This is a genomic window from Hymenobacter elongatus, from assembly GCF_004745955.1.
GTDB classification, from domain to species: Bacteria; Bacteroidota; Bacteroidia; order Cytophagales; family Hymenobacteraceae; genus Hymenobacter; species Hymenobacter elongatus.
This window is the reverse complement of the sequence record NZ_SRLD01000003.1, coordinates 57,672-115,342: the sequence shown is the minus strand read 5'-3', so window position 1 is coordinate 115,342 and position 57,671 is coordinate 57,672. Positions and strand designations below refer to the sequence as shown.

Genomic DNA, 57,671 nt, shown 5'->3' with positions numbered 1-57,671 from the left:
GCGCGGCAGGGCGTGCAGAACCCGAAAGTGTACGCCGATGCCTACGTGAGCCTGAACGGGCGCCTGGGCAAAAGCTTTATTGACCCCACCGTGGATTTGGCCCGCGTTTCCGACGACCTGCGCCCCAAGCCCTGGATTTTACCCTTCGACGATGAGATTTCCGGTTTATAGTGCCGTGCTGGCGGTTGGTATGCTCTCCGGCTTTACGGCCACCGCCCAGCAGGTGAGCCTGCAGGGCCGGGTGCGCGAAGCCGGCACCAACCGGCCCGTGGTGGGCTGCGAGGTGTACGTGCGCGGCTCCCGCCAGATTGCCCGCACCGACACGGCCGGCCTGTTTATGCTCCCCCGCCTGGCAACGGGCCGCCAGCAGCTGCAGCTCTCCTCCATTGGCCACGAGCCCTTCAAGACGCAGATAGAGGTCACGGCTGACGGTGGAGTGCGCGAGTTCACGCTGACCCGCCGGGAGCAGCAGCTCCGGGAAGTGGTGGTGGCAGCCCCGCAGGCCCGCTTTGGGCAGCAGCGCCTGCGCGAAGTGGAAGGCACGGCTATTTTCGCGGCCAAGAAGTCCGAGGTCATCGTGCCCGACAACCTGGTGGCCAACCTGGCCACCAACAACGCCCGCCAGGTGTACGCCCGCGTGGCCGGGCTCAACATCTGGGAAAGCGACCAGGGCGGCCTGCAGCTGAGCGTGGGCGGACGGGGCCTGGACCCCAACCGCACCAGCAACTTCAACGTGCGCCAGAACAACTACGACATCTCGGCCGACGCGCTGGGCTATCCCGAGAGCTACTACACGCCGCCCATCGAGGCCATCAAGCGCATCCAGCTCGTGCGCGGGGCCGCCTCGCTGCAGTACGGCACGCAGTTCGGCGGGCTGCTCAACTTTGAGCTGCGCACGCCCGAGCCCGACAAGACCGTGGCGGTGGTGTCGCGGCAGACGGCGGGCTCCTTTGGGTTTTTCAACTCCTTCAACAGCGTCAGCGGCACGGTCAGGAAGCTGAGCTACTACACGTTTGCGCAGTATAAGCGCGGCGACGGCTGGCGGCCCAACTCGAACTTTGAAAGCAAAACGGCCTATGCCGACCTGCGCTACCAGTTCACCGAGAACTTCCGGGTGGGCGCCCAGGTCACGCACATGGACTACCTGGCCCGGCAGCCGGGCGGGCTGAGCGACTATCAGTTTGCCCAAAACCCGCGGCAGAGCAACCGGCCGCGCAACTGGTTTGCCGTGGACTGGAACCTGTTCAACCTCTCGGCCGACTGGAAGCTCAACCCACGCTCCAACCTCAACCTGACCACCTTTGGGCTGCTGGCCTCGCGCGACGCCTTGGGAATCCGCACCAGCTTCGTCGAGCGGCCCGATGCCGATACGCAGCAGCGCGAGCTCATCACCGGCGACTTCCGCAACGTGGGCGCCGAAGCGCGCTACCTGACCCGTTACGGGCTGGGCGAAACCACCAGCGGCGTGCTGCTGGTGGGCACGCGCCTGTACCGGGGCTATAATCACAGCATTCAGGGGGCCGGACCGGCTGGCCGCGCCGCCGACTTTCGGTTTGAGGAGGCCGCCCCCGGCCTGAATGCCCCGGCTGCGTCGTCGGATTACCGCTTCCCTAACTACAACGCCGCAGTCTTCGCCGAGAACATCTTTTATTTCGGGGAATCCTTCTCCCTCACGCCGGGCGTGCGGGTGGAGTATATCCGGACCCAGGCCGATGGCGACTACCAAACCGTGTCGCGGGATTTGGCCGGCAACATCACGGGCATCGAAACCACCCACGAAGCGCGCACCAGTCCGCGCAGCTTCGTTATCGGCGGCCTCGGGGCCTCCTACAAGCCGGTGGAAACGCGGGAGCTGTACGCCAATGTGTCGCAGAACTACCGCTCCATCACCTTCACCGACATGCAGATTTTTAACAACTCGCTGATCATCAATGCGAATCTGCAGGATGAGCGCGGCTACTCCGCCGACCTGGGCCTGCGCGGCGAGCAGGGCCAGTGGCTGACCTACGACGTGAGCTTGTTTGCCCTGGCCTATAACAACCGCATCGGCGAGGTCGGTACCTACGACGCCGGCAACCGCCCGTTTCGCTACCGCGACAACATCGGCCGGGCCCTGATTCTGGGCCTCGAATCATACGCTGAACTCGATGTGCTGCGAGTACTGCGGCCCACCGTCGAGCCGGGCCGCTGGCGTTTCTCCGCCTTTGGCAATCTGTCCCTTATCCGCAGCCGCTACACGGCCAGCCCAAGCCCGGAAATCGTCGGGAATCAGGTCGAGTTTGTGCCGGCCGTCAACCTGAAAACGGGCGTGCAGGGCGGGTATGGTCCCTTCAAGGCCTCGGTGCAGTATACTTACCTCTCCGACCAGTTCTCGGAGGCTACCAACGCCTTTAATAGCCCTACCGACGCGGATCCGCGCCGCACCGATGCCGTGATCGGGCTGATTCCGGCCTACCAGGTGCTGGATGCATCGGTATCCTGGGAGCGGCGCTGGCTCAAGCTGGAGGGGAACATCAACAACCTGGGCAACGCTCTATATTTTACCCGCCGCGCCACCGGCTACCCCGGCCCCGGTATTTTGCCCTCCGACGGCCGCAGTTTCTACCTGACGGTGGCGGTCAAGTGGTAATGCTCATTTTATCCTCCTGCTTATGCCAGTGAAACAACCCCTGCTCCAGTACGACCAGGTGCTCCGGGCGTGGCCGCAGCTGCGGGGCCACTTCCGGGGCCGCACGCAGGTGGCGGAAGCGGAGCTGCAAGCCTTCTTCGACCACGCGCTGCCTGCCGTCACGGCCGCCGTGTGGCCCGCGGTTCGGCAAGGTCTGGTGCGCAGCCAGCTGCTGCATCAGGTGGCACCCGGTCTCGTAACGTTTAGTGGGACCCCGGCCCAGGCGATGTTCAAGCCGGAGCTAGCCTCGGCACACGTAGCCTTGTGGCAGCAGCTACAGGCCCAGCTGGCCTTGCCGCTGGGCAGCCTGTGGTCCACGCGCTGGCTGCGGCCCGTGCTGCCCGAGATTCCGGCGCGGCTGGTGGTAGAAGTCAACTGGGCCGAGCTGCAATGGGCCACGCGGCTTATTGGCTCCTCCGCGCAGTTCCGGTTGGCTGACAGCAGTAGCGTAGTAGATACCGATAGCCGGGAGGCCGTCCTGCTACGGCCCGTTCAGCGGGCATCGCCGGTGCGGCGGGTGCAGGGCGTGCCCACAGCCCGCCTGGAAAAGATGCTCGTAGATGCCGGCGAGCTGCCTGACCTAATCACCTCGGACGAGGCGCTGGCTGGAGCGGTGGCCACTCTGGCGACACGCTACCGCCTGCAGCCAGACCACCTGCTGCAGTACGCCGCCCGCCACAACGCCGGTGCCCGGTGGGAAGCCCTGCTGGGTTCTTTGGCGGCCTAAGTGGCTGTATATAGCTTATAGGAGGGTTGGCACACGCTCGAAATGCTCAACGAGTTCAAACCGCGTACCTATCGGCACCGCCGAGCAAGCTGCCGCGCTTCATGCATATCAGAGCCCCCAGAAAGCGCCCAGAAATAAGAAGCCAGCAAGAAAGGCGTTGTGCATAGAGCAAGGAGTAAGAAGCCCGACTACTAGGCAAGACACAAAAAAGGACCATGTATTGTGGTCCTTTTTTGTGTTCGATAAGAGCATTTGCTGCCTACACAGCTGGTAAAAGTACTTTTATAAGTTCTCAGCCTGCCGCACCATTCCAACTACGCCCAGCTGCTTAAGACGCTGCTGCACGGCTTCGGCCTCGGCTTTATCCGGAAACTGACCGATAATAACCCGCTTCAACGGCTTGCCATCCTGGCTGCTTTCGGCAATGGTCACATTCAGGCTCTTGTCCATCTCCTGAATCTTGGTTTGCAGGCTCTGCGCGTTGCGCGGGTCGCCGAAGGTACCAGCCTGCACTACGAAGCTCGGGGCCGGTGCGGGTACTACCACCACGTCGGCGGCTTCGGTGCTGCCGGCTGCCACGTCAGTCAGCGTGGTGATGGCCATAACGGTGGTAGCGGAGTCGCTGGCCAGAGCGGCCAGGTTTTGTGGGGCATTGGTTGGGCCCAGGGGAGTGGTGCTGGGCACTATTTCGGCCACTACCGAAACCGCGCCGCGCCGTACGATGTCCAGCGGGCGGGCCGCTACTTCCGACAAATCCAGAATCCGCTGGTGGCGGAAGGGGCCCCGGTCGCTGACGCGCACTACTACCGAGTGGCCATTCTGGGGGTTGGTAACGCGCAGCCGGGTGCCAAACGGCAGGGTTTTGTGGGCACACGTGTATTTGAAGCGGTCGAACCGTTCACCATTGCTGGTCCGGTGCCCTTGGTGTTCACGTCCGTACCAGGAAGCGCGGCCCCGTAGCACTACGGTGCGGGAAGCAGCGGTGCCAGCTGGTTTTTCGTCTTCGAAACGTGTAGCCTGAGCTACTTGAGGAAAGGCCGTGGACAATGCGAAAAGCAAAGCCATCATCAAGCCGGAGACATGCAGTCGTGTAAGTATCAACGTCATCTGTTCGCTGGGTTGGTGAGCAGGACAAATCTATACGGGCTTTCTTAACCAGTCCCCCGATTCCAATCATATTAGTAAGCTCTATAGGTGGTGAATTGATCTTTTCGAAGAAAACTTGCATTTAAGTAATTAAGCCTGAATGTGCCAAATAGTTGATTGTGTTTCGCTAAGCCACGTTTTGTATTATCTACAGACAGTATGCGAATGCCGTTAGAAATAAGACTATGCACCGGTAAGAAAATTTTGGCATTGGTCTGCCATCTATCGTCTGCACCAGGTTGCAAAAGTCCCGGTATTTTACTAAGACGCGCCCCGACCGGCTGACCGGTTTTCCCGTACTTTGCCCTATGGATTTTGGCCGCCTTTCTGACCTGCGCTACGTTGACTTTTGCCTGCCCGCCGACCACCCCGATACGGCAGCCGTGCTGCGCCGGGCGCAGGCCGCGCCGCCGGCCATGCCGGCCATCTATGTCGGCTGCCCCATCTGGACCAACAAGGCCTGGCTGGGCTCATACTTTCCGGCTGGTATTAAGGATGCCGACTACCTTCACCACTACGCTCGGCAGTTCAACAGCATCGAGCTGAATACGACCCATTACCGCATTCCGGATGCTCCCATGGTGCGCAAGTGGCGCGAGGCCGTCCCCGAAGAGTTCCGGTTTTGTCCCAAGCTGCCCCAGAGTATCAGTCATACCAAGGAGCTGTATAATGCCGACGAGCTAACCACGACCTTCTGCCGGGCAATCAGTGGGCTGGAGCAGCGGCTGGGCGTGGCTTTTCTGCAGCTGCCACCCACCTTCGGCCCCGAGCACCTGCCGCGCCTGGAGCGCTACCTGCTCGACTTCCCCGACTACGTGCCCCTGGCGGTAGAGCTGCGCCACCCGGCCTGGTTTGCCGATGCGGGCCTGCGCGACTCCGTATTTGCGATGCTCGAAGCCTTGGGCAAAACCCTGGTGCTAACCGACGTAGCCGGCCGCCGCGACGTGCTGCACCAGCGCCTGACCACGCCAGTAGCCTTTATCCGCTTCAATGGCCACGGCCTGAATAGCAGCGACTACACCCGCGCCACGGCCTGGGCCGAACGCCTGGCCGCGTGGCTCCAGGCCGGGTTGCACACGGTCTACTTCTTCGTTCACCAAAAAGATATCCTGCACTCCCCGCTCTGGGCGCGGTTTTTCCTGGAAAAACTCCAGGAGCTGACTGGACTGCCGGTAAGTTTGCCGCGTATTATTCCGCAGCCGGTACAGGGAAGCTTGTTTTAGCGGCGCTAAAGTTCGGCTGCAGCCGCCTAGGTGCTCCCGGGTGGCTTACCGGACTTCTCGAATTAACGTACCTTGGGCTACCGCCTGTTTTTACCGCCTTTTTGCTGCATTATGAAGTCTTTGCGTACTCTCAATCGGTTAGTAGCAGGTAGCGTTCTGCTGGCGGCTTTGTGTGCCACGCCCGGCGCAGCCCAGAATACAGAAGCTGATGGTCACTGCCTGTTAGTGCCTTTGTCGGCTGCCGAGCGGGCCAGCCGCTCGGGGCTGGTAGTGGAGGGTGAGGTGCTGGACGCCCGCAGTTTCTGGGACGCGGCCCACCGCCGGATCTATACCGCCCACCAGATTCGGGTGTATAGCGTGCTCAAAGGCCAGCTGCCGGGCCAGCTGCTCACGGTGCTCACGGAAGGGGGCCGGGTGGGCTTCGACGAGCATATCCTTACGAACACACTACGCCTGTACCCCGGCGAACAGGGCATATTATTCCTGAGTCCCGCCGCTTTTTCTGGGGCTACGGCTCCCCCAAGCTGGACGCCCTACGCCAGTGAGCAGGGCTTTATTCGCTACAACCTGACCGATGCCTCCGCCGCCGAGCCGTTCCGCGTGTATCCGCGCATTGGGCCGGATCTTTACGCTGAGCTGCAAGCCAGCCTGGGCCAGCCCCGCCGAATCGTGCAGCCCAACCCTACGCTGCGGCAGGCTCAGCTGCGCGTGGGTCAGCCGGTGGTAGCGGCCCGAGGCCAAGCCCCCGTTATTACTGACCTGAGCCCAACCGTGGTGCCGGCCGGAGTAGAAGAGATTCTCACCCTCAACGGCTCCGGCTTCGGCAACGATCGGGGCACGGGACGGGTGGAGTTTCGCAATGCCGATGATGGGGGCGCAACCTTTGTGCTGCCCCAGGTCGCAGACTACATAAGCTGGACGGATACCCAGATTCGGGTGCGGGTTCCTTCCTACAGCATTACGGGCAGTCCGGCCGGCACCGGCACGGTGCGCGTAACGACCACCGCTGGCCTGCAGGCCAACAGTGCCACGGTGCTGACTGTGCCGTACGCGGCCTCCAATGTGCAGGCCCAGGAACGCAAAACCGTTGTGCGGCCAAACCATATCAATCAGAATGGCGAAGGCGGCTACACGTTCCGCTTCGAGTCGGGCTTTGCCAGCAACGTGGCGGCGGTGCAGGCTTTCCAACGGGCTTTGTTTTCGGGGTGGCGCTGCCAGACGGGCGTCAACTGGACCATTGGCCCCGTGCGGACGGCAACGGGCATTGGGTCGGATGGTGAAAACTCGGTGGGCTTCGACAAAGGCGCGGAGCTGCCACAGAACGTGCTGGGCCGCACGACCAGCTACTACCTGGGCTGCACCAACACGGATGGCAGCATCGGATTTCACGTCAGTGAAATCGACATGCAGCTCGATGATGCCGTCAATTGGCAGTACGGACCGGGGTTGCCCAGTGCCGTGCAGTTCGATTTTGAGTCGGTGGTATTGCATGAGTTGGGGCACGCCCAGCAGCTAGGCCACGTGAATACCCTCACGGCCGTAATGTACTTTGGGGTAGGGCGGGGCCGCTCCAATCGGGCCCTGAGCGTGAACGACCGCACGGGTGGCCGCGCGGTGCTGCGTACGCGCAGTTTCGTGCCGGCCGGCTGTGGGCCCGCGCCCATGCTGCCCGCACCTCTCACCAGGGTAGCGGCCAGTTTCGTGAGTGGCACCGGCGTTGAAATCACCTGGGCTACGCGGGACGAATGCCTGCTGCGCGACTTTTTGGTGGAGCGGGCCGTCGATACGACCTCGTGGCAGACAGTGGCAACCGTAGCGGCCGGAGCCGCCGGCAGCACCTACCGGGTGGCCGATCCGCAGCCGCTGGCCGGCGTGAGCTACTACCGTTTGCGCCTGCGCCGCCCCGATGGAACGCTGGATAATACAGCGCCGCTGCTGGTGCAGGATGCCGCCGCCAGTGCCGATGTGCTGCAGGTCTACCCAAACCCCGTGCAAGACAGCCAGCTCCGCTTTCTGTATTCGGGCACCCTAGACGGCACGCTTTCGGTCTACCTGTACGATGCCGTTGGGCGGGCCTGTCAGGTGCAGGGCGTTGACACCCGAATCGGCCCTAACGTGCGTAGTGTGAACGTGAGTGCGCTGCGGCCCGGATGGTACGTACTCCGCTGGCGCGACCAGGCCGGCAGAACGGGGGCTACGCCATTCGTGAAAGTGAACTAACGCTACGGCCTAGCGCTCCAGCAGCATGGCTCCGTAGGAGTAGCCGCCGCCAAACACAGTGACTGCCACCCGTTCGCCCGGCTGAATCTGGTCGAGCTTCTCGGCTAAGGCAATAGCTGCCCCGGCGCAGCCGGTGTTGCCGAGCCGGTCGATGTTGGAAACGGCCCGCTCCTCGGGCAGCCCCAGGGCCTGCAGCACGTTGCGGGTGATGCGCAGGTTCGCTTGGTGCGGAATCAGCCAGTTCAGGTCCGCAACAGTCAGGTTGTTGCGCTCCAGAATCTGCTGGGTGACGCGCGCCATATACTGGCAGGCATGGATAAAGACATCTTTGCCGTGCGGCATCACAATGCCTTTGGCTACCGGCGTGAGCGTAACGGCCGTATCGGCCTTGCCAATGCCCCCGGCCCCGGCCGTAATCAAATCCAGTACGCGCAGGTCGGTAGGAGCCAGGCGCTCCTTGCTAAGTATCAGGCCCGCCGAGCCGTCGCCCCACAGGTGGCCGGCCACGGTGTCCTGCTCGTTGTTATAGGCCGTGTTGTGTTCCGATACGATGACCAACGCCCGGCTGGCTTTGCCCATAGCGAAGTAGCCTTCCACGATTTCAATAGCATTCAGCAGCGACGAGCAGGCCGAGGAAATGCTGACTACCGGAATGTCGGCTACGCCGATGGCGCGCTGCACGGCGTGGGCCAGGGTATAAATCGTGTCGTGAGGCGTGTAGGTGGCCCCCACGATCAGGTCGATGGTGTCGGTGGGGCAGAGCGGCGCGGCAGCCAGCACCCGCTGGGCCGCCTCAATGGCCATGGTATTGGTGTTCTCGCCAGTGGCCGCCTTGCGCCGTTCCCGGATACCAGTCCGCTCAATAATCCACTCGTGCGACAGACCATTCAGACGGGTGAAGTGCTCGTTGGTAATAACATGGGCGGGCAGGTAAGCCGCCACCTGATGAATATACACGGGTGGAACAGTAAGCGGGAGAGAACAGGTGAACAGGGTAGCAAGGTACGGCAACGTCGGGCAAAGATGGGCTATTCCCTCGGGCGGCCCGTACTTTGCGAGGCCTCTGCGCGTTCAAACGCTTCAGCCCCGGCTAAGTTTGTGGTACCTCTCATAAAGATTATGATTTTTTCAACTGCTTTTTCCCGTCTACTGTTTTTTACCGCGTTGCTGACCACCGCGTTGGCGCTGCTGGCCCCGGCGGCCCAGGCGCAGAAATACCGGACGGCCGCCGGCTTCCGCCTGGGTCAGGGCAATTACGGTCTCACGATTCAGCAGAAGATTCTGGATAAGGTAACGCTCGAAGGCATAGGGGTGGTGGGCACTCGGGAGGTGAGCGGCACCGTGCTGGCCGAGCGGCACTTCGGCATTCTGGGCCCCAGCCTGAACTACTACCTGGGGGCGGGCGGCCATGTCGGCAACCACAAAGACGACGGCGTGTTTGGCGGCTTCGACGGCATCGTGGGGGCCGAGTACAAAGTTGCCTTTTTTCCGCTCGTGCTGTCCGTCGATTTCAAGCCCAGCGTGGAGTTTAACTCCGCCGATTGGGCCCGGTTTCCGACGGCCTTTTCGGTGCGCTACGTGTTGGTGAAGGAGAAAAAAACCGGCCTGCTCGACGGCCTTTTTGGGGGCGGCAAAGACAAGGCCGACCGAAAAGACCGGCCGAAGAAAAAGGAGAAGCCCGCCGAGCGCCGCGGCCTCTTCGACTTCTAACGGCCCTACAGCGTCAGGACGCCGATGCGCAGCGGCAGTACAAAAAGACGAAGCTGGTAAGCACATATGGCCCGATGGGCGGCACATACAGCAGGCGGTGGCCCAGCCGTCTCGTCAGCTCGCCTGGGCGCAGTAGCAGCTTGGCCGTGCGAAATACTTTGCTGTCGAAGTGAAAGATGCCTTCAAGCAGACTCCTCCAGTACGTGCCCGAAAGACAGGCTCACCACCTTTTGGTCCTGTTGCTCGCAGCGCGGGCAACATTCATCCGGCCCCTCCGCAGGAAAGGAGTAGCTACAGTTGGCGCAAGCCGGAAGCTTGCTGTGAGGGTGCGCCATAGGGAGAGAGCAGCAGTGGGAAGGAGCCGGGGTGGGGGCGCAAGTAAATAGTTCGTTTCTGGAATATCCCAACGCCGGGCTGGAGGGGCACGGCGTAGCTGCCGTAAATTTTCCACCTTTGGGCTCACTCCTGAGAACCCCGGCATGCACCCGCACGAAGAGTTATTGCACCGCTTTTACCAAAGCTTTCAGCGCCGCGACCACGCCGCTATGGCCGCTTGCTACCACCCCGAAGCCACCTTCGACGATGCCGCTTTTGCGCTGCGCGGCCCGGAAATAGGGGCCATGTGGCGCATGCTCTGCGAGCGGGGCAAAGACCTCTCACTCACCTACAACCACATCCGGGCCGATGCCACGCACGGGCAGGCCGTGTGGGATGCGCGCTATACTTTTTCGCAAACCAAGCGGCGGGTCCACAACCATATTACTGCCAGCTTCACCTTTAAAGACGGTAAAATCCTGACTCACCACGACCAGTTCGATTTCTGGCGCTGGTCGCGGCAGGCGCTGGGGCCGGTGGGCTGGCTGCTGGGCTGGTCGCCGTTTTTGCGGAAGAAAGTGCGGGCCTCGGCGCAGCAGAGCCTACAGCAGTTTCAGGCGTTCCGGGGCGTGTAGCTCGGGCTATATTGACCTGAAAAGAGCCTTTCCACAGCGTGAAAAGGCTCTTTTCTTTGCGGGTAAGCATGCAAAAGCGCGCCTACCAAATCTTTACGCGGGCCGTGTCGGCGCGCCACAGCGCCTGGCTGGGCTGCACGCTGAAGGCCTCGTAAAACGCGGGCACGTCGGCGAAGGGGCCATTGACGCGCAACTTGGCCGGCGAGTGCACGTCGGTGAGAATTCGCTGGGCCAGCACTTCGTCGCGCTGGTGGTTTTGCCAGCCCAGCGCATAGCCCAAAAAGTAGCGCTGCGTCGGGCTAAGGCCCCCGATTTTCTCGCCCTTCTTGTACTGCTCGGTCTGCTTGAAGGCGTCGAAGGCAATGACGATGCCGCCGAGGTCGGCAATGTTCTCGCCGGCCGTGGCCTTGCCGTTCACATGCAGCGAGTCGAGCACGGTGTAGCCGTTGAACTGCCGCACGATGCCATTGACGCGCTGCTGGAAAGCGGCCCGGTCTTTCGGCGTCCACCAGTTGCGCAAGTTGCCTTTTTCGTCAAACTGGCTGCCTTCGTCATCGAAGCCGTGGGTGAGCTCGTGGCCGATGGTAGAGGCGCCGGCGTAGCCGTAGATGATGGCATCGTCGGCGTTTTTATCTGCCAGGCCCGGAATGGCGAAAATGGCCGCCGGCAACACGATTTCGTTGTTGCTGGGGTTGTAATAGGCATTATACGTTTGGGGCGTCATCTCCCACTCGGTGCGGTCTACGGGCTGGCCGAGCTTGCGCAGGTTGTAGCGGTAGGTCCACTCGTTGGTGCGCATCACGTTGCCCAGGTAGGAGTCGGGGCTGATGGTGAGGGCCGAATAGTCGCGCCACTTGTCGGGGTAGCCCACTTTCGGGGTGATTTTGGTGAGCTTCACCAGGGCTTTTTGCTTGGTCGCGTCGCTCATCCAGTCCAGGGCCTGAATGTGGGTGCGGAAGGCGGCCACCACGTTTTCGGTCAGCTTGGCGTAGCGGGCTTTAGTTTCGGGCGTGAAGTACTCCTTCACGAAAAGCTGGCCCAGAATTTCTCCCATTCCGGCTTCTTCCTCATCCAGCACGCGTTTCCAACGGGCCCGCTGTACTTTCTGGCCCTGCAACACGGTGCCGTAGAAGCGGAAATGCTCGTTGTCGAGGGGCGCGCTGAGCTGGCTGGCGAAGGTGTTGACGAGGTGCCACCGCAGATACGCCTGCCACTGGTCGAGCGGCGTGGTGAGCAGCAGCTGGCCGGCGCGCTGGTAAAATTCCGGCTGGCCCACGATTACGGTATCGGTCGGGGGCATCTCCATCTGGCCGAGCCAGCGCGGCCAGTCCAGGCCGGGCGTGAGCTTGCCCAGGTCGGCCACGGCGCGCTTGTTGTAGTTGGCGTAGGGGTCGCGCAGAGCTTCGAGCTTGCGCGAGGCTCCCGCCAGTGTCGTTTCCAGCTGCACAATCTGGGCGCTTTGCTGCCGGGCCGCTACTGAGTCCTGGCCGAGCAGCCCGAGCATGCGGGCCACATGCCGCCCATATTCTCGCCGGATTCTGACCGTGCGGGCATCTTTGTTGAAGTAATAGTCGCGGTTGGGCAGACCCAGCCCGGCCTGGTAGAGGTGGAGGGCCATTTTGTCGCTGTTCTTGGCGTCCTGCGCCACATACAGCCCCACGAGCGAATTCACGCCCAGCACCTTGTGGCGGGCCACCACCGCCTGCACGTCGGCCACCGACCGGATGGCGGCAATCCGGTCCAGCTCGGCTTTGAGGGGCGCGAGGCCCTGCCGGTCGATGGCCACCGAGTCGAGGCCGGAAGCCCAGAAGTCACCGATCTTCTGCTGGCTGCTGCCCGCCGGGGCGTTGGCTTTTGCCGCTTCCTCGTTCAGAATTCGCAGGCGGTCATACACCTCGTTCTGGACCTCTTTGCCGATGCCCCACGAGCTTTCGGAGGCCGGAATGGGGTGCCGCTTGAGCCAGCCGCCGTTGGCGTACTGGAAAAAATCGTCGCCGGGACTCACGGTCGTGTCGAGGTTGGCCCGGAGTAGGTCGGGCTGGGCGCCGCCGGAGCTGGCTCCGGAGTTGCAGCCGGCCAGCGCCAGCAGCGCCGCCGCCGACAGCGGCCGGCAGTGCGTCAGAAAAGAGAAGAGGGACATCGGGTAAAGCAGAAAAAATGGGCGAACAGCCGCCGGGAGAAGTGGCGCGAATGTAGGAGGAAGCCGCGAATGTGGCTTGCCCGCCGGTGATGGGGCGGCGGGCACCGCCGCCTGGGTGGCCGTAGTGCTGCCCGCTGCCCCGGCCAACGGCGGGGCAGCGGGCAGGGCAGCGGTATGCGCACGGGTGCCTTTATTTTCGCGAAAAGCGAGCAACTGCCAGCCCCGGAAAACCGCGCCGGCCGAAGCGCCGGGCGGCGGGCAGAACATTCGGACTCGATTGAGTATTTGCAAAGGACAATATCCCCTTTGTTCTTATGAATCTCCTTCTGGTCGTTGGGCAGGTTTACCAGCCTTTGCAGCACTTCTGGGAAAGCCGGCGCACTGCCCATTTTCTGAGCGTGGCACTGGTGTGGGTGTTTGTGGCGAGCATGGTGCTGGCCGGCGTCAACTACCTGGGCGTGTTCCGACTGCGGGGCTTGTGGGGGCAGGTACATTTTCTGCAGGCCGTGGAAATATCCTTCACGCTGCTGCTGCTGTTTGAGATGATCAGTCTGGTGTTTGTCATCCCGCAGTCGATAGCCAACTCCATCGGCAAGCAGATCGAAATCCTGAGTCTGATTCTGCTCCGCTCGTCGTTCAAGGAGTTTTCGCACTACAACTTCGCCGTGCCGCTGCAAAGCCAGCTGGAATCGGTGTATAAGATGATTGCCGACGGGGTGGGGGCGCTGTTCGTGTTCCTGCTGCTCTCCGTGTACTACGGCTTGCAGCGGCACCGCTCCATTACGCAGGAAGGAGCCGACAAGCAGCAGTTTGTGGCCCTCAAGCAGTTCATCTCGCTGCTGGTGCTCCTGACGCTGCTGGCGATGTCGGGGTACGACCTCTACCATATGTTCCGGCTGGGGGTGTGGGTACAGTCGGCCGACCGGTTCTACCTGATTCTGATTTTTGCCGACCTGCTGTTTATGCTGGTGGCCTTTCGCTACACGCTGCACTATCCGGACATCTTCCGCTACTCGGCCTTTGTGCTCGTGACGGTGTTTATTCGGTTTTCGCTGCTGGCGCCGGCCTATTATAATGCGTTGCTGGGGTTGTTTTCGGTGGTTTTTGCCATTGCGGTGGTGTACTTTCACAGCCTCTTCACCGACGGCCGGCTCCGGTATCTGCGCAACCCCGCCCCGCCGGAATAGCTGTACGGCTCACTGCCTGGGCGCTCCTCCTGTATATGTCTCTCAAACTGCTGCTGTTACTCAACTTTGGCCTTGCCGCCTACCTCACCGGCCTCATCTGGACGGTGCAGCTGGTGCATTATCCCGGCTTCGCCTACGTGGCCCCCGAGAAGTTTGCCGCGTTCCATCAGCACCATACCCGCACCATGAGCTGGGTAGTGCTGGCGCCCATGGTGCTGGAGCTGGGCTTGGCCGGCTGGCTGACCTGGCAGGGCTGGGGCACGCTGGGCGCGGTGGTGTGGTGGAGCCTGGCGCTGGTCGTGGGCATCTGGCTGGTAACGTTTCTTATATCCGTGCCTTTCCACAACCGCCTGGCCCAGATGGGGTACAATTACATTACCATCGACGGACTGGTGCGCACCAACTGGCTCCGAACCGTGGCCTGGACGCTGCGGACTCTGGTGCTGGGCGCGCTGCTCTGGCAGAAGCTGTAGTACCGATGCCCCGGTGCGGGCCTACCTTTGCCGTCTCACTTCCCGCTGTTCTTCATGCTTCCGCCCGCCTCCGCCTTCTTGCCCGAACTCCAGTTTCAGACGGCCCGTAGCAGCGGCCCCGGCGGCCAGAACGTCAATAAAGTCGAATCCAAAGTGGAGCTGCGCTTTCATCCGGCGTCGTCGGGGGTGCTCAGCGAGGCCCAGAAGCTGACTATTCTGGAGAAGCTCGCCAACCAGCTCACCACCGAGGGCTACCTGATTCTGACGGCTCAGGAAGACCGCAGCCAGCTGCGCAACAAGGAAATCGTGGTCCAGAAGTTCCATGATATGCTGCGCAAAGCCTTGCACAAGCCCAAAGCCCGCAAGGCCACCAAGCCCAGCAAAGGGGCCGTGCGCAAACGGCTCGAATCGAAGAAAAAGCACGGCGAGAAAAAAGCCGGCCGCGGCAAGCAGGATTTTTAGAGCGCTAATTCAAGTCGAGGCCGAAGAGCACGCCAAACCAGGGCTTGCGCTGATATAGCCAGTGGCGGCCGTCGGGGCCCAGCAGCTGGTCGAAGCCCACGGCCAGGCCCAGGTTGAAGATGCGGGCATCGTAGATGGCGGCGGCCCCGGCATGCACCACAAAGCCTTCGTACTCGGCCACGCGGCTTTGCTGCCCGGTCACGTCGGGGTTCACGATAGTGGAGCCCAGGCCGGTGAATACGCCGTAGCCCAGGCCCACGGTTCTAATCTGCGGGACCTGGTGCCCATCCAGCAGTTTGTGGCCATTTATATGGTAGAAATCGAGGCGGCGGCCGAAGTACAGAGCCGCGTTGAAGTTGGTATTGAGCTGTACCGGCACTGGCCCGCGGGGCGGGCGGGCCTTGAAGGGAATAGTGAATACGTCAAGGTCAAACTGGCGGTCCAGCAGCACGACGTGCTTGCCCGGGTGCACGGCATAGCTGAAGCGGCGGAGTGGCCCGGCCTGGGTGGGCGGGGAAAGAAAGGTGAGCGAATCCCGCGCCTGCTCCACGTAAAAGGTGCTTTTCTGGCCCGCCATCGTAGCCAGGGCGGGGTCATTGGTAGTGAAAAGCTGGTATTCGCCGGGTTCCAGCGTGGGCAGGCGGCCCACGGCGGCACAGCCAGCCAGCAGCCCGTGCAGGCCCAGCAGACCAATAAAAAGGAAGAAGCGTAACGTGTGCATCGCAACAGTGGGGCATTAGACTCGTTCCTGAATAAAGCGACACGAAAAAGAACGTCATGCTGAGCAAAGTCGAAGCATCTCTACCGCAGTGGTAAGTAGCATTGCGGTAGAGATGCTTCGACAAGCGGACGCCAGATGAGCATGACAGCCGAATTTTAGCATCGGTTCCTAATTCAGGAACAAGTCTATTACATAAAACCGAGACGAGCCCTGGCCGGCTTGCCAGGCTTTGGGCGGCAGCAGGCTATATCCAGCCCTTGCGCCGGAACCACGTGAAAATGCCCACCGATATAAGCAGCATGGCCACCATAGCACCGGGGTAGCCCAGCTTCCAGGTCAGCTCGGGCATGAATTCGAAGTTCATGCCGTAGATACCGGCAATGAAGGTGAGGGGCAGGAAAAAGGCCGAAAACACGGTCAGTACGCGCATGGCCTCGTTGGTGCGCTGCGACGACAACGACAAATACAGGTTCATCAGGTTGGTGGCCGCGCCGTCGAGCTGCTGGTAGAGGGTTTCCACTTTCACCTGCAAGTCCTGGGTGTCCTGCAGCAAGGTCGAGTCGGTGGTGGTGGAGGTGAGCGTCTGGCGGCGCAGCATGGTCATGATGTCGCGGGTGAGCAGCAGCAGCTGCTTGGCGGCCGAGGCTTTGCGCTTCAGAAAGTACAGGCCCTGCAAGGCGTTGGGCACTTCGCGCTTCAGAAATATCTCGGCCTCGTAGTCGTCCAGCTCCTTGGTAAGCACCAGGGCGGGCTGCACGAAGCTGTTCAGGGCGTAGCGCACCAGGTGCACGGCCACCTCGGCGGGCGAAATACACTCCTGCCCCGGCGACTGCGCCACTTTCTTCAGCTGACTCAGCACGGGGTGGGCGCGGCGGTGCACCGTAATGAGGTAGTCGGCGGCGTAGAACACGGCAATCTTGGTGCTCAGCTCCTGAATGGTATCGGCCTCGTTGTTTTCCGGCGTTACGAACACGCGCAGAATCACGAAGTTCAGCCCGTTGGTGGTTTCAAACTTGGGTAGGTGGGTGGGCTCCAAACAGTCGCGCACCAGCGAGTCGGGCAGGTCGTACTGCTCGGCTACGGCCTGCAGCTCGGCGGCGGAGGGATTGGTAATGTCGAGCCAGGCAAAATGGCACTCCTGCCTGGTGAGAAGGTCTTCGGTCATAACAAGAAAAAAGCAACTGTCCGGCACTGGCCGCCCATCGGACGCTACAGGGCATACGCAGGAAAGCGCACTGCTTTGCACCTTTCACGAAGAAAGTATTGACGCTGTTTGATGGCTCTTATGCTAAGCGGTCGTGCAGAAGTAATCGTATTGAATGTAGAACGTCATGCTGAGCTTGCCGAAGCATCTCTACCGCAGTGGTAATTAGCATTGCAGTAGAGATGCTTCGGCAAGCTCAGCATGACGACCTTTTTTGCTGCAATTACTTTTGCGCGACTGCTTAACAGCTTTATTGCCACCACTATGCCGCCCTACAGCAGCGTGCCTTTCAGAAACAGCAGCGCAAACGAGAAGTAAATCACCAGCCCCGTTACGTCGACCAGCGTGGCCACGAAAGGGGCCGAGGAGGTAGCCGGGTCGGCGCCGAGGCGCTTGAGCAGCAGCGGCAGCATGGAGCCGCACAACGACCCCCACAGCACGATGCCGACCAACGAGAAACCGACCGTGAAGCCAATCAGCCAGTAATGCTCGCCGTACTCGCCCGGGTACAGGCGCGACCACAGCAGAATACGTACGAGCCCCACCACCCCCAGAATAGCGCCCAGCATCAGGCCCGTAGCCAGCTCCCGCCGCATCACGCGCCACCACTCGTCTATGGTCAGCTCGCCCAACGACATGGCCCGGATAATGAGGGAGGTAGCCTGGGAGCCCGCATTGCCGCCGGCGCTGATGATGAGCGGAATAAACAGGGCCAGCACGATGGCTTTGGAGATTTCCTCCTCAAAAAAGCCCATGGCCGTGGCCGTAAACATCTCCCCGATGAGCAGAATCACCAGCCAGCCGGCCCGCTTCCGGATCATGCCCAGCAGCGGAATGCTCAGGTAAGGCTCGTCGAGGGCCTGCGAGCCGCCCAGCTTCTGAATGTCCTCCGTGTCTTCTTCTTCCCGAATGTCGAGGATGTCGTCGATGGTCACGATGCCGAACAGCACGCCCTCGTCGTTGACGACGGGCAGGGCCACCCGGTCATTTTTGCGGAACACGTCGATGGCCGTTTCCTGGTCCTGCATGGCCCGCAGGCTCACGTAGCGGCGGTCCATAATGTCGCTGACGCGCTTGGTCGGGTCGGCCAGCAGAAACTCCCGGATGCGGATGTCGTCGATGAGTACGCCCCGCTCGTTGGTCACGTAGAGCACGCTCAGCGTTTCCGACTGCCCGCCGTGGCGGCGAATGTAGTCGAGCACCTGCTGCACGGTCCAGCTTTCCCGAATGGCAATGTAGTCGGGCGTCATCAGGCGGCCCACCGAGTACTCGGGGTAGCCCAGCAGCTCCAGCGTCACCTTGCGCTCGGGCTCCGACAGGGTCTGAATCAGCTCTTTTACGAAGTCGTCGGGCAGAAACTCCAGCAGGGCCGTCCGGTCGTCGGGCGACATCTCGTTGAGGATGTCCGAAATCTTCTCCTGCGAGAGGTTGGCCAGAAAGTGGCGCTGAATATCGAGGTCGAGGTACTCGAATACCTCGGTGGCCAGGCGCAGGGGCAGCAGCCGGAAAATAATGAGCTGCTCGCGCTCCTCCTCGTTGTCGATCAGCTCGACCAGCTCGGAGGGCTCAAACTCTTTGAGGACTTCCTTTAATTTAAAAAACTCGCCCTCCTGAATCAGGGACGTAATCTGGTCAGTAGTAGGATGCTGATTCATGGAGAATGTCAGGAGGGAGGTGCTTCGCTAGGCAGCAGGTTGAGTGAGGTATTCGGCGCGCAAAAGTAGGCCAAAAAAACCGGCTGCCCCTGTAGTCTGCCGTCATTTGTCGCAACGTGAAACCCGCCCCGGCAATTCCCGCCGCCGCCGCCGGCTCTTGTACTTATCCGGGGGTGGGTGCGGCCGGAAGCCGCGTGGCCCGCAGCCATAGGCCAAAAAGCCACCCCGGCTGGAAGGTGGCGTTGCGGGAAGCAGGAGCGGGTGTTCTACTCTCCGGGTCTTTGAGAGCGGGCAGAGAATTTTGCTTTTCGGGTCACGCCTGATCGGGCGTGCGCGCCGCCGAAGCAGAATCCGGGAATGGTGCTCTGCCAATAGGGAATAGACCTGTTCCTGAATTAGGAACCGATGCTAAAACTTGGCTGTCATGCTGAGCTTGTCGAAGCATCTCGCGTGCACTGGTAAAATAAGTACTACTGCGGTAGAGATGCTTCGACAAGCTCAGCATGACGTTCATTTGACTTTCTAAACAGCTTCATAGGAAGTCTGCCGAACGTCATGTCGACCATTCTGCGCATCAAGCAGAGAGGAGACATGACGTTCTATTGGATTTTGGCGACTTCCTAAACAGCTTCTTGGCCTGTTTGGATAAGCTTTAAGTGAAGAGAAGGGCTAAAAAGCACACATAGCGCTAACCAGCTGCACGGGCTGCCACCGCAGAGTAAAAGCGTGGCTTTTATCGTAGCTATAGGCCCGGCCATAGGGCGGGGTGCCGGAGGTATCCCGCTCATCTTTGCGGCTGTGATAGGTGACGAGCACGGCGCTTTCGGCGAACAGCCCTATCCGGGTGGATACTTGGTACTGCAGCGCCACAAACGGCCGGACCTGTCCTTGCCAAGTGGTGGCCGTTCGAATGAAGGTGGTTCTAACAAGCAAACCTGAATAAGTATCAAAAATCAACTTGTTCAATTGTCGATTCAACCCCAAGCCAACCTCGGCCCCGTATGCCCAGCGCAATCGTCGGGTGATGGGCTGTTGCCATTCGTAGCCGGCGTAGAGGTTTACTTGAATAAGTTGGGTATAAGAGCCCTCCCGCAGGCCAGGAAAAAAGCCGTCGAAGTTGCCGGGGTAGTTGGCGGTATCACGGTGGCTGTACTGGCCTACCAGGCGCAGGCGCAGGGCCTTGGTAGGAGTGAGTTGGCGTTGGTAGAAGAGCCCCAGCGGCAGGCTGCGGTTGTTCTTAAAAAGGCCGTCGAGTTGGGGGCTGGCCGTCAGGCCGATCTGGTGGCGGGTGGTGGCCGAGTCCGGGGCTTGGGCCAGGGCCAGCGAAGCCGAGGCGCACAGGGCGAGCTTGAGCGAAACGAGGGTACGCATGGAAAAGCGAAAGGGAAAAGAAGCACGGAGGGCGAAGCGAGCCGCTGGCCGCTGCTGGGCCAGCGGCGGCTGGAACGCCGGCGCACTAGTAGTGTGTGGACAGTGACCGAAAGAGCTGGTTTGTTCCGTATACGACCCTCTTTCTGTTTACTGTCCACACTGCCTAGTCGTGTGGCGTCCGCCAAAGGACACAGCTTCTTAGCGGTGCGTAATCCGGATTTGCTGCCGCCGGATTTCCTTTTTGTGTTGGGTGTGCAGATAGTACAGGCCCTCGGGCCAGCGGCGCGTGTCGATGCGCACGGCCGCCGGGCCGCCGGGGCCGCTGTGCACCACGCGCCCGTGGCTGTTATAGATGGTTAGCTCCGTGCCGGGGGCCTGCTCCACCACCAGCTCCCGGTCGGCCGGGTTAGGATACGCCATAACGGGCCCGCCCGGCACGGCCCGTGCCAGCTGGCACGCGTAGCCGTCTATTTCGGTGGCTCCGTAAATTATCTGGCCAAACTCCTGCTGACCCCCGCAGGAGTTAGTAAGCACCAGCCGCACGTAGGCCGACTGCCCGGGCGCGGGGCCGGCGAGCTGAAACTGGTCGATGTTGCCCGACTGATACACCTCGTTGACGAGCCAGGCATACGTGTCCTGGCCCCGGGCATTGGCGCGTGCCACCGAAAATACCACCGGCGCATCGGGGCACACCGCGCCGTAGTAGGAGGCGGAGCTGCGAAACTCCACCGTGCCGGACCCAATCTGAAACCGGACGACGGCCGGGGCCGACGTGGCGCAGCCGGCGGAGGACGCCGTCACCTGCACCTCCCCGTTGGGCAGCGAGTTGTCGCCCGGGGCGGTGATGTCCAGATACGGTACGCTGGTGCTGATGCTGCCGCTGGGCGTCAGGTTGGCGGGCGACACCATCCACTGGTAGCTGGCGGCTCCCGGTACCGGATTCACCGCCAAGCGCTTGGTCTGATACAAGCATAAGTCGTGGTCGGTAGTCGCAAAAACGGGGGTGGCCGCTTCCGGTCGAACGGTAACGACCACAACAGCGGCTGTGACTGTGGTACTGGCCCCGTTGCGGGTATATAAGGCGCTCAGGGCCACGGTGCCCGTGCCGATACCGGTCAGCAAGAGGCCCGGCGTAGCGGTATTCTGGCAGCAAGTGATGCTGACGACGCCACCGGCGGTGAAAATGTAGCTGCCAAAGCTGCCCCCACTGGGCAGAGTTCCGGTGCCGGCGCGCACCTGCTGGGCTTCCAGCCGCTCGCCACAAGACAAGCTCAGCGGGCCGCCCTGTGGGGTGCGGCTGCTGATGATGGTAAGCGGTGGCGTAATGCAATTGATGGCGAGTACTCTTTCCGCGCTTTTGGTGGGCACATAGCCCGGCTGCGCACCGATGGCGCATTCCGTATCGACGGCCCGCACCCGTACCACGGGCGCGGTGCTGCCGCCACAGGCGTTGACGGACGGCACGACCAGCAGCCGGTTGGGGCTGGCCATGGTGCGGGTCGTGAACAAGCGCGGGGCCCCGTTGGAGATGCTGCCGTCGGGCCAGCGCCAGCCCGAGGGGATGGTCCACTCGTAGCCTTCGGCGACGAGCGGGGTTGGATTGGGCTCATTGCTGTTGCGCGGGATGGTCAGCAAGGGCACTTCCAGCGTGACCTGATCGGTAGTGCCAAACTCGATGTTGCCGCTGGGGCTGCCGTTGAGCGTCAGCGTGCCCAGCGGCCGGTTAGTCACCGAACGGATGTAGACGGTGAGGAGCGGCGACTGGCCATTAGCGGTGGTATTGTTACAGCCAGTGTATGTGGTTTGAACCGTAGCCGAGCCGCCCGGCACATCGTTGAACGACACCCGCATGAGGCCGGCCGTAGTCGGGTTAGTCAGTAAGGTGGAGCCACCATTTACGACCCAGTTCACCGCGCAGTCAGTGGTGCTCGGGGAGCTGGTGGTAGAAAAGCTATAGGTTTTGCCTGGGCATAGCAGTATACCGTTGGTGTTGCTAAGACCACTTGGTTGAGCGTTGGCCAGGTGAGGCACTAGCGGCGACAGTCCCAGCAGCAGTGCGGCGCAGCAGCAGGTGAATAATTTTTTCATACAGTTTGGTAAAGGATTAAAGAAAAAAGGGGTTAAAAAGCGTAAGTGGCACCAACCAATTGCACGGGCCGCCACGTCAGGGCCACGCGGTTGGCGCGGGCCCGCTGATCGAGAAAGCGGTCCATCTCGTCGGACTTCGTGAATTCTTCGCGCACTTGGTATTTCATGCGCTGATGAGTGTAGGTCAGGGGCAGGGCGGTTTCGGCAAACAGGCGCAGGCGGGGGGTGGGACGGTAGCTGAACCCGGCAAAGGGCCGCGCCTGCACCTGCAAGTCCTGGGTCGTGCGCTCGAAGTAGTCCACGACAAAGCCACCGGGGGAATAGGATTGGCGGCGGGCGGCGGAAAAGCCCTGGCGCTGGTAGCCCAGGCCCGCTTCGAGGCCGTAGTCCAGGGTGAATCGCCGGCCCAGCGGGCGCTGCCAGGCATAGCCCGCAAACACCTGTACTTGCCAGCGGCGGTAGCTGGGGCCTGTCACGTAGCCATCAGTCACACCGAATGGCCCTTCGGTAGAATTGGTGGAGTCGGCATAGCTTACCAACCCCACCAAGCGCAGGCGCAGGGCCTTGGTAGGAGTGAGTTGGCGTTGGTAAAAGAGGCCCAGCGGCAGGCTGCGGTTATTTTTGAAGAAGCCGTCGAGCTGGGGGCTGGCCGTCAGGCCGATCTGGTGGCGGGCGGTGGCGGAATCCGGGGCTTGGGCCAGGGCCAGCGAAGCCGAGGCGCACAAGGGGAGCATGAGGGTGAGCGAAACGAGGGTACGCATGGAAAAGAGAAAGGGAAAGAAGGAACGTGAATCGTGAGCGAAGCGGCTGCTGGAACGCGGCTGCAATAGTAGCAGTGCGGTGGCGTGCGGCCAAGGACAGAAGGGCTGGGGTTGTGACGGGCATCTGCCGCCCGCTGGCGTGGCCAGCGGCGCCAGGCCGGGCGGCTAGCGGGCTGACCGGCAAAAGCACCACCGGCGGGCGGCGCGGCCCGCCGGTGGTGCTTTTGCCGCCCTATTGTGACATCGAAGCCGCGCCGCCGCTCTGCCTCAGCGGCGCTGCGGGCGCGCAAGCGGCCATGCTCAGGCCCGGCGGGGGCGGCTGTGCGGCTCGCCGCAGGCATATTCCACGGCCCGCACCCGTACCGTGGGCGCGGTGCTGCCACCACAGGCGTTGACGGACGGCACGACCAGCAGCCGGTTGGGGCTGGCCATGGTGCTGGTCGTGAACAAGCGCGGGGCCCCGTTGGAGATGCTGCCATCGGGCCAGCGCCAGCCCGAGGGAATGGTCCACTCGTAGCCTTCGGCGACGAGCGGAATGGGATTGGGCTCATTGCTGTTGCGCGGGATGGTCAGCAAGGGCACTTCCAGCGTGACCTGATCGGTAGTGCCAAACTCGATGTTGCCGCTGGGGCTGCCGTTGAGCGTCAGCGTGCCCAGCGGCCGGTTAGTCACCGAACGGATGTAGACGGTGAGGAGCGGCGACTGGCCATTAGCGGTGGTATTGTTACAGCCAGTGTATGTGGTTTGAACCGTAGCCGAGCCGCCCGGCACATCGTTGAACGACACCCGCATGAGGCCGGCCGTAGTCGGGTTAGTCAGTAAGGTGGAGCCACCATTTACGACCCAGTTCACCGCGCAGTCAGTGGTGCTCGGGGAGCTGGTGGTAGAAAAGCTATAGGTTTTGCCTGGGCATAGCAGTATACCGTTGGTGTTGCTAAGACCACTTGGTTGAGCGTTGGCCAGGTGAGGCACTAGCGGCGACAGTCCCAGCAGCAGTGCGGCGCAGCAGCAGGTGAATAATTTTTTCATACAGTTTGGTAAAGGATTAAAGAAAAAAGGGGTTAAAAAGCGTAAGTGGCACCAACCAATTGCACGGGCCGCCACGTCAGGGCCACGCGGTTGGCGCGGGCCCGCTGATCGAGAAAGCGGTCCATCTCGTCGGACTTCGTGAATTCTTCGCGCACTTGGTATTTCATGCGCTGATGAGTGTAGGTCAGGGGCAGGGCGGTTTCGGCAAACAGGCGCAGGCGGGGGGTGGGACGGTAGCTGAACCCGGCAAAGGGCCGCGCCTGCACCTGCAAGTCCTGGGTCGTGCGCTCGAAGTAGTCCACGACAAAGCCACCGGGGGAATAGGATTGGCGGCGGGCGGCGGAAAAGCCCTGGCGCTGGTAGCCCAGGCCCGCTTCGAGGCCGTAGTCCAGGGTGAATCGCCGGCCCAGCGGGCGCTGCCAGGCATAGCCCGCAAACACCTGTACTTGCCAGCGGCGGTAGCTGGGGCCTGTCACGTAGCCATCAGTCACACCGAATGGCCCTTCGGTAGAATTGGTGGAGTCGGCATAGCTTACCAACCCCACCAAGCGCAGGCGCAGGGCCTTGGTAGGAGTGAGTTGGCGTTGGTAAAAGAGGCCCAGCGGCAGGCTGCGGTTATTTTTGAAGAAGCCGTCGAGCTGGGGGCTGGCCGTCAGGCCGATCTGGTGGCGGGCGGTGGCGGAATCCGGGGCTTGGGCCAGGGCCAGCGAAGCCGAGGCGCACAAGGGGAGCATGAGGGTGAGCGAAACGAGGGTACGCATGGAAAAGAGAAAGGGAAAGAAGGAACGTGAATCGTGAGCGAAGCGGCTGCTGGAACGCGGCTGCAATAGTAGTGCGGCAGAGGCGTGCGGTCCAGGACAGAAGCGCTGGGGTTGTGACGGGCATTTGCCGCCGGCTGGCGTGGCCAGCGGCGCCAGGCCGGGCGGCTACCCGGCTGACCGGCAACCGGGTACCGGCGGGCGGCGCGGCCCGCCGGTGGTGCTTTTGCCGCCCTATTGTGACATAGGGGTTGTTTGCGTTGGTTTTTTGTGCATCAGAAAGGTGTAGAGACCCATAGCCGCGCTGAACAACCAGAACCCAGCACGGCCCAACAACGCCAGCTCTGGCAAGGGGCAAGCAGGGGTTTCCACAAAGCGCACGCTACAGACCGCTGCCCCTACACTGACGTGAGTACCGCTTTGGGCGCTGCGCCCGCCGCTCTGGCTGGCGGGGCTAGGTCGCCAACGCCTTGGCCAGTCACCACCGAGGCCCGAACCGAAGGGCAGCGGAGCTAACGAGTCGCGGCTCTACCCGCGTGCAACGAGGGCTCCGCAACCGCCGGAGTGGGCAAAACGCCTGGCTCAACCGTAGCAACTCCGCACCCCCGGGGGCGTTGGGGTTTCAATATCCCGTGTACATTTGGCCTTCGCTCACCACTGTATCCTATGTCCCAGTCGTCCGCGTTACCGCTCGGAACGCTCGTTGCCCTCGGCGGCGGCGACGATGATGCCCTGCTGGCCCTGCTCAGCGACCTGCTGCCCGGCCCCGAGTCGCTCGTCGTGATTCTGGCCCTGGCCGCCAGCGACGCCACCGTGACGGCCACCAACTACACCAAGGCTCTGCACGAGCTGGGCTGCACCAATGTCCACCACATCAAAATCGACGAGCGCCACTCCGCCGATAAGCTCGCCTCACTGCGGCGGCTCAAGGAAGCCAGCCTCGTGTTCTTCACCGGCGGCGACCAGGAGCTGATAACCGAGTTTCTGCGCGGCACCGAGTTTTTGCGCGTCCTGACCGAGCGCTACCACACCGATGCGGAGTTCGTCATTGCCGGCACCAGCGCCGGCGCCTCGGTGCTGCCCGAGTATATGCTGGTGGCCGGCTACGGCTGGCGCTCCTTGCGCAAAGGCGGCATCCAGACCGGCGACGGGCTGGGCCTGGTGCCGAATCTGCTCATCGATCAGCACTTTGTGGAGCGCGGGCGCTTCGGGCGGCTGGCCCATGCCCTGCTCACGCACTCGATGTGCCTGGGCCTGGGCCTGGCCGAAGAAACCGGCATTATCATCCGCCGGGGCCAGGAAGCCGAGGTCTTCGGCGACGGCGTGGTGATGGTCGTCGACGGCTATCATCTGCACGGCAACAACCTGGGCCGCATCGGGCGGGGCGAGCCCGTGGCCGGCCAGGATTTTCGGGTGCACCTGCTCGTGAGCGGCCAGCGGCTGAATCTGCACACGCGGCAGGTAGTAAATAACGAATAATAGCTGCATTTTTGGCCGACCAAAACGCTGGTTATCGAGTGGGCTAAATAGTCGGCACGCCTACTACTTAATTCTTTTTTCTCCCTACATTTAGTCCCAACAACCCCTACTTCTCACCCTTTCCTCTCTTACATATGAATTTAAAAACTCTACTCTTCGCGGGAGGTGCGCTGCTCTCGGGCACGGCAGCTTCGGCGGGCGGCTACCAAGTGACGCTGGCCGGCCAGAAGAACAACGGCATGGGCGGCGTGGGTGTGGGCCTCTCGCTCGATCAGGCCGCTATGTTCTACAACCCTGGCGCCCTGGCGATGGTGAAGGAGCGCGGGGTGCAGCTCGGTGTGAATGCCACGCTGGCCCGCCAGGCGTTCCGGGCCGAAAACGGCGGTACGCAGCGGGAGCTACAAAATACGACCACCACGCCGCTGAACTTCTACGCGGGCTTCGGCCCGGCGGAAGGCAAATTCCGGGCGGGCATTGCCGTGTACACGCCCTTCGGCAGCAAGTTGCAGTACGCCGACGCCTGGGAAGGCCGCTTTGCGCTGACTCAGATTGACCTGAAATCCATCTATGTACAGCCTACGTTCAGCTACGCCATCACCGAGCAGCTGAGTGTCGGCGCGGGCCTGATGATCCTGGCCCTGGGCTCCGTAAATCTGCAGCGTGATATCCCGGCCCAGAACGCCGAGGGTAAGTTTGCCAGCATTGAGCTGGATGGCAAAGCGGAGCGCAAGCTAGGCTTCAACGCCGGTGTTTTCTTCAAGCCCTCCAGCATGCTGAGCGTAGGCATCAGCTACCGCTCCAAGATCGACGCGGTGGTGAACGATGGCGATGTAACGTTCACCAACCTGTCGAACACGGCTACGCCGGCTTTCCAGGCCACCAAGTTCAAGGCTACGCTGCCGCTGCCGGCTACCACCAGCATCGGGCTGGGCATCATGCCAACGGAGAAGCTCACCTTTGGCTTCGACGTGAACTACGTGCAGTGGAGCGCCTACCGCAACCTGGAGTTCCAGTTCAACGCCCCCGTAAACGGAGCTACTTCCAGCACCTCGAAGCGCTACTATCAGGATGCCGTTACCCTGCGTTTGGGTGGGCAGTATCAGGTTACCGACGGGCTGACCGTACGGGCCGGCGGTGCCTACGACAACTCGCCCGTGAAAGACGGCTACGTGACGCCCGAAACGCCCGACGCGGACCGTATCACCGGCACCATTGGCGCTTCCTACAAGTTCGGAGAGAACTTCAGCCTGGATTTCAGCACGCAGTTTGTGAGCCTGAAGAAGCGGACCGTTACGCAGCAGGAGCTGCTGGATAACAACACGACGGATCGGGTGGCGGGTACCTACAAAACGCAGGTCATCGTACCCGGCGTGGGCCTGAACTACACTTTCTAACCCTCGATTTTCTTCTCCGACATGAATAAGTCCCTACTTAAGAACACCCTGCCCGCGCTGGCACTGTTGGGCCTGGCTTCGTGCCAACCCGATCTGGATGCGCCGGCCATCGAAAAAGGCTCGGCTGACTTCTCCAGCTACGTGGCCGTGGGCAACTCCCTGACTGCCGGCTTCCAGAGTGGCGGTTTGGCTAACAGCGGCATCAACAACTCGTATCCGGCCATTCTGTCGCGGCAGTTTGCCCTGGCTGGGGGCGGTGGTTTTGTGCTGCCCTTGTTCCCCGATGACCGCAAGGATGGCTCCGGCTACCTGAAGTTCTTCGGCCTGACCAGCACCGGCAGCCCCATTCTCCTCTCGCCCGGCCAGAGCACCACGGTGATTCCGGCCGGCGAAACCGCGCCGCGTACCATCACCAACAACCCGGCTACTTACCAGCTGGCCTACACCGGCAATCGTCTGCCGGCTCCGCCGTTTGGCTCAGGTGCCTTGGAGCTGGCCCCGTCTTTCAACCCCCAGCCCGATAACCTGGGCGTACCGGGTATATCGGTGCTGAGCGCCGATGCCACCGCCGCCATTGCCGTGAATCCGGCCTTCCCGGTGCCGGTAGCAACCCTCAACGGTGCCGCTCGTGGCTATGGCAACCTCAACAACTACTACCAGCGCATTCTGCCCGCCGCCGACCGTGGCACGAAGGATTATGTGACGTTCATCGGGCAGAAGACCCCTACGTTCTTTACCTGCTGGATGGGGAATAACGACGTGCTGACCTACGCCACCAACGGCGCGGTGCTCGACCTAGCCAACCCTTTCAGCGGCATGACGGACACGACCAGCTTCGGACGAGGCTACCGCAACATCATGCGTACCATCAGCAAAAATGGTACGGTAGCTGGCGCAGCGGCCAACATTCCGAACGTAGTGAACGTGCCGTTCTTTACGTCGGTGCGCCTGGCAGATGTGATAGCTAACTTTCAGCGCGTCAACCCGGCCATTACTACGATCTTTATCCGGGAGGGAAGCTCCACTACTGCCCGGGCCGCCACGGCCAACGACTTGTTCCTGCTAACGGCGCAGGCCCAGTTTGCTACCGGTGCCGGCACGTCGCCTACCAACCCGCTGCCCAGCCAGTTTGTGCTCGACCCAGCCGAAGCCACGGCCATTCAGACGCGCACGAACCAGCTGAACACGATTATTGCCCGCACGGCCCGCCAGAATAAAGTGCCGCTGGTCGACATGAACGGCTTCTTCAACTCCATTGCGCTGCGGGGCCTGACCATTAACGCGGCAACCAACAACGCCACCTTGATTCGGGGCAATTTGTTCTCGCTCGATGGCGTGCATCCTACCTCGCGGGGCTACGCTGTAATTGCCAATGAGTTCATCCGGGTTATCAACAGCAACTATAGCGCTTCGATACCGCAGGTGAACCCCAACGACTACGACGCGGTCCTGTTCCCTTAAGCGGGACTGAAATAGCGTAGTAACGTTACCGTATACCAAAAACGCCGCCTTCAAGCTGAAGGCGGCGTTTTTGGTATACGGTAGGGCGATGGTAGTTCGGTGGTGAGCCGGTCCGTCGACGGTGATTTTCGGGCCTCAGCAGTTGCTTGCTGCCCACGACTTTATCAGCTGCAAAAAAGAGGATGAGGTAAAGCCCAAGCCCAAAACAAAAGCGAAGTTGCTGACTGCCAAAAGCTGGCGCATCTCCGGGGCGTCGTTCTCTGATAGCCAGGGCAGCCAGGAGGTATTCAGCCTGTTTGACGCCTGTTCGAAAGATGATATCCTCAGATTCAGCGCCGATAAAACGGTTGTGTTTGACGAAGGGCCGGCTCGCTGCGACCCGTCTGCTCCGCAAACCACGAAGGGAGCCTGGGATCTGACCTCCAATGAAAGCAAGCTGATAGTGCAGGAAACAGCCAACAGCAGCCAAGGCAGCTTGTATGATGTGACTGAGCTGACGGAGAACAAGCTTAGCCTCAGGCAATCCGATGTTGACCAGTCAACAAACACTACCTACACAATTACACTCACCTACTCGGCCTTTTAGAGGGTGATATGTTGTCAAAACGCCCTGCTTCCCCTGAAAAGAGGCGGGGCTTTTGTGTAGTGCGTCAGGCTGCCGTCACGGCTGTTAGCTGGGCGGCTATCACGGCGGCGTGGTGCCGGCCGTTCTCGATAAACCAGCGGCTGGTGTTGAGCCCGCCGCACACGGTGCCGGCTACATACACCCCGGCGCGGTTCGTTTCGAAGGTTTCGGGGTTGTGGGAGGGCGTGCGGGCCACGTCCTGCTGAAACGTGATGCCCAAGGCGGCCAGCAGGCTGTAGTCGGGGCGGTAGCCGGTGAGGGCGTACACGAAATCGGCCGGTAGGGTTTGGGGGCCTTCGGGTGTCAGCACCTGCACGCTTTCGGCGCTGATGGCCACGACGGTGGTAGTGAACAGTGCCCTGATGCGGCCTTCGGCAATGCGGTTGATAAGGTCGGGCCGAATCCAGTACTTCACTGATTCCGAAATAGCTGCGCCCCGCACCACCAGTGTAACCTGCGCCCCTGCGCGCACCAGCTGCAGCGCCGCTTTGGCCGCCGAGTTCTTGGCCCCGATAACCACCACCGACCGCCCGACGTGGGCGTAGGGCTCCTTGTAGTAATAGCTCACATGCGGCAGGTCGGCGCCGGGTACTTCCAGCCGGTTGGGCACGTCGAAAAAGCCCGTGGCCACGATGACGTAGCGCGCGGTCAGCCGGCCTTTTTCCGTCACTACTGCATAAGCGCCCGGCGTGCCTTCGAGGGCCAGCACCCGCTCGTAGAGGCGCAGCGTGAGATTTTCGCTCGTGGCCACGCGGCGGTAGTAGTCCAGCGCGTCTTCGCGCAGGGGTTTGTAGTGGTTGGTAGGAAACGGGTAACCGCCGATTTCGAGCAGCTCGGGGGTGGAGAAGAACTCCATATTGGTCGGGTAGCCCACCAGGGAGTTGACGAGCGCGCCTTTGTCGATAACGCAGACGCGGAGGCCCCGGCGGCGGGCTTCGAGCGCACAGGCCAGCCCCACCGGCCCGGCCCCGATGACGACGGCATCGAAGGCAGCAGCAGGCGCAGTGAAAATCGTAGATTCAGTCATATCGGGTACTATACCAGTGGGAGCAGCCTAGTGTTTGGAATGAACTCCGCGCCGGGGCAGCATCAGGGTTGGGTAGTGGCCAGAAAACCCCTTATCTTGCTCCATCCTTTTTTTTAACCCAATTTCATTCATGCAACGCTCTTCTCTTATTGCTTTATCCCTACTGTTGGTAGGCTCGCTCGGGGCCTGCAAAAAAGACAAAACCGAAACCAAGGCTGATCTGCTGACCGGTAAAAACTGGCAGGTATCGGCTGCCACCATTACCTACACCGGCTCCCAAACGGGTACCGAGGATATCTACAAAGAGTTGGTAGATTGCGAGAAGGATAACTTCCTGCGGTTCAACTCCAACAAAAGCCTGGAAGCAAACGAAGGCAAAAATGTGTGCCCCGACAGTGAGCAGGTGGCGATGGGAAGCTGGGACATCAACTCCGACCAAACCAAGCTGTACCTGAACTCGCCGGAGCTGGGCGGCGGCGCTGCTGTGCAGGTAGACATAGTGGAGCTGTCGTCGTCGAAGATGGTGCTGAAAAGCACGATCGTGCAGCCCGATGTAACCACCGTTACGAACACTACCTTCTCGGCCAAGTAGCGGATAGCTCGTTAGCCCAAGCCAAAAAAAGGCCGGTACCCCGTGTGGGTGCCGGCCTTTTTCGGGTTAGTGCGCCTGTAGCCAGTTCTGGCCGGTGCCTACTTCCACTTCCATTGGCACGCTCAGGGGCAAGGCGTTTATCATCAGCTCCTTGATGTGGGGAATAATGTAGTCGACTTCCTCCTTGGGCGCGTCAAACACCAGTTCGTCGTGCACCTGCAGAATCATGCGGGTGCCGAGCTTCTCCCGTTGCAGCCAGTCGTGGATGCGGATCATGGCAATCTTGATGATGTCGGCGGCCGTGCCCTGGATGGGGGCGTTGATGGCGTTGCGCTCGGTGAAGCCGCGCAGCGTGGCGTTGCGCGAGTTGATGTCGCGCAGGTAGCGGCGGCGGCCCAGCAGGGTTTCGGCATACTCCAGCTCCCGGGCCTTGTTGATGCTGGCATCCATGAACTGCTTCACGGCCGAAAACTCCTCGAAATACGCATCAATGATTTCGACGGCTTCCTTGCGCCCCACGCCCAGCCGCTGGGCCAGGCCGAAGGCCGAAATGCCGTAGATGATGCCGAAGTTGACCATTTTGGCCTTGCGACGCATTTCGCCGTCCACGGTTTCGAGCGGCACATGAAACACCTTGCTGGCGGTGCTGCTGTGAATGTCGATGCCCTGGCGGAAGGCTTCAATCATGGTGGCGTCCTTCGAAAAATCGGCCATGATGCGCAGCTCAATCTGGGAGTAGTCGGCCGCTACCAGCACGTGGTTAGCGTCGCGGGGCACGAAGGCTTTGCGAATCTCGCGGCCCTTCTCCGTCCTGATCGGAATGTTCTGCAGGTTGGGGTTGGTGCTGCTCAGGCGGCCGGTGGCCGTCACGGCCTGGTTGAAGCTGGTATGCACGCGGCCATCCATTTCGCACACCAGCTGGGGCAGGGCCTCCACGTAGGTGCTGCGCAGCTTGGTGAGCTGGCGATGCTCCAGAATGAGGGCTGCCACGGGGTTTTCGGGGGCCAGCAGGCTCAGCACTTCTTCGCCGGTGGCGTACTGGCCGGTTTTGGTCTTCTTGATTTTGCCCCCCCCCAGCTGGAGCTTATCGAACAGGATTTCGCCCAGCTGCTTCGGGGAGCCGATGTTGAACTCCTGGCCGGCGGCGGCGAAAATCTGCTTCTCAATATCGACGATGTAGCCCTGCAGCTCGGCCGAGTAGTCGCCCATGGCGCCGGAGTCGATCCGGACGCCTTCGTACTCCACGTCGGCCAGCACCGGCACCAAGGGATTCTCTACCTCATTGAGCAGCTTGAGCAGCCCCAACGCGGCAAGCTTGGGCTCGAACACGTGCTTGAGCTGCAAGGTCACGTCGGCGTCTTCGCAGGCGTAGTCCGATACCTCGGCGGGTGGAATATCGGCCATCGTTTTCTGCTTTTTGCCTTTGGGACCAATCAGCTCCGTGATGGAAACCGGCGTGTAGTGCAGGTAGGTTTCGGCCAGCACGTCCATGTTATGGCGCATGTCGGGCTCCAGCAGGTAGTGGGCCAGCATGGTGTCGAATAGCGGCCCGCCGATGCGGATGCCGTAGTGCTTGAGAATGGTGAGGTCGTACTTGATGTTCTGCCCGATTTTCAGGATGCCCTCGTGCTCCAGAAACGGTCGGAACTCATCGACCAGCGCCTGGGCGGCGGCGGGGTTGTTTTGCGGCACGGGCACGTAGTAGGCCTCGCCGGGCAGCCAGCAGAAACTCAGGCCCACCAGCCGGGCCGTCATGGTGTCGAGGCCGGTGGTTTCGGTGTCGAAGCTGACTTCCTGTTGCAGCAGCAGGAACCTGAGCAGCTCCCGGCGCAGCGCGGGCGAGTCGATAAGGTGGTACTGGTGCGGCACTTCGGCCAGCGTGCGGCGCGTGGTGGGCAGCACATCGGCTTCTTCTTCCCCCATTTCGGTGATGCCCACCGGCGCGGCAAACAGCGAGGCCTGGTGGCCGGCCCCGGTCGGCACGCTGCTTTTCTTGCCTTTGGCCGGGCTGATAGCCGTGGCCGAAGTGCGGGCGGGAGCTGTTTTGAGCACCCGCGCGGCCAGCTGCCGAAACTCCAGCTCGTCGAACAGGGCCGTGAGCTTGGCCTCGTCGGGAGCAGAGCAGCAGAGCGCCTCCGGCTCGAAGGGAATGGGCACGTTGATGTGAATGGTAGCCAGTTCCTTGCTCAAAAGACCCTGCTCAGCGAAGTTGCGCACGTTTTCCTGCTGCTTGCCCTTCAGCTCGTGGGAGTTGGCAATCAGGTTTTCGACCGACCCGTACTTCTGAATCAGCGCTTTGGCCGTTTTCTCACCGATGCCGGGAATACCGGGAATGTTGTCGGAAGCGTCGCCCTGCAGGCCCAGGATGTCGGTGACCTGCGCCACCCGCTCAATTTCGAAGCGCTGGAGTACATGGGCTAAATCCAGGATTTCGGCCGAGTTGCCCATGAAGGCCGGCCGGTAGATTTTCACCTTCTCGGTCACGAGCTGGCAGTAGTCTTTGTCGGGCGTCATCATGTACACTTCCTCGAAGCCGTGCTCCTCGGCGTGGCGGGCCAGAGTGCCAATCACGTCGTCGGCCTCGAAGCCCTCCATAATCAGAATCGGGATGTGGAAGGCCTCGATGATCTTTTTGATGTAGGGAATGGCTGTGCCGATGTCCTCGGGCATAGCCTGGCGCTGGGCCTTGTACTCGGGAAACTGCTCGTGGCGGAATGTCTTTTTCGGGCCGTCGAAGCACACGCCGATGTGGGTGGGCTTCTCCTTTTGCAGCACTTCCACCAGCGTATTGGTAAAGCCCAGCACGGCCCCGGTATTCATGCCCTTGGAGTTGATGCGCGGATTCTTGCTGAAGGCAAAGTGGGCGCGGTAAATCAGGGCGAAGGCGTCGAGCAGGAAAAGCTTGCGGGGAGCTTGGGCGGTGGTGTCGGTCATAGCAGGGGCGAAGGTACGGAGGGCAGCCGGAGAACTGCGGATAGGATACTGGTCTCAGCCCGCGTAGTTTTGTCTTCTCTTATTCAGTAATAACCAACAATTCATGAGTTGGCCATCCTAATTGCCAAGGTATGTATTGAATTCGGCCATATCGTTCAGTCCGCTATCCGCCGTTTAGCTCCTCCATTGTGCGGCTATAGCCCGATGGGTAGCCTGATACCAGGTTTTGCCTGTAGGCTACTTATAAACCGGTGTGCAGCCCTTGGTGGCCTATCTGAGTCCGGTATCGTGGTCATCATTGTCTCTTGATTTACCCATTTCCATCATGTTGCCTCGGTTACCTTATTTCCTGCTGATTACAGTCTTTTGTCTGGGTTTTGCCAGCGTAGCGGAGCGCAGACGGTAGATGCATCCTTCCCGGCGACGGATACCTACCAGCCGGCTACAATCCAGACTATGCTCCGGCAGCCCGATGGCAAGTATGTCATCAGCGGAAACTTTACCCGCGTAAACGGCACGGCCCGGCCCCAGCTAGCCCGAATAAATGCTGATGGTACCCTCGATCCGACCTTCGTTGCGGTGCCCGTTCAGCCGTCTCCTGAACTCGTGCGCCTGCTGCCTTCAGGGCGCACCCTACTGTTTGGGCCGGGTACGCTCACTGTGGGCGGTCAGTCATTCCGCAACCTGGTGCAGCTCAACTCCGATGGCACACTGGGCCCTGCCCTGGCCACGGGCACGGGCAGCACCGGCCCGCCGAAAGTGGTGGCCGTGCAGGCCGATGGTAAAATCCTGCTGGGCGGCACTTTCACGGCCTTCAATGGCGTTGCCAGCTCCTATTTTGTCCGGCTGAACGCCGACGGCAGCGTGGATACCCAGTTTACGGCCAATATGGGTGCCGGATTTGCGGGCGAAGTGAAGACGATGGTCGTGCAGCCCGATGGCAAAATCGTAGTCGGTGGTCGTTTTCAGGACTTCAATGGAACAGGCCGCCAGCGGCTGGTGCGCCTGAATGCCAACGGCAGCTACGACAACAGCTTTGTGCCGGCCATTAACCTGACCGCCGCTGGAGCGAATGTGTGGGTAGCGCACTTAGCCTTGGACCCACGTAACAACGACGTGCTGGTAGAAGGTCCCCAGATGATACCGCTGTCGGGCGGCTTCTTTCAGCCTTTGTTCCGGCTTACCTCCACCGGGGCTCAGGTTACGCAGTTTGCGCCAGGAACCGGGCAGAGTAGCTGTTACCTTAATGAATACAGCGGCAACGACCAGATGATCGTCGATAGTAAGGGACGCGTCCTATTGGGAAGCTGCTTTGAAAAGTATATGGGAAGCACGGCAGCAGTGGCCAACACCAGCTTGATTCGGTTGCTGACCGATGGTACAATTGACCCACAGTCTCCTACCGGGGCCACGCTGCTGGGAGCCATCAATACGGTAGTAGTGGAGCCCGATGATCGTATTGTAGTAGCTGGCAACCTGAAAAATGCCTTTACTCAGGTGGGAGGAGCCAGTCTGGTGCGTCTGACTTCCAATGCGCAGCCCGATCCAACATTCCAGCCGGCCTTGATAACGCCCGGGTATGTGGCCAGAATCCTACGCCAGTCCGATGGGAAGCTGCTCGTGGCCGGCCGCTTTACTAGCATTGGGGGCCAAGCCGCCAGTAATCTGGTCCGTCTTCAGGCCGATGGCTCCCGGGATGCCTCGTTTGCGGCCGACCCCAACTACACAGTAGAATCACTGGAGCAGCAACCCGATGGTCGCCTGCTGATTGGCGGCCGATTTACAGCCATTGGCAGCAACAAGGCCGTGGGCGTGGCGCGCCTGCAGAGTAGCGGCATCTTTGATCCGTCATTCAATGCTGACCTTGCCAACAACACGGCCATCAGTGTGCATAATGTGCGGGCTATAGCTGTGCAAGCCGATGGCAAGGTGCTGATCGGAGGCATCTCGGTGGTGGCACCGGCCATTGGGGTCAGTAACTTACACCGACTTCTGCCCAATGGCCGAGTGGACGAGGCTTACGGAAATAACCTGAATAGTAATGCAAAGCAGGCGCAGATACTCTGTTTGAAGCTGCTGCCCGACGGCCGCGCCTACGTCGGCGGTGTCTATTCGGCCAGCAATGGGAGCCGCTATACCGCGCCCGCTCTGGTGCGCTTGACTACCGATGGCCGGCCCGACCCAACCTTTGTGCTACCTACTTCGCTCACCGAATCGTCCGTGCTGGACGTGTTGCCGCTGGCGAATGGGCAGGTAGTGGCCGCTGGGCGCTTCAGTACCTATAACGGGGCAGACCGCGCAAACATGGTGCGCCTGAATGCTGATGGGACTGTCGATACCGGCTTTGATGCTCATCTGGCCGGTGACGAACTCAGTTTCGTGGTACAGCAGCCCAATATCCGCTTGCTGATTGGCTCCAGTAGTAATATTCAGGCAAACGGTGTGGCACAGGGTATGCTCGCCCGACTGTTGCCCAATGGTGCCCTGGACGCTTCTTTTGCCGCTAGCGCTACCCTGGTAGATGGCCCCGTATATAGCGCGGTGCTGCAGCCCACCGGAGAAATAGTCGTTGGCGGCCAGTTCAGTAGGATTGCCGGCCAAGCCCGCTGGTCGCTGGCACGCTTGAATGCTCCGCAGGTGCTGATGGCAAAGCAGTCGGTGACGGCCGCCGCTACTAAGGCATGGCCCATTCCCGCCCACGACCAGTTGTACTTGAGCCTGGATGCCGCTTCCACACCCAGCCACGTGCAGCTGCTCGACGCAATGGGCCGGGTGGTGCTAACACAGAGAGTCACCAAAATAGAGCTGGCGCTGCCCGTGCAGCACTTGCGGCCGGGCATGTACCTGCTGCGCGTCAATTATGTCAATGGCCCCGTGACGCGCCGGATTATAGTGGAATAAGTGCGCCGAAAGCCGAATAGGTTTCCCGCCGCGCTGTATTGGTGCGGCGGTCTTTTTAACACCACATATATGCAGCGCATATATCCTGTTCTTGGTATTTTCCTGCTGCTACCTATGCTAGCCGCCCACAGCTACGGCCAAACCGACAGTCGGCTGCCACCTGCGGCGCACGCCCAGACCGTAGGGGCCTTGCAGCAGGAGCTGAACACCGAATACCGTGACCCGACCAAAACACCGCTGCCCGTTGAGGCTCGTGCGGCTTTCCAGGGCTTGCCCTTCTTTCCCGCCGACTACCGCTGCTACGTGGAAGCCACCTTCGTGCGCGACTCCACCTCGGCCCCGTTCCGGATGAAAACCACCGGCCTGCGGGAGCCCGAGTACCGCAAGTATGGCGAGCTGCACTGCGTAATGAATGGCCAGAAGCTGAAGCTGAGTGCGTATCAGGGCCTGGACCTGATGCGCCAGCCCGGCTACGAGGACTACCTGTTCGTGCCCTTCACTGACCCCACCAACGGCCACGAAACCTACGGTGGCGGCCGCTACCTCGACTTCCGGATTCCCAAAACCAGCGTCGTGCCGCTCGACTTCAACCGCGCCTACAATCCGTATTGCGCCTACAACACCAGTGGCCAGTAGTCGTGCCCGGTGCCGCCCGCTGAAAACCGCCTGGCAGTTCCCATCCGCGCCGGCGTGCGCAGCGACCATTAGCCGGCCGCGCCAGTATAGCCGGGGCATACAAAAAGTGCCTCATCGAGTGTGCGGTGCGGCCCTGGCCTAGCGCTTGAGCAGGGGCCGGGGGGGCTGCTGGTCTAGTTGCAGCCAGTAGCCGCCCGGGGCCAGGGCGGGCAGGTTCAGCGGCTGGCCGTCGCGGTAGGTGCCGGTGAGCACCGTGCGGCCCAGGCCGTCGAAGAGGCGCAGCGTGCCGGCGCTGGCCCCGCCGGTGACGGTGAGCTGCCCGGCCACGGGGTTGGGAAAGAAGTCGGCGCTGGCGCGCGGCGCGGCCACGTTGCGCAGGGCCAGCGGGCTGCTGGCCGCCGAAAATACCCACGTGGCCCCGTTACTGCCATTGTCATGGGGGCCGCCCACGGCCAGGACGGTGCCATCGGCCGATAAGGCCACGGAAACGCCTTGGTTTACATTACTAGCGGCGGCCCCTGTTCCGACGAGCTTGTTGCCCTGCTGGCTCCAGGCGGTGCCGTTGCGGGTGAACACCCACGTGGCCCCGCTAAAGTTGGTGTTATCCTCAGGCCCGCCCGTGGCCAGGGTGGTGCCGTCGGCCGACAAGGCGACGGAAGCGCCCTGGCGTACACCAAAACTAGGGCTTGCAATGGCTCCGGTTCCGACGAGCTTGTTGCCCTGCTGGCTCCAGGCGGTGCCGCTGCGGGTGAACACCCACGTGGCCCCTCTAAAGTTGGTGTCATAGTACCCGCCCGCGGCTAGGGTGGTTCCATTGGCCGATAAAGCGACGGAATAGCCTTGGCTTACACCGTAACTAGGGGTTGCAACCGCGCCGGTTCCGACGAGCTTGTTGCCCTGCTGGCTCCAAGCGGTGCCGCTGCGGGTGAACACCCACGTGGCCCCGACATCGTTATTATCGTATTGCCCGCCCATGGCTAGGGTGGTACCGTCGGCGGATAAGGCGACGGAACGGCCTTGCCATGGGCGGGCAATGCCTCCGGTTCCGACGAGCTTGTTGCCCTGCTGGCTCCAGCTCGTGCCGCTGCGGGTGAACACCCACGTGGCTCCCATACCGTTGCTGTCACCGTATCCGCCCACGGCCAAGGTAGTGGCGTCGGCCGATAAGGCGATGGAATAGCCTTGAAACAAAGAAGGTCCAATGCCTCCGGTTCCGACGAGCTTGTTGCCCTGCTGGCTCCAGGCGGTGCCGCTGCGGGTGAACACCCACGTGGCCCCGCTAGAGTAGTTGTCAAACGCCCCACCCACGGCTAGGGTGTTGCCGTCGGCGGATAAGGCGACGGAACGGCCTTGGTATACAGTAGGCCCAACGGCGCCGGTTCCGACGAGTTTGGGGCCCTGTTGGCTCCAGCTCGTGCCGCTGCGGGTGAACACCCACGTGGCCCCGATACTGTTGTTGTCAAGGTGCCCGCCCACGGCCAGGGTGGTGCCGTCGGCGGATAAGGCGACGGAACTGCCCTGCCAAGAAGAGCCAACGGCGCCGGTTCCGACAAGCTTGGGGCCCTGCTGGGCGGTGCCCAGGGTCGTGCGGGTGAGAGTGAAGGCAGTGGCCGACGTGGCCGGGGTCCCGCCCGTGGTGGTGAGGGGCCCGCTGGTGGCGCTAGGCATGACCAGCAGGCGCAGGGCGGTGGGGGTCTTGTCCAGAATCACGCCGGCCGTGCCGCCCACGGCCACGGCCGTGACCAGGTTCAGGTTGGTGCCGCGGAGCGTGAGCAGCGTGCCAACGTTGCCCGAGGCAGGGGCGAAGGAACTGATGGTTTGGGCCGCAGCGGGCAGCCAGGCCAGCAGCAGGCACAGCACAGCGTAGAAACGGGTCATGGCGAAGTAGGGGTTAGGGGGTGACAAAAGGAGTAAGCAGGGCCGGCGCGCGGCGCAGCCGCGGTTTAGCGCTTGAGCAGGGGCCGGGGGGCCTGCTGGTCTAGTTGCAGCCAGTAGAGGCCCGCCGGCAGAGCGGGGAGGTCCAGCGGCTGGCCGTCGCGGTACGCGCTGGTGAGCACCGTGCGGCCCAGGCCGTCGAGCAGGCGCAGCGAGCCGGTGCTGGGCCCGCCGGCGACGGTGAGCTGCCCGGCCACGGGGTTGGGAAAAAAGCGGGCGCGGGCCTGCGGCCCGGCCCCGGCGCGCGCGGCCAGCGGGCTGCTGGCCGCCGAAAATACCCACGTGGCCCCAATACCGCTGATGTTGTCACCTGGTCCGCCCACGGCCAGGGTGGTGCCGTCCGCCGACAAGGCCACGGAAACGTTCTTGCTTGCAGAGACTGGTAACGAAATCGGCACGGCGCCGAAAAGCTTGGGCCCCTGCTGGCTCCAGGCCGCGCCGCTGCGGGCGAACACCCACGTATTTGCGTAAAAGGTGTTGCTATCGTTCCCGCCCGAGGCCAGGGTGCTGCCGTCCGCGGATAAGGCCACGGATTCGCCTTGCCTTGCACTGGATCCCACGGCGCCGGTGCCGACGAGCTTGGGCCCCTGCTGGCTCCAGGCCGCGGCGCTGCGGGCGAACACCCACATGGCCCCGCCAAAGCTGTTGTCATTGGGCCCGCCCACGGCCAGGGTAGTGCCGTCGGCCGACAAGGCGACGGAACGGCCTTGGTTTACATTGCCTCCCACGGCGCCGGTGCCGACGAGCTTGGGCCCCTGCTGGCTCCAGGCCGCGCCGCTGCGGGCGAACACCCACACGGCCCCGCCACGGTTGTTGTCGCCTGGTCCGCCCACGGCCAAAGTAGTGCCGTCGGCCGACAAGGACACGGATTCGCCTTGCCTTGTACCTCCCACGGCGCCGGTTCCGACGAGCTTGTTGCCCTGCTGGCTCCAGGTTGTGCCGCTGCGGGCGAACACCCACGTGGCCCCCGGAACGGCGTTAGGGAGGGTAGAGATATTGTCGCTGTACCCGCCCACGGCCAAGGTGGTGCCGTCGGCGGACAAGACGACGGACCAGCCTTGGCTAGCATTGCCCACGGCGCCGGTGCCGACGAGCTTGGGGCCCTGCTGGCTCCAGGCCGCGCCGCTGCGGGCGAACACCCACACGGCCCCGGTAGGGCTGTCCCCGTACCCCCCCACGGCCAGGGTGTTGCCGTCCGCGGATAAGGCCACGGAATGGCCTTGGCTAGCATTGCCCACGGCGCCGGTGCCGACGAGCTTGGGCCCCTGCTGGCTCCAGCCCGTGCCGCTGCGGACAAACACCCACACGGCTCCGCTAAAGGTGTTGTCTTCGTACCCCCCCACGGCCAGGGTGTTGCCGTCCGCGGACAAGGCCACGGAATGGCCTTGCTTTGCACCTCCCACGGCGCCGGTTCCGACGAGCTTGGGCCCCTGCTGGGCGGTGCCCAGGGGCGTGCGGGTGACGGTGAAGGCCGTGGCCGAGGCGGCCGGGGCGCCGCCGGTGGTGGTCAGGGGCCCGCTGGTGGCGCCGGGCATGACCAGCAGGCGCAAGGCGGTGGGGGTCTTGTCCAGAATCACGCCGGCCGTGCCGCCCACGGCCACGGCCGTGACCCGGTCTAGGCCGGTGCCGCGGAGCGTGAGCAACGTGCCCACGTTGCCCGAGGCGGGGGCGAAGGAACTGATGGTTTGGGCCCACACGGCAGCGGGCAGCCAGGCCAGCAGCAGGCACAGGAAGGCGTAAAGTCGGGTCATGGCCAAGGGGGTTAGGAAGGAAGGCGGGAAGGAAAGTGCTGGTCGGTTGCATCACGGGCAATGCCCATGGCCAAGCGGCTAATTAGTATAATTAAATATACAAAAAATGTCACGAAACAAGGTCGTGGCGCTATAGGCCGGTTCCCCGACGAAGCGTGCCCAAACCAACCGCACAGAACTAGGCAAGCGGCACCAGCGTAATCGGCAAGGAACGCCCCGGGCGACGTAGCACGTCCGGGTATTTGTTGCTCGGCCCGATGCCCGCAGCTTAATAATTGGGCAGGTAGCGCGGAACATCGGGGCTCACGCTAAGCCCTATCGGTCAAAGCCCCCGAACCGGTTTTGGTAGGCACCGCCACACCGAACATTGCCCGTTTGCCCACGACAGGCGGAACCGCTCCCAGGCAGGGCCGCTTTGGTTTCGCGAACCTTGCCAGCGTCGATGGGGGGCGATGGCTGGGCGTGGTTTTGGTCTCCGCTGCGCGCCACCAACGGCCGAAATACGCGGGAGCTGGAGGTTTAAGAAAGTCATTGCCGTCTTCTCACGCCCCTGACCGCGTGAGCCAGTCATGAGGTGTTAACCAGCAGCGCTGCCAGGTGCCCAGAGACGCTTCTGTTTTGCGTAGCTTGTATTTCAGCGGCGCACGCTTTGCTGCGTGCCTGCCAATCCCTCCTTCCCCGACAACGAGCTGGGCCCTAGGGGGGGGCTCAGTTAAGGTATAGCGTGGCGCTGCGTGCGCAGAGGAAGGCGTCAAAGGAGGCGTCGAGTTTGTGGTAGCGGGTGGCGAGGCGTCGGTGCTGTTTTAATTTATTCACTGTCTGCTCGATGTGATGCCGGGTGGCATAGGCGTAGGGGTCGAAATGGGATGCGTTTCGCCGGCGCGCTGGCCCTGAATGCCCGCCTGCTGGAAGAGTTGGCCCGCAAAGACGCTAACCCCGAACTGTGCATACCGGCTGAGCTGGTGCCGCAGCTACGCGAGTTTCTGCTGCTGCACGGCTTCAAAGCAGACAAGCACGACTGCGTAGCGGTGACGCTGGCCGGCAAAAACATTGGGTCGTTCGACGTGCCGTTTCTGCGGCAGCTGCCCGGCTGGGGCACGCTGGTGCGCCACGAGCCGGCCCTACTCGACCCGGCGGCGTTTCACCTGAACTGGCGCAAAGACACCCGTCTGCCCACCATGAGCATCTGCAAGGCCCGCGCCCACTTCGCCGACGCCACCGTGGCCCACCAGGCCCTGGCCGATGCCTTGGATGTGGTGGCGCTGCTGCGGGTAGTTGACACGAATTTTGTGGATGAAGATTTCGATTTACGACCTAAAACCTCCTCGGCAGTGGCGCTTAGCGGTGGGGTGTGATGCCCATCAATTTGAGCAATTACTAAGCGTATTTACGCAGGCTTACGAAACTTTTTATGGTATGCAGCTACCTGATAAAATGATTATTAATCCGGTAGGAACGAGTGTAAAAAGCGAAGCCGACTTGCTCTTCTTTACCCTTTTCAGCTGTCAATCGGGCTTGACCTACGACGTATTGGGGCTGGTCTGCGGCATGGCGGCGTTATTTTTCCAAACGTCGGGCCGTTTTACTCGACGCTACCGAATTTGCCACGCAACGGCCGCAAGAGAAGCAAGCACAAAAAGCGCGGTACAGCGGTAAAAAAACGGCACACCCTGAAAGCACTCGTGGCCGCCAATGCCCAGCGAAAGTTGGTGTATGTGAGCCGGGTAGTTCCCGGTAGTATGCATGACTTTACCTTACTAAAAAAGCTGTTATCATCTGATAAAGCGTGGTTTGAGGGGTTAAAAATGCGGGTTGATTCAGGTTTTCAGGGGTGCGGCAAAACGTATCGGTGCGGCAAATTATTTCTGCCCACTAAAAAATCAAAGAACAGACCGTTGACGAAAAACTATAAATTCCGCAATACGCAACAAGCGCGTAAGCGGGTCATGGTCGAGCATAGCTTGGGCGGCTTGAAACGGTACCATATTTTGGCTGACCGCCTGCGAATGCGCAATCTCGACCAATTCGATGTGGCTTTAGAAGTGTGCGCCGGGCTATGGAATTTTTGCTTAACTCATTGATGAATCGTCGCAACAAGTCTATTCAGTGGTGCCAGACCCAGTGCTGGAGCCACTGACAACAAGAAGATCGTTCGTTGGCTGACCGGTGGCGCTGTTGATAATTCATTTCAGTGGTCTCCGCTCTTAAACAACGTTTATTCGTCACGTTTTGTAGTGCATCCAGATGGGCGTATTGTGATCAGTACAGGCTATGAGGTCACACGGCTTATGGCAAACGGTCAGTTGGATAATTCATTTGCCGCCAGTTCCGTGTATGGGACAATCTCGGCTTTACAACTACTAGCCACTGGTAAAATCTTGGTGGGCGGCTGTTGGGACTATTTTAATACGACAACTCTGCATGCGTTGGTACGCCTACAGCCAGATGGCCAGCTTGATCCAAGCTTTTCTTCACCTATCCAAAGTGCCCAAGATTCCAGGGCGGATCAGATTTTAGTACAGCCCGACGGGAAAATAGTGACCGGTGGCTATCTGGGTTACAATGTGCCGGAAAATGAAGCGCTTGGTCTCATTAGAGTATTGCCGGATGGAGCACTCGATAAAACCTTCACTGCTGTTTTGCGCGCATTGTCAGTATTTGGCTCGCCTCTAATTAATAGCATTGTATTACAGCCCGACACTCAAATACTACCCGCAATTTTTACTAAGGGTATAATTCGCAAGCAGACTAATGGACAATCAGATGCTTCTTTTAACGCTACATTCGGGAATAACTTTTTTAATGCCAGTGTCCAAAATATAAAACTGCAGTCCGATGGTAAAATTCTGGTGGCAGGCTATTTCAGCAGCGTAAATGGCCAGCCCGTCACCGGCTTGGCGCGGCTGCTGGCTCCCAACGTGCTGCACGTAGTCCAATGCCCAGCTGGCCGCCCGCACCCAAGCCTGGCCCGTGCCCGCCCACTCCGAGCTACACCTCTCACTCGACGCCGCTGCCCGGCCGCAGTCGGTGCAACTGCTCGATAACCTGGGCCGCACGGTGCTGACCCAGCCCGTAACCACAGCTGATCTGACGCTGCCCATACAGCAGCTGAAGGCCGGGATATTATCTGCTGCGCGTTGTCTACAGCGAAGGCCCGGTGACGCGCCGTGTGGTGATAGAGTAGCTTTAAGCCGGTTGAAATAATGAAGCTGTTTAGAAAGTCAAAAGAACATCATGCTTTATCTGGCGGCCGCGAAGTCGAAGCATAACGTGCTGGTTATGGTTGGCGACTTTCTAAACAGTAAAATAAAAGGCCTGAACCACATCGGTTCAGGCCTTTTATTTTACTGTCGGTACAAAGCTGCTTTACCACTCGCCACTAGCGCCGCCGCCGCCGGAGCTGCCGCCGCCGAAGCCGCCGAAACCACCCCCGCCGCCGCCGCCGCCAAAGCCGCCACCGCCACCAAATACGCCGCGGCCGCCGCTGAAGTCACCGAAAATGAGCGGGGGAATCATGGCGCCGCGGAACCCGCCGCCCCGGCCACCGCCGCCACCGCGGCTGCGTAGCAGGATGAAGAGCACAATGGCCCCGATGACGAGCCAGAACGTCCAGCCCGAGCCGCTGGAGTCGTTGCGCCGCCGGGAGGCCGGCTCCTGGTCGGCTTGATACTCGCCTTTGGCCAACGCAATAAGTTGACTGGTAGCCCGGTCGAGGCCTTCATAGTAGCGCTGCTCCCGGAAAGCCGGCACGATGGTATTGGAAATAATGCGCTTGGCCAGCGCGTCGGGAATAGCTCCTTCGAGGCCGTAGCCGGTCTGGATGCGGGCCAGATGTTCCTTTTCGGCCACCAGCACCAGCACGCCATTATTTTTGCCTTTCTGGCCAATGCCCCAGGCTTCGTAGAGCTTTTGGGCATAGTCAGCTATTTCATCGTCGCCTAGTGTGGCCACGGTTACCACCGAAATCTGGGACGACGTGGAATCGTTGTAGGCCACCAGCTTCTGCTCCAGCGCCTGCACTTCCTCCGGGCGCAGCATGCCCGCCAGGTCGTTTACGAGCCGGGCCGGGCTGGGCCGGGGCGGAATCTGTTGGGCTAGGCTGAAGGCCCGAAGGCCGAAGAACAAGCCAACGGTCAGCAGGAAAAAGCGGAGCCAGTGCCGCAGCGCCAGCAGGGGTAAGGCGTGCCTCATAGGCGGGGCGGCGCGGGGTCGCCAAATGAAATAGAGTCGTCGAGCTCGTTTTTGTCGGTAGCGGCGTTGTAGGGGAAGTAGCGCTTGAGCTGCTCGCCTACCATGCGCACGCCCCGCTCCAGGCCAACCACGTATTTGCCGGCCCGAAACTGGTCGAGCACGGTTTCCTTCGTAATTTCCCAGAAGTCGTCGGAAACGGCGGCGTTGATGCCCGCGTCGCCAATGACGGCGAACTGCCGGGTTTTCCAGGCCAGGTAAAACAGCACGCCGTTGCGCTGGGCCGTGTTGTGCATGCCTAGCTCGGCAAATACCTGGGCCGCGCGGTCCAGTGGCTCGGGAGTAGGACAGCTGTCTTCCAAATGAACCCGAATTTCACCGGAAGTAGTGATTTCGGCTTGCCGGATAGCGGCCACCAAGGCGGCCTCCTGCTCCGGGGTAATAGGATTGGTCATGGGTGGTGGGTCTTGGAAACAAGGGCGCTTGGGGGCAGGGCCAGGATGTTGCTGTTTGGTGTAGTGACCACAACGACAACCAACACCCGACTATCCTACTCCCAAGTCCCTAACAAGCCAGATTAGAACTGAACCGTGGGAGCCTTCTGCGAGGCGGCGTCAGCTTCGAAATACGGCTTCTCCTTGAAGCCGAACATACCGGCAAACAGGTTATTGGGAAACGACTTGATGTAGCCGTTGTAGTCGTTGGTCGTCGTGTTGAACTTGTTGCGCTCCACATTGATGCGGTTTTCGGTGCCCTCGATCTGCGCTTGCAGCTCCTGGAAGTTGGCATTGGCTTTCAGCTCCGGATAGTTTTCCGAAACGGCTAGCAGGCGGCCCAGTCCGGAGCTTACCTGGCTTTGGGCTTCCTGAAACTTCTTGATGTTTTCGGGCGTCAGGTTGTCGGCCGAAATCTGGACGCTGGTGGCCTTCGCCCGGGCATTGATAACATCGGTGAGGGTGCTTTTCTCGAAGTTGGCGGCTCCTTTTACCGTGTTTACCAGGTTCGGAATCAGGTCGGCGCGGCGCTGGTAGGCACTTTGCACGTTGGCCCACTGAGCCTTAACGGTCTGGTCTTTGGTCACCATGCTATTGTAGCCGCACGACGATTGGGTGAGCAGCACTACCAGTCCGAGCAGATACAGGAAAAGACGTTTCATGTGAAAAAGAATAGGGGGATGAAAAAGGAAAAGTGGAAAGAAGCGGGTTAAGGTAGTGGTTCGGGAGCGGAACCGGAAGCTGCGGTAGCCACTACGGGTGGGTTCCCAGTACGAATTCAGCGCCTCGCGGTTGTTGCTATGGTCCGCTCCCGCAATGATTCACTATTTTGCGGACTTACGCCTGTTTCACTACGCATGAAAGCTGTTATTCCTGTCGCCGGTATCGGGTCGCGCCTGCGCCCGCACACCCACACCCAGCCCAAGTCGCTGGTTCCGGTGGCCGGCAACACCATCCTGGGCCATATCATCGACCGCCTGCGGGGAGCCGGCATCGAAGAGTTTGTCTTCATCATCGGCTACCTGGGCGAAAAGGTGGAAAGCTACGTGCGCCGCCAGTACCCCAACGTGAAGTCCAGCTTCGTGGTGCAGGAGCCCCGCGAAGGCATCGGCCACGCGCTGTGGCTGGCCCGCGAGCAGTTCCGCCACGACCAGGACGGCGTGCTCATCATGCTCGGCGACACCATCGTGGACGTGGACCTGGACGAGCTGCTCCGCACGCCGGGCAACGTGCTGGCCGTGAAGGAGGTGAAAACGCCGTCGATATTTGGCGTGGTCGAAACCAACAACAGCGGCCGTGTGACGAAGGTGATTGAGAAGCCGCGCATTCCCAAATCGAACTACGCGCTGGTAGGCCTCTATAAAATAGCCGACCCAGCCTGGCTGGCCTCGGCCCTGGAGCGCATCGTGGAGCAAGACCAGCGCACGCACAACGAGTTTCAGCTTACCGATGCCCTGATGGTGATGATTCAGGACGGGGCCCAGATGACCACCGCGCCCGTGGACAACTGGTTTGACTGCGGCCGCAAAGACACGCTGCTCGAGGCCAATGCCAAGCTGCTCAACCGCCCCGAGTTTCTGGGCCGGCGCGAGTACCCCGAATTCCCCGACACCATCATTATTCCACCCGTCAGCATTGGCAAGGACTGCCAGATTTCGCACTCCATCATCGGCCCCAACGTGGCCATCGGCGACCGAACCATTGTGAAAAACACGATTCTGAGCGACTCCATCATCGGCTCCTACAGCGAACTGCGCCAGGCCGTGATGCACGACTGTATCGTGGGCTCCGACGCGTCGTTCCGGGGCCTGAACCACAGCCTGAACATCGGCGACAACACCGAAATCGACTACAGCTAAGGAAACATAACCGGTCATGCGCTGCTACGCTCAGTCGGAGGTCCAGGTCTGATGTGAAAAGCCCCGCCGTTTTGCCAAAGTGGTAAGACGGCGGGGCTTTTCACGTTGTAGCATCGTTTTAACGGGTTAGTCGACACCGGTTTATTCATCCGGGCAGGCATATATGCGGTTTTTGCCATAAAATTTTATAGCCTTACATACGTTCCGCCCACAACCAACCGGCCCGGCTGGCAGTACGCAGAGGGCGACATTCATCGGTGGCTCTTACTTTGTTCGAATGCATTTGACCAGCTCTTTCCGTTTGCTTCCTGCCCTGGCCCTCGGGCTGCTGCTCTGCGGCTGCTACTCCCGCTCCGATATGAAGGGCGAAACCAGCGCAGCTAGCTCGCCCGCCGAAACCCCTGCTGCTACGGAAGCCACCACCGAAACCGGGCCGCCGCTGGAGCCCGCTGCTGCCAGTTCCAGCCCCACCACCGCCGGCGTGCTGGCCCAAGTGAACGTATTTCTGGAAGTATCGGGCTCGATGGAAGGCTTTATGCCCAAGACTGCTGCCAATGGTTCCAATACCCGCTTCCAGCAGCACGTGGCGCAGTTTCTGTCGGCAGTAAACCGCAGCTCGGCGGCTCGCAAAAACTACTTCCGCATCAAGGAGAAGCCCTACCGCGACTCTTATCAGCAACTGTCCCAGACCGTGCGCGCTGGCATTCAGCAGCCGGCCAGCAGCACCAATATTCCGACGGTACTCGACACGCTGGTGGGCGGCTACTATGCGCCCAACACGGTGAACGTGCTGATTTCGGACTTTATCTACTCCCCGAAAAACGCCGGGGCCATTCCCTACATCAGCACCGACGTCACCGATGCGCTGAATCGCACCCGGCGCGCCGACCTGGCCGTATCGGTCTACGGTTACACCTCCGATTTTCGCGGCACGTTTTATCCGGCTCTGACCACTTCTGTGAAGAAAATTAATGGTTGCTGCGACACCGATATTCCCTACTACTTCTGGGTAATTGGCCCGGCCGACGCTGTGCGGCGCTTCGATGCGGCTTTGCTAGAGAAGCAGCCCGCCCAGCAGGCCCACTTTGGGGTGAAATATCCTACGCCGGCTTCCTCATTGCTGAACCGCTTTCAGAATGTGGGCTCCTGGTACTACGGCGAGAAAGATGCCAGCAAGCGTACGGCCGGCGCTTCCTACCACACCGTGGCCGTGAGCAGCGTGTCGGCCAGGGAGCCGGTAGAGTTCGTAGTGGGCCTGAACCTGAAAACCCTGCCGGGCCTGTACCGCGACCTGAACTACCTGAAAACCAACCTGAAGCTCCAGGCTCAGGATACCGACGCGAAGATCAGCAGCGTGTTTGCCGCCACTGACCAGACGAAAAATAGCAGCGGCGCCGAAAACCAGTACACGCATTTCGTGAAAGTGCGCGTTACGAAGCTCGGCAAGGCCGCCCGCCCCCTCCAGCTTATGCTCAATGACCAACAACCGGCCTGGATCAGCCAGTGGACCACCAAAAACGACAGCAACATCAACCAGGCCGGGGCCAAAACCTTCGCCCTCAGTAGCCTCGTCGATGGGGTGGCGGCCGTCACCAGCAATGAGCAGGATAAAGCCCCGGTTTTTGCCATTCCGCTCACCTTGCAACCCGCCGATTAGATAACGCGAACTGCTGGTTACCGTATCAACCGCACTGCCGGGCTTTCCTTTCCCGAACCCCTTACACCACTCGCAAACCTGATTTGCGCCATATTCTGCCCCATGAAGAGCTTCTTCCGCTTTCTGTACGAACTCATCGGCACTCCGCAGCCGCCTTCCGAAACACCCGTGTACCGGGAAGTGATTTTCCCCAACGTGGGCTTACTCACCATTGGCCTTTCCCTGGCTATGGTGCTGATTTTCTACTATATCATCAACCGCGCCATGGGCGTGGCCACCTTCAATAAGCTGCGCCACTGGGTGATTTTTCTGGTCCTCAACGCCGTGCTGGCCTTTATCATCGGCATCTGGCAGGCTAACTCCCAGGCCGTGGCCTCGCACTCCTACGTCTACTGGATGTCGACCTGGAATGCCATTCTCGGCCTGTTCTGGTTTTTCCTGTTCTCCGTCCTGCTCAAGCGCGGCTCCACTAACGCCAGCACGACACCTTTTTAGGGCTGAGGATAGAGCCTAGTTTTCCGTTGATATCCTTCCAGCAGAATTCTAAAGGCGCCTTCTGCTATATTGTTGAGCAGCCGCAAGACTTCGCAACGTCTTGCACGCTGTCGGGCTACTATCGTTTGCAGCAACACGCAGAGTTGTTTTTCGACGCTCATGGTGCCAAATATCAAAAGGAGCTACTGCTGAAACGACGCTTCGGGAAGTGGCAAAAGTTACTTTCCTACGTTTATTGGGGTAAAGTCCCGTTTGAAAGTATATGGCATCAGCTTGGCAGTTACAGTCTGCCTGAGCTGAAGAGCCAGATCGACGTCTGTATCCAAGCAGACGATGATGTTCTCACTCAATTTATTGAGGCTGACCACCTGCAAAAGCTAGTAAGCCAAGCACGCCATTTCGAAGACGTTTATATGGTTCTGTGTGGAGCCATATACAATTTTGAAGATGATGACTCACTTGAAGAGTGAGATTCAAGCAAATAAACTAAGCGCGTAACATGGCTAAACTGTTCATTTTCGGCATTGGCGGCACCGGCTCCCGCGTCATCCGCTCGTTGACCATGCTGCTGGCCTCGGGCGTGAAGCTCGCCAACTGCGACCGGGTGGTGCCCATCATCATCGACCCCGACGCCCACAACGGCGACATGAACCGCACGGTGGATATGCTCAAGAGCTACCAGCAGATCTACCAGCACCTGGGCCCCCGCGACGACGGCTTCTTCCAGACCGACATCAGCACCCTGAGCAGCATCTCGGCCGATACCAACGGCGGGGTGAAGGATACGTTCGTGTTCGACTTCGGCGGCATCAACCAGAGCTTCCGCCAGTACCTGAGCTACGACCAGCTGTCCGTCGATTCCAAGGGGCTCGTGGAGCTGCTCTTCACCCAGGACAACCTGGAAAGCCCGCTCACCATCGGCTTCCGCGGCTCGCCCAACGTGGGCAGCATCGTGCTGAACAAGGTGGTGGAGTCGCCGGAAATCCGGTTTTTCGCCGACAACTTCCAGGCCGGGGACCGGGTGTTCTTCATCTCCAGCATCTTCGGAGGGACGGGTGCCGCGGGCTTCCCGCTGCTGCTCAAAAACCTGAAGGACCCCAACACCCGCCTCAGCAACTCGGGCTACCTGCGCTCGGCCCTCACCGGCGCCGTGACGGTGATGCCCTACTTCGCGCTCCAGAGTGAGGATAACTCGGTTATCGACTCCAACTCTTTCCTGACCAAGACCAAGGCCGCGCTCAGCTACTACGAGCACAACCTGCCGGGCCTGGACGCCCTATACTACCTGGCCGACACGCCCGACACGCCCTACGAAAACCAGCCCGGCGGCACGGCCCAGCGCAACAAGGCCCACCTCATCGAGCTGCTGGCCGCCCTGAGCGTGGTCGACTTCATGCAGTACTCCGACGCCGAGCTGCGCAACGGTGCCCCGCACTTCCACGAGTACGGCCTCGGCACCGACACTCAGGATCTGAACTTCAGCCACCTGCCCGACGAGAGCCGGGAGCTGATTGCCAAGCACCTGACCCAGCTGCTCTACTTCTCGCGCTACCACAAGCAGCACCTGCCCACCGACAAGGCGCCCTACCACGACAACCTGAACCTGACGCACGCCCTGCGCAACGAGCCCATCTTCAAGGAGCTCAACAACTTCCTCCACAGCCCCGAGTACGGCGTGGACGAGTGGCTGAAGGAGCTCAGCCAGAACCGCCGCGCCTTCCGCCCCTTCGACCTGACCACCGACGACTTCAACGCCATGATTGCGGGCAAGCCGGTGGAAAAGAAGTGGAACGACTTCTTCAACAAGGGCCTCAGCCAGAACTACTTCCTCAATCAGCTCAACGACGCCGCCAAGTCCATCCAGGAGCCCGACAGCTTCCGCAAGCTCGTGGCTTTGTTCGACCAGGTGACCGACAAGGCGTTTGAGGAAAAGGTGAAAGTGGTGTAGCCCCACCCCAACCCCTCCCCTGTGGGGAGGGACTCTAGTTGTAGTTTCCTAGTTCAAAACCTAAACACCCCGAATACCTCCGTCAGGCTCCCCCTCTCCCAAAGGGGAGGGGGCCGGGGGGTGGGGCTGATATATGCCCAAAGTCCTTCGTCTTCACAACAACGGTTCCCAGCAGGTGCAGGGCTGGCAGAAAACTGCGCCCATTACCAGCACCGAAATCAACACCGTAACCGACCCCACGGGCGGGCGGGCCAGGAACGTGGCGGTGAGCATTCCGACGCCGTTTGCGCGGATGCACCTCTTTGAGACGGCTTTCGACTTCCTGGCCCGGGAAGGGCAGCGCAACCCCGGCTCGGTGTACCACGAGCTGGTGTCGCACTTCTGGGACCTGTTTGAAATCCTCTACAACTACAACCTCTACACCCAGGCCGGCCGCAAAATCACGCTGCGCCGCTGGAACGTGGAGGCCGAGCTGAAGCGGATGCAGCAGGACGAAGGCACCCGCCTGCTGGGCGAAACCCTGCGCCTGTTCCTGCAGGACGACCGGTTCCGCGACTTCTCCGATATGTACCTCGTGTTCTACGAGTCGCCGAATATGCCCGGCGGGCCCCAGCTGCTGGGCGGAACCTCGCCGCTGACGCTGCTCTTTACCGCGCCGGCCGTGCGCCAGCTGGATCTGGAGCGCGCGCAGGCCAAGGGACATTACTTCGATAATCAGGTGGTGTTGCTCGAAGACCGTTCGCCGGCCTTCCGGGAGTTTATCTACGAGCTGTTTCTGGCCTATCCGCAGCTGCAGCGCCGGGAGTTTGCCGGCAGCGTGTTTGCCGGGTTGGACCGCAACCTCATCAACCAGATGCAGATGCAGGGCGACCACACGGCCCAGCAGTTTGCCACCAAGTACCCCGCCATTGCCGACTTCCAGGGCAACCTGGCCAGCGTGAAGTACGTGCCGCTGCCGAGCCGCGCCGACCAGTCGGCCGTGACCAGCTCCGACCTGTTCATCGCGCCCACGCGGCACACCAACCAGAGCCGGCCCACGCCGCTGGTGCTGCGCCCCAACCTGACCATGCAGGGCGCCAACTACCTCAACGGCCAGCCCTGGGACGACCGCACGCCGGTGCCTTACGCCGACGAGCTGACCCTGGAGAACCGCGTGCTGCCCGGCAAAGGCTTTAAGTATCCGTACCTGACCGTCGGCGACTTCCTGGAAGACGCCCTGGTAGAGCTGCCCTACGAGCTGAACGCCCAGCGCTTCCACACCGGCAAGGTCACGTTCCAGTACGGGGCCGATACCCAGGGCCGGGCGCGGTTTCCGTACCTGCTGCCCCTGCGCCAGACGTTCTTCGAGTACTTCACCGACCACGACCTGGCCGAGCTGCTCACCTTCACCATCGACCTGAACCACGTGCGCATCGCGCTGCGGATTCCGGTGCAGGGCGGCCGCTTCATCACCTTCGAGCGCAGCTACTACCAGAACCCCCAGAACCCCAAGGATGCCCAGGGCCGGGAGATTCCCGAGAAGGGCCGCATCGTGAAGGCCAACATCGGCCTGGGCGTGTTCCCGTTCTACAAGATGCGCGCCCAGCCCGAGTACAACGACTTCTACAAGGTGATGCTCGTGGACGCCGACAACTCGCCCACCATGCTGCAGCGTCGCTACGACCTCACGTTCTTCGTGGGCGGCGAGCGGCTCACCGACCAGGGCGCGGCCCGGAAAGCCACCAAGTTTGAGCGCACCCAGAAGAGCGTTTCCACGGCCGGCAGCACCTACTACGAAATCACCGGCACCCACTTCGACCTCGCCGAGCTGACCTGCCCGCCGGCCTTCCACGGGGCGCCGCCGGCCCGGGGCCTCATCGTGCCGCGCTGGCGGGAGCTGGACCGCGGCACCCGCCGCTTCACCTTCGCCGTCGACTTCGGTACCAGCAACACCCACGTGGCCTACGCCGACGGCCCTTCGGCGCACCCGCGCCCGTTCACCATCGGCGAGGCTGATTTGCAGATGGAGCTGCTCAACGCCCCGCTGCCCGACACGGGCTACTCGGCCTTCCAGCGCTACATGCGCGGCCCCGGCCAGCTGTTCGATATTCCGCTGATTCAGAACCGCGAGTTCGTGCCCAGCATCATCGGCGAGGCCGGGTCGGTGTATGAATTCCCGATTCGGACCGCCGTGTGCGAGACGAACTCCTATGCCAATGAGCCGAGCAAGGTGCTCAGCAACATCAACATCGGCTTCAGCATCAACACCGAAACCGGCCAGCCGCCCCAGAACCGCTTCGTGACCAACCTGAAGTGGAGCGCTGAGCTGGACCCCCAGGGCGTGAACCGCATTGCGGCCTTCTTCAAGGAGATTCTGCTGCTGATGAAGCACAAGGCAGCCATGCAGGGCGGCATCCTGGAAGACACCCGCGTGGTGTGGTTTGCCCCGCTGAGCTTTGATATGTTCTTGCGCAACCAGTTCCAGCAGGTCTGGGACGAGGCCTTCCAGCAGATTTTCCGCGCCCGCCGCCCCACCCAGTGCATTTCGGAGTCGGTGGCGCCGTACTACTACCTCACGGCCACCAACCAGGTGGTACCCAACCGCGACGAAAACGTCATCAACATCGACATCGGCGGCGGCACCACCGACCTGCTGATCTTCGCCGACCAGAAGCCCGCCTTCAGCTCCTCGTTCCGCTTCGCCGGCGACGACCTCTGGGGCGACGGCTACGCCCGGGTGCAGGGCGCGCCCAAGCAGAACGGCCTGCTCCGCCTCGGCGTGCAGTACGTGGAAAGCCTGCCCGACTCGGAAGAAAACCAGGAGTACAAGGGCTACCTGCGCGCGGCCCTGCAAAACCCCGACTTCGGCTCGGCCGACGTGACCAGCCTGCTCTTCACCTACAACGACGCGCTGCGCTTCACCCAGAGCCTCGGCCTGGGCAAGGGGCGGCAGCTGCGGGTGCTGTTTTACCTGCACTACACGGCTATCGTCTACCACGTGGCGCAGCTGGTGCAGCACCTGGGCCTCAAGCCGCCGCGCTACCTGTGCTTCTCGGGCAAGGGCAGTCTGTACCTGCGCATCCTCAGTGGCGGAGCCAGCATGGCCGCCATCGAGAAGATCAGCAAAGCCGTGTTCAAGGCTGCCACGGGCCAGGAAGCGCCCCAGAACTTCCGCGTCATTCTCGCCGACAACCCCAAGGAGGCGACCACCAACGGCGGGGTGCTGTTCGAGGAAAGCGCCACCAGCGCCGCCGACTTCGACCAGATCCGGACCGTGAAGCTCAACGGTGCTCTGGAAGGTCAGGACATTGACACGGCCCGCCTGAAAATGCCTCAGGTGGATGCCGACCTCAAGCAGAGCATCATCGACAACACCAAGCGCTTCCTAGACATCGTGCTCGACGACGACGACGTGGCCCCGCTCATGCGCGAAGTCGGCGTGGACGTGGACCGGCAGCGCATCAAGGAGCTGCTGTTGCGCGAAATCGAGGACAGCCTCAACCTGGGCCTGCACCAGATTGGCCGCAACCTCGGCCAGGGCGAAACCCTGCCCGAAACGCTGTTCTTCTACCCGATGAAGCAGGCCTTGTACAACCTAAGCCGGGAGCTGATTTCGAACGGGTAAAGCAAGACTGCTAGAACAAAATCGTCTGTCATGCTGAGCGAAGTCGAAGCATCTCGCGTGCAATGGCATTGTCATGCTGAGCGAAGCCGAAGCATCTCGCGTGCTGACGTCTGATTAGCAATCCAACGACACCACGCGAGATGCTTCGGCTTCGCTCAGCATGACGGTCGAAACAAACAACAAAAACCAGCGTCCCTATTCCTTTCCCGCTGCTATGACTCTTCCCCACCGCGTCCTTGCCCTGCTCACCGGCCTGCTGCTCACCACGGCCAGCTACGCCCAAACGCCCCTGGGCCAGCCCACGCTCGACGAGCAGAAAACCCAGATCTGGTGCGCCACGATGAAGTTCGTGTACGGCGACACCGGCCGGCCCAACCTGCAAAGCGCCCTGCGCTGCGGCGGCACGCTGAAGGAGCTGGCCAACAGTATCAAGGCCGACAGCCAGAAGGTATACAGCATGCTCTACCAGCCGCTCGAAGGCCGGGGTACCATGTATAATGGTCTGGGCTCGGATAAGGCGCGGCTGCAGAAGCTGGCCACCGAAATCATCACCAAGCTGAAAGCCTCCCCGGCCCGCCGCAAGGATAACGCCCGCATGCAGGGCGTGCAGAATCTGGAAGCCCAGCTGAAAGGCTACGTCGAAAACGGCACCCCGCCCACCGACGTGGCCTCCAGCCTGACCGACGACCAGACTGACGTCGTCGATACTGCCGCCACTGACGAAACCCTGGTGGCAGATGCGGGCGCTGGCCTAGGCAGTGAGCAGGCTCAGGCCAACAGTGCTGCATCACGTCCAGCTTCCGGCGAGAGCCTGATGAGCAAGTTCTTCGCCCCGCTGGCGTTGATTTTGTCGCTGCTGAGCTTGTTTCTCTACGTGATGCTGCGCCGCAGCATCAGCGACCTGGGTAGCCGCGCCGACCGCCACCGCAGCGAGCTGGAATCGGTGAAGGCTTCCGCAGGCGGCGCTATGCCGGCTCGTCCGGTATCAGCCGCTAAGGGGATGACGCCGGAGCTGCAGCGCGAGATTGAGAAGCTAGTGCAGCAGCGCGTGGCCGAAGAGCTGGGCAAGCGGCCGGCCGGCAATCAGCCACAGAATCAGAACCAGGGCAGGCAGCAGAACCAGCCGCGCAACCAAGGAAATCAAGCGCAGGGTAACCCGCCGCGGCAAGTCCCGTCGGTAGCGGCTCTCTCGCCCCAGCAGCAGCCGGTAGCCAAACCCGCGCCGCCAGCACCACCCGCCGCTACGCCGGTAGCAGCGCCTGAGTCATTTCAGGAAGCAGCCGTTACGCCGCCGGTACTGCCCGTTGGCTCCCCCGCCAGCGCCCCGCGCGACGAGTTCGACAGCCTGATTCCTCCGGTACAGCTGCCGGCTACGAACTGGGCCGAAGCTACCGCACCGGTGCCTGTTGCCCAGCCGGCCGCGCCCATGCCGACGCGCTACTACGTGAAGGTGCCCGTCAACGGCGGCTTCAGCGACTACGACCTGCAGGACCAGCCCCAGCACGACAGCATCTACGAAATTACGCCGGACCCGAAAGTGCCCGAGCGCGCCACGTTCCGCGTCACGTCCAACTCCGCCGTGCACGCCTACGCCATCCAGAGCGCCCAGTATTCCCTGCGGGAAGCTTGCGCCTATCAGCAGCCCAACGGCCCCGTGTCGCGCATCGTGACTGATAAGGAAGGGACGTTGACGAAGAGCAACGGCGCCTGGCAGATTGAGCAGAAGGCAGCTATCCGGTTTGAGTAGGGTAGGAAAAACTATAGGACGGTCATGCTGAGCGAAGCCGAAGCATCTCGCGTGGCGTCGTTGGATTACTATTCATACGTCAGCACGCGAGATGCTTCGGCTTCGCTCAGCATGCCGTTCTTTTTTGCAGATTGATTCGTAGGTCAGCGTATTTGCGCTGACCTTTGTGCTTCGTTTTCGTTCTAGATTTCATGCTCGAAATAATCCTCGAAGTCATTGTTGTTGCCATTGTCGTGGGCCTGCAGATTCGCGCGTTTCTGCAAACCCGCGCCCAGGCGCAGCGGCTAAGTCAGCTGTACCCGGCCAAGGACGCCCTGCGGGTGGAGCGGCGGCTGGTGACGCCGACCGGCGAAGACCTGCCCGAATACGCCGCCAACGCCCCGGAAGGCTCCTTTCCGGTCGAAATCATCAAAGCCGAGGCCGTGTCGGAAGGCTTCCGCGAAATCATGGC

At 61.3% G+C, this 57,671-nt stretch carries 47 protein-coding genes and 1 pseudogene (2 of these 48 cut by a window edge); 29 read left to right on the top strand and 19 right to left on the bottom strand.

The window, feature by feature from the left end; all coding sequences use genetic code 11:
* The 3 genes in view from E5J99_RS02795 to E5J99_RS02785 are tightly spaced (at most 22 nt apart) and all read left to right on the top strand, a layout consistent with a single transcriptional unit that may run on beyond the window.
* On the top strand, positions 1 to 171 hold the 3' end of the coding sequence (locus E5J99_RS02795) for an HTTM domain-containing protein (protein WP_135496193.1). The gene continues 1,194 nt to the left of window position 1, outside the view; only the last 171 of its 1,365 coding nucleotides appear in the window; its start codon lies off the left edge, out of view; the stop codon is at positions 169 to 171.
* Positions 152 to 2,629 (top strand): TonB-dependent receptor domain-containing protein, encoded by a 2,478-nt coding sequence (locus E5J99_RS02790; protein ID WP_135496192.1) that lies wholly within the window; start codon positions 152 to 154, stop codon positions 2,627 to 2,629. The genes E5J99_RS02795 and E5J99_RS02790 overlap by 20 nt, the downstream gene beginning before the upstream one ends.
* A 22-nt stretch (positions 2,630 to 2,651) precedes the next feature.
* Positions 2,652 to 3,395, top strand: coding sequence for a DUF6577 family protein (locus tag E5J99_RS02785; protein ID WP_135496191.1), 744 nt, complete (start codon positions 2,652 to 2,654; stop codon positions 3,393 to 3,395).
* Between the two features lie 282 nt (positions 3,396 to 3,677).
* On the opposite strand, the gene E5J99_RS02780 is transcribed toward E5J99_RS02785, so the two are convergent.
* Positions 3,678 to 4,442 (bottom strand): septal ring lytic transglycosylase RlpA family protein, encoded by a 765-nt coding sequence (locus E5J99_RS02780; RefSeq protein WP_167851949.1) that lies wholly within the window; start codon positions 4,440 to 4,442, stop codon positions 3,678 to 3,680.
* Between the two features lie 407 nt (positions 4,443 to 4,849).
* Between E5J99_RS02780 and E5J99_RS02775 the strand changes: the two genes are divergently transcribed.
* Together E5J99_RS02775 and E5J99_RS02770 are read left to right on the top strand one after the other, a co-directional pair.
* Complete coding sequence (locus E5J99_RS02775) at positions 4,850 to 5,764, top strand: DUF72 domain-containing protein (RefSeq protein WP_135496189.1); 915 nt, start codon at positions 4,850 to 4,852, stop codon at positions 5,762 to 5,764.
* Positions 5,765 to 5,875: 111 nt separating this feature from the next.
* Positions 5,876 to 7,984, top strand: a complete 2,109-nt coding sequence (locus E5J99_RS02770) for a matrixin family metalloprotease (protein ID WP_135496188.1) — start codon at positions 5,876 to 5,878, stop codon at positions 7,982 to 7,984.
* A gap of 9 nt (positions 7,985 to 7,993) precedes the next feature.
* On the opposite strand, the gene E5J99_RS02765 is transcribed toward E5J99_RS02770, so the two are convergent.
* The gene (locus tag E5J99_RS02765; protein ID WP_135496187.1) at positions 7,994 to 8,941 is read right to left on the bottom strand and encodes a 3-oxoacyl-ACP synthase III family protein; all 948 of its coding nucleotides are present in this window, start codon (positions 8,939 to 8,941) and stop codon (positions 7,994 to 7,996) included.
* A 162-nt stretch (positions 8,942 to 9,103) separates the two neighbouring features.
* On the opposite strand from E5J99_RS02765, the gene E5J99_RS02760 reads away from it, so the two are divergent.
* Positions 9,104 to 9,694 carry a hypothetical protein gene (locus E5J99_RS02760; protein WP_135496186.1) on the top strand — a complete coding sequence of 197 codons (591 nt, stop codon included), beginning with the start codon at positions 9,104 to 9,106 and terminating at the stop codon, positions 9,692 to 9,694.
* Positions 9,695 to 9,707: 13 nt separating this feature from the next.
* Here E5J99_RS02760 and E5J99_RS22185 read toward each other — a convergent pair whose 3' ends face one another.
* The gene (locus E5J99_RS22185; RefSeq protein ID WP_394345937.1) at positions 9,708 to 9,872 is read right to left on the bottom strand and encodes a DUF3667 domain-containing protein; all 165 of its coding nucleotides are present in this window, start codon (positions 9,870 to 9,872) and stop codon (positions 9,708 to 9,710) included.
* Positions 9,873 to 10,173: 301 nt separating this feature from the next.
* Here E5J99_RS22185 and E5J99_RS02750 point away from each other — a divergent pair, with 301 nt between their 5' ends.
* The gene (locus E5J99_RS02750) at positions 10,174 to 10,644 is read left to right on the top strand and encodes a nuclear transport factor 2 family protein (protein WP_135496185.1); all 471 of its coding nucleotides are present in this window, start codon (positions 10,174 to 10,176) and stop codon (positions 10,642 to 10,644) included.
* 82 nt (positions 10,645 to 10,726) lie between these two features.
* On the opposite strand, the gene E5J99_RS02745 is transcribed toward E5J99_RS02750, so the two are convergent.
* Positions 10,727 to 12,784, bottom strand: a complete 2,058-nt coding sequence (locus E5J99_RS02745) for a M13 family metallopeptidase (protein WP_135496184.1) — start codon at positions 12,782 to 12,784, stop codon at positions 10,727 to 10,729.
* Positions 12,785 to 13,098: 314 nt separating this feature from the next.
* On the opposite strand from E5J99_RS02745, the gene E5J99_RS02740 reads away from it, so the two are divergent.
* The 3 genes from E5J99_RS02740 to arfB are packed head-to-tail and all read left to right on the top strand — an operon-like array spanning position 13,099 to position 14,906.
* Positions 13,099 to 13,971 carry a hypothetical protein gene (locus E5J99_RS02740; RefSeq protein WP_135496183.1) on the top strand — a complete coding sequence of 291 codons (873 nt, stop codon included), beginning with the start codon at positions 13,099 to 13,101 and terminating at the stop codon, positions 13,969 to 13,971.
* A gap of 35 nt (positions 13,972 to 14,006) precedes the next feature.
* Positions 14,007 to 14,444 (top strand): hypothetical protein, encoded by a 438-nt coding sequence (locus E5J99_RS02735; RefSeq protein WP_135496182.1) that lies wholly within the window; start codon positions 14,007 to 14,009, stop codon positions 14,442 to 14,444.
* 54 nt (positions 14,445 to 14,498) lie between these two features.
* Positions 14,499 to 14,906, top strand: a complete 408-nt coding sequence (gene arfB / locus E5J99_RS02730) for an alternative ribosome rescue aminoacyl-tRNA hydrolase ArfB (RefSeq protein WP_135496181.1) — start codon at positions 14,499 to 14,501, stop codon at positions 14,904 to 14,906.
* A 4-nt stretch (positions 14,907 to 14,910) separates the two neighbouring features.
* Here arfB and E5J99_RS02725 read toward each other — a convergent pair whose 3' ends face one another.
* From E5J99_RS02725 to E5J99_RS02690, 8 genes are all read right to left on the bottom strand, one after another.
* Positions 14,911 to 15,627 carry a hypothetical protein gene (locus E5J99_RS02725; protein WP_135496180.1) on the bottom strand — a complete coding sequence of 239 codons (717 nt, stop codon included), beginning with the start codon at positions 15,625 to 15,627 and terminating at the stop codon, positions 14,911 to 14,913.
* A 244-nt stretch (positions 15,628 to 15,871) separates the two neighbouring features.
* On the bottom strand, positions 15,872 to 16,792 hold the full coding sequence (locus E5J99_RS02720) for a magnesium transporter CorA family protein (protein ID WP_135496179.1): 921 nt from the start codon (positions 16,790 to 16,792) through the stop codon (positions 15,872 to 15,874).
* A 311-nt stretch (positions 16,793 to 17,103) separates the two neighbouring features.
* A complete protein-coding gene (gene mgtE / locus E5J99_RS02715; RefSeq protein WP_135496178.1) occupies positions 17,104 to 18,486 on the bottom strand; it encodes a magnesium transporter in 1,383 nt (460 codons plus the stop codon).
* A gap of 669 nt (positions 18,487 to 19,155) precedes the next feature.
* A complete protein-coding gene (locus tag E5J99_RS02710) occupies positions 19,156 to 19,857 on the bottom strand; it encodes a hypothetical protein (RefSeq protein WP_135496177.1) in 702 nt (233 codons plus the stop codon).
* A 198-nt stretch (positions 19,858 to 20,055) separates the two neighbouring features.
* Positions 20,056 to 21,945: a T9SS type A sorting domain-containing protein gene (locus E5J99_RS02705; protein WP_135496176.1), complete on the bottom strand. Its 1,890-nt coding sequence runs from the start codon at positions 21,943 to 21,945 to the stop codon at positions 20,056 to 20,058.
* Between the two features lie 32 nt (positions 21,946 to 21,977).
* Positions 21,978 to 22,706 (bottom strand): hypothetical protein, encoded by a 729-nt coding sequence (locus E5J99_RS02700; protein ID WP_135496174.1) that lies wholly within the window; start codon positions 22,704 to 22,706, stop codon positions 21,978 to 21,980.
* Between the two features lie 300 nt (positions 22,707 to 23,006).
* Positions 23,007 to 23,735, bottom strand: coding sequence for a hypothetical protein (locus E5J99_RS02695; protein ID WP_135496175.1), 729 nt, complete (start codon positions 23,733 to 23,735; stop codon positions 23,007 to 23,009).
* Between the two features lie 32 nt (positions 23,736 to 23,767).
* The gene (locus tag E5J99_RS02690) at positions 23,768 to 24,496 is read right to left on the bottom strand and encodes a hypothetical protein (RefSeq protein WP_135496174.1); all 729 of its coding nucleotides are present in this window, start codon (positions 24,494 to 24,496) and stop codon (positions 23,768 to 23,770) included.
* 663 nt (positions 24,497 to 25,159) lie between these two features.
* On the opposite strand from E5J99_RS02690, the gene E5J99_RS02685 reads away from it, so the two are divergent.
* The 4 genes from E5J99_RS02685 to E5J99_RS02670 all read left to right on the top strand — a co-directional run bounded on the left by E5J99_RS02685 (position 25,160) and on the right by E5J99_RS02670 (position 29,413).
* Entirely contained in the window at positions 25,160 to 25,972 is an 813-nt protein-coding gene (locus E5J99_RS02685; RefSeq protein WP_135496173.1) for a cyanophycinase, read from the top strand.
* Between the two features lie 134 nt (positions 25,973 to 26,106).
* Entirely contained in the window at positions 26,107 to 27,366 is a 1,260-nt protein-coding gene (locus E5J99_RS02680) for an OmpP1/FadL family transporter (RefSeq protein WP_135496172.1), read from the top strand.
* 21 nt (positions 27,367 to 27,387) lie between these two features.
* A complete protein-coding gene (locus E5J99_RS02675; RefSeq protein ID WP_135496171.1) occupies positions 27,388 to 28,827 on the top strand; it encodes an SGNH/GDSL hydrolase family protein in 1,440 nt (479 codons plus the stop codon).
* 142 nt (positions 28,828 to 28,969) lie between these two features.
* Entirely contained in the window at positions 28,970 to 29,413 is a 444-nt protein-coding gene (locus tag E5J99_RS02670) for a lipocalin family protein (RefSeq protein ID WP_135496170.1), read from the top strand.
* A gap of 64 nt (positions 29,414 to 29,477) precedes the next feature.
* Here the strand turns inward: E5J99_RS02670 and E5J99_RS02665 are convergent, their stop codons facing one another.
* Positions 29,478 to 30,479, bottom strand: coding sequence for a YpdA family putative bacillithiol disulfide reductase (locus E5J99_RS02665; RefSeq protein ID WP_135496169.1), 1,002 nt, complete (start codon positions 30,477 to 30,479; stop codon positions 29,478 to 29,480).
* Positions 30,480 to 30,609: 130 nt separating this feature from the next.
* On the opposite strand from E5J99_RS02665, the gene E5J99_RS02660 reads away from it, so the two are divergent.
* On the top strand, positions 30,610 to 31,071 hold the full coding sequence (locus E5J99_RS02660) for a lipocalin family protein (protein ID WP_135496168.1): 462 nt from the start codon (positions 30,610 to 30,612) through the stop codon (positions 31,069 to 31,071).
* 66 nt (positions 31,072 to 31,137) lie between these two features.
* On the opposite strand, the gene polA is transcribed toward E5J99_RS02660, so the two are convergent.
* Positions 31,138 to 34,005: a DNA polymerase I gene (polA, locus tag E5J99_RS02655; protein WP_135496167.1), complete on the bottom strand. Its 2,868-nt coding sequence runs from the start codon at positions 34,003 to 34,005 to the stop codon at positions 31,138 to 31,140.
* A gap of 456 nt (positions 34,006 to 34,461) precedes the next feature.
* Between polA and E5J99_RS02650 the strand changes: the two genes are divergently transcribed.
* Both E5J99_RS02650 and E5J99_RS02645 read left to right on the top strand, forming a co-directional pair.
* On the top strand, positions 34,462 to 36,906 hold the full coding sequence (locus E5J99_RS02650) for a T9SS type A sorting domain-containing protein (protein WP_135496166.1): 2,445 nt from the start codon (positions 34,462 to 34,464) through the stop codon (positions 36,904 to 36,906).
* 69 nt (positions 36,907 to 36,975) lie between these two features.
* Positions 36,976 to 37,614 (top strand): annotated as a pseudogene (locus E5J99_RS02645) (DUF1684 domain-containing protein).
* 66 nt (positions 37,615 to 37,680) lie between these two features.
* On the opposite strand, the gene E5J99_RS02640 reads toward E5J99_RS02645, so the two are convergent.
* Positions 37,681 to 39,420: an IPT/TIG domain-containing protein gene (locus tag E5J99_RS02640; protein WP_135496164.1), complete on the bottom strand. Its 1,740-nt coding sequence runs from the start codon at positions 39,418 to 39,420 to the stop codon at positions 37,681 to 37,683.
* A gap of 65 nt (positions 39,421 to 39,485) precedes the next feature.
* Complete coding sequence (locus E5J99_RS02635; RefSeq protein WP_135496163.1) at positions 39,486 to 41,228, bottom strand: IPT/TIG domain-containing protein; 1,743 nt, start codon at positions 41,226 to 41,228, stop codon at positions 39,486 to 39,488.
* Positions 41,229 to 42,094: 866 nt separating this feature from the next.
* Here E5J99_RS02635 and E5J99_RS02625 point away from each other — a divergent pair.
* The 4 genes from E5J99_RS02625 to E5J99_RS02615 all read left to right on the top strand — a co-directional run bounded on the left by E5J99_RS02625 (position 42,095) and on the right by E5J99_RS02615 (position 44,272).
* Positions 42,095 to 42,583: a hypothetical protein gene (locus E5J99_RS02625; RefSeq protein WP_135496162.1), complete on the top strand. Its 489-nt coding sequence runs from the start codon at positions 42,095 to 42,097 to the stop codon at positions 42,581 to 42,583.
* Between the two features lie 61 nt (positions 42,584 to 42,644).
* Positions 42,645 to 42,884 carry a hypothetical protein gene (locus E5J99_RS21115; protein ID WP_167851943.1) on the top strand — a complete coding sequence of 80 codons (240 nt, stop codon included), beginning with the start codon at positions 42,645 to 42,647 and terminating at the stop codon, positions 42,882 to 42,884.
* A gap of 26 nt (positions 42,885 to 42,910) precedes the next feature.
* On the top strand, positions 42,911 to 43,309 hold the full coding sequence (locus tag E5J99_RS02620) for a transposase family protein (RefSeq protein ID WP_245318675.1): 399 nt from the start codon (positions 42,911 to 42,913) through the stop codon (positions 43,307 to 43,309).
* Positions 43,310 to 43,462: 153 nt separating this feature from the next.
* Positions 43,463 to 44,272, top strand: coding sequence for a delta-60 repeat domain-containing protein (locus E5J99_RS02615; protein ID WP_262712960.1), 810 nt, complete (start codon positions 43,463 to 43,465; stop codon positions 44,270 to 44,272).
* A gap of 322 nt (positions 44,273 to 44,594) precedes the next feature.
* On the opposite strand, the gene E5J99_RS21980 is transcribed toward E5J99_RS02615, so the two are convergent.
* The 3 genes from E5J99_RS21980 to E5J99_RS02600 all read right to left on the bottom strand — a co-directional run bounded on the left by E5J99_RS21980 (position 44,595) and on the right by E5J99_RS02600 (position 46,572).
* A complete protein-coding gene (locus E5J99_RS21980) occupies positions 44,595 to 45,419 on the bottom strand; it encodes a TPM domain-containing protein (protein ID WP_135496159.1) in 825 nt (274 codons plus the stop codon).
* Entirely contained in the window at positions 45,416 to 45,871 is a 456-nt protein-coding gene (locus E5J99_RS02605; protein ID WP_135496158.1) for a TPM domain-containing protein, read from the bottom strand. Before E5J99_RS02605 ends, E5J99_RS21980 begins: the two co-directional genes overlap by 4 nt.
* Before the next feature lie 122 nt (positions 45,872 to 45,993).
* The gene (locus E5J99_RS02600; RefSeq protein ID WP_135496157.1) at positions 45,994 to 46,572 is read right to left on the bottom strand and encodes a LemA family protein; all 579 of its coding nucleotides are present in this window, start codon (positions 46,570 to 46,572) and stop codon (positions 45,994 to 45,996) included.
* 195 nt (positions 46,573 to 46,767) lie between these two features.
* Here E5J99_RS02600 and E5J99_RS02595 point away from each other — a divergent pair, with 195 nt between their 5' ends.
* The 8 genes from E5J99_RS02595 to E5J99_RS02560 form a co-directional block, all read left to right on the top strand.
* The gene (locus E5J99_RS02595; RefSeq protein ID WP_135496156.1) at positions 46,768 to 47,769 is read left to right on the top strand and encodes a sugar phosphate nucleotidyltransferase; all 1,002 of its coding nucleotides are present in this window, start codon (positions 46,768 to 46,770) and stop codon (positions 47,767 to 47,769) included.
* Positions 47,770 to 48,046: 277 nt separating this feature from the next.
* A complete protein-coding gene (locus E5J99_RS02590; protein WP_135496155.1) occupies positions 48,047 to 49,426 on the top strand; it encodes a hypothetical protein in 1,380 nt (459 codons plus the stop codon).
* 102 nt (positions 49,427 to 49,528) lie between these two features.
* Positions 49,529 to 49,921: a hypothetical protein gene (locus E5J99_RS02585; protein ID WP_135496154.1), complete on the top strand. Its 393-nt coding sequence runs from the start codon at positions 49,529 to 49,531 to the stop codon at positions 49,919 to 49,921.
* A 26-nt stretch (positions 49,922 to 49,947) separates the two neighbouring features.
* Positions 49,948 to 50,391, top strand: a complete 444-nt coding sequence (locus tag E5J99_RS02580; protein ID WP_135496153.1) for a hypothetical protein — start codon at positions 49,948 to 49,950, stop codon at positions 50,389 to 50,391.
* A gap of 29 nt (positions 50,392 to 50,420) precedes the next feature.
* Positions 50,421 to 51,869 (top strand): hypothetical protein, encoded by a 1,449-nt coding sequence (locus tag E5J99_RS02575; protein WP_135496152.1) that lies wholly within the window; start codon positions 50,421 to 50,423, stop codon positions 51,867 to 51,869.
* 133 nt (positions 51,870 to 52,002) lie between these two features.
* A complete protein-coding gene (locus E5J99_RS02570) occupies positions 52,003 to 55,473 on the top strand; it encodes a hypothetical protein (protein ID WP_135496151.1) in 3,471 nt (1,156 codons plus the stop codon).
* 214 nt (positions 55,474 to 55,687) lie between these two features.
* On the top strand, positions 55,688 to 57,220 hold the full coding sequence (locus E5J99_RS02565) for a hypothetical protein (RefSeq protein WP_135496150.1): 1,533 nt from the start codon (positions 55,688 to 55,690) through the stop codon (positions 57,218 to 57,220).
* Between the two features lie 191 nt (positions 57,221 to 57,411).
* Positions 57,412 to 57,671, top strand: partial view of a hypothetical protein gene (locus E5J99_RS02560; RefSeq protein WP_135496149.1) — the start only. Its footprint extends 1,198 nt past the window's final position; 260 of the gene's 1,458 nt are visible here — the first part of the coding sequence; it begins with the start codon at positions 57,412 to 57,414; its stop codon lies beyond the right edge, outside the window.

Coding starts and splice junctions, on each gene's coding strand:
- E5J99_RS02590 (WP_135496155.1), top strand. CDS start 48,047: ATGCATTTGACCAGCTCTTTCCGTTTGCTTCCTGCCCTGGCCCTCGGG.
- E5J99_RS02625 (WP_135496162.1), top strand. CDS start 42,095: ATGCGTTTCGCCGGCGCGCTGGCCCTGAATGCCCGCCTGCTGGAAGAG.
- E5J99_RS02665 (WP_135496169.1), bottom strand. CDS start 30,479: ATGACTGAATCTACGATTTTCACTGCGCCTGCTGCTGCCTTCGATGCC.
- arfB (WP_135496181.1), top strand. CDS start 14,499: ATGCTTCCGCCCGCCTCCGCCTTCTTGCCCGAACTCCAGTTTCAGACG.
- E5J99_RS02575 (WP_135496152.1), top strand. CDS start 50,421: ATGGCTAAACTGTTCATTTTCGGCATTGGCGGCACCGGCTCCCGCGTC.
- E5J99_RS02675 (WP_135496171.1), top strand. CDS start 27,388: ATGAATAAGTCCCTACTTAAGAACACCCTGCCCGCGCTGGCACTGTTG.
- E5J99_RS02740 (WP_135496183.1), top strand. CDS start 13,099: ATGAATCTCCTTCTGGTCGTTGGGCAGGTTTACCAGCCTTTGCAGCAC.
- E5J99_RS02785 (WP_135496191.1), top strand. CDS start 2,652: ATGCCAGTGAAACAACCCCTGCTCCAGTACGACCAGGTGCTCCGGGCG.
- E5J99_RS02760 (WP_135496186.1), top strand. CDS start 9,104: ATGATTTTTTCAACTGCTTTTTCCCGTCTACTGTTTTTTACCGCGTTG.
- E5J99_RS02720 (WP_135496179.1), bottom strand. CDS start 16,792: ATGACCGAAGACCTTCTCACCAGGCAGGAGTGCCATTTTGCCTGGCTC.
- E5J99_RS02605 (WP_135496158.1), bottom strand. CDS start 45,871: ATGACCAATCCTATTACCCCGGAGCAGGAGGCCGCCTTGGTGGCCGCT.
- E5J99_RS02570 (WP_135496151.1), top strand. CDS start 52,003: ATGCCCAAAGTCCTTCGTCTTCACAACAACGGTTCCCAGCAGGTGCAG.
- E5J99_RS02790 (WP_135496192.1), top strand. CDS start 152: ATGAGATTTCCGGTTTATAGTGCCGTGCTGGCGGTTGGTATGCTCTCC.
- E5J99_RS02710 (WP_135496177.1), bottom strand. CDS start 19,857: ATGCGTACCCTCGTTTCGCTCAAGCTCGCCCTGTGCGCCTCGGCTTCG.
- E5J99_RS02695 (WP_135496175.1), bottom strand. CDS start 23,735: ATGAAAAAATTATTCACCTGCTGCTGCGCCGCACTGCTGCTGGGACTG.
- E5J99_RS02750 (WP_135496185.1), top strand. CDS start 10,174: ATGCACCCGCACGAAGAGTTATTGCACCGCTTTTACCAAAGCTTTCAG.
- E5J99_RS02770 (WP_135496188.1), top strand. CDS start 5,876: ATGAAGTCTTTGCGTACTCTCAATCGGTTAGTAGCAGGTAGCGTTCTG.
- E5J99_RS02705 (WP_135496176.1), bottom strand. CDS start 21,945: ATGAAAAAATTATTCACCTGCTGCTGCGCCGCACTGCTGCTGGGACTG.
- E5J99_RS02680 (WP_135496172.1), top strand. CDS start 26,107: ATGAATTTAAAAACTCTACTCTTCGCGGGAGGTGCGCTGCTCTCGGGC.
- E5J99_RS02650 (WP_135496166.1), top strand. CDS start 34,462: ATGCTCCGGCAGCCCGATGGCAAGTATGTCATCAGCGGAAACTTTACC.
- E5J99_RS02585 (WP_135496154.1), top strand. CDS start 49,529: ATGAAGAGCTTCTTCCGCTTTCTGTACGAACTCATCGGCACTCCGCAG.
- E5J99_RS02635 (WP_135496163.1), bottom strand. CDS start 41,228: ATGACCCGACTTTACGCCTTCCTGTGCCTGCTGCTGGCCTGGCTGCCC.
- E5J99_RS02660 (WP_135496168.1), top strand. CDS start 30,610: ATGCAACGCTCTTCTCTTATTGCTTTATCCCTACTGTTGGTAGGCTCG.
- E5J99_RS02690 (WP_135496174.1), bottom strand. CDS start 24,496: ATGCGTACCCTCGTTTCGCTCACCCTCATGCTCCCCTTGTGCGCCTCG.
- E5J99_RS02685 (WP_135496173.1), top strand. CDS start 25,160: ATGTCCCAGTCGTCCGCGTTACCGCTCGGAACGCTCGTTGCCCTCGGC.
- E5J99_RS02735 (WP_135496182.1), top strand. CDS start 14,007: ATGTCTCTCAAACTGCTGCTGTTACTCAACTTTGGCCTTGCCGCCTAC.
- E5J99_RS02640 (WP_135496164.1), bottom strand. CDS start 39,420: ATGACCCGTTTCTACGCTGTGCTGTGCCTGCTGCTGGCCTGGCTGCCC.
- E5J99_RS02595 (WP_135496156.1), top strand. CDS start 46,768: ATGAAAGCTGTTATTCCTGTCGCCGGTATCGGGTCGCGCCTGCGCCCG.
- E5J99_RS02700 (WP_135496174.1), bottom strand. CDS start 22,706: ATGCGTACCCTCGTTTCGCTCACCCTCATGCTCCCCTTGTGCGCCTCG.
- E5J99_RS02745 (WP_135496184.1), bottom strand. CDS start 12,784: ATGTCCCTCTTCTCTTTTCTGACGCACTGCCGGCCGCTGTCGGCGGCG.
- E5J99_RS21115 (WP_167851943.1), top strand. CDS start 42,645: ATGCAGCTACCTGATAAAATGATTATTAATCCGGTAGGAACGAGTGTA.
- E5J99_RS21980 (WP_135496159.1), bottom strand. CDS start 45,419: ATGAGGCACGCCTTACCCCTGCTGGCGCTGCGGCACTGGCTCCGCTTT.
- E5J99_RS02600 (WP_135496157.1), bottom strand. CDS start 46,572: ATGAAACGTCTTTTCCTGTATCTGCTCGGACTGGTAGTGCTGCTCACC.
- E5J99_RS02725 (WP_135496180.1), bottom strand. CDS start 15,627: ATGCACACGTTACGCTTCTTCCTTTTTATTGGTCTGCTGGGCCTGCAC.
- mgtE (WP_135496178.1), bottom strand. CDS start 18,486: ATGAATCAGCATCCTACTACTGACCAGATTACGTCCCTGATTCAGGAG.
- E5J99_RS02775 (WP_135496189.1), top strand. CDS start 4,850: ATGGATTTTGGCCGCCTTTCTGACCTGCGCTACGTTGACTTTTGCCTG.
- E5J99_RS02565 (WP_135496150.1), top strand. CDS start 55,688: ATGACTCTTCCCCACCGCGTCCTTGCCCTGCTCACCGGCCTGCTGCTC.
- polA (WP_135496167.1), bottom strand. CDS start 34,005: ATGACCGACACCACCGCCCAAGCTCCCCGCAAGCTTTTCCTGCTCGAC.